This window comes from Kineococcus xinjiangensis (assembly GCF_002934625.1).
Taxonomy (GTDB): domain Bacteria; phylum Actinomycetota; class Actinomycetes; order Actinomycetales; family Kineococcaceae; genus Kineococcus_A; species Kineococcus_A xinjiangensis.
On the sequence record NZ_PTJD01000001.1, the window covers coordinates 457,492 to 515,162 of the forward strand.

Genomic DNA, 57,671 nt, shown 5'->3' on the forward strand with positions numbered 1-57,671 from the left:
GGGTGCGCGCCAGGGGGCGCAGCGCCGCGGGCACCGGCAGCACGCCCCGGTCCAGAGCGTCGGCGGTGCTGATCCAGAACAGCGGGACCATCACCGCCCACACGAGCATGCAGTACGGGCAGAGGGCGCGGATGACGAAGACGCTCTGCACGACCAGCCAGGCGGTGAAGGCCGTCGCCGCCGCCGTGCCCACCCAGAACCCCAGCCGCACCCATCGCGGCAGCGGCGTCCCGGCCAGCAGCAGCACGCCGAGGGTGAGGGGCACCGGGAAGGCCATGAGCCCGAGGAACGGGTTCGGGAACCCCAGGACCGCCGCCTGCGGCTGGGTCATCACGGCACCGCAGGCGAGGACGGGGTTCAGGCTGCACGAGGGGACGTGGGCGGGATCGAGCAGCAGCCGGTAGCGCTCCACGGACAGGACGAGGGCGGCGGCGAGGCCGAGGGCGCCGGCGAGCGCGAGCAGCAGCCCGAGCCGGCGCGGCGGCACGGGCAGGTCCGACAGGTGCTGCTCCGGATCCGTCGTCGGCACTCCCCCGCCCCTTCCCGTCCGGCGCGGCGCCCGGTGCGGCGCGCCCGGCGCCATCCTGCCGGGCGTTCCCGGGCGCCGGCTCGGGAGCCCGCCCTCCCCGGGGCGCAGCGGACCGGGTCCGCGGCCGCGGCCGGCGCGGGCGGTAGCGTTCCGGCTCGTGCCGCCCTCCTCCACCGCCACCCGCTACGACGACGACCTGCGCCTGGCCCACGTCATCGCCGACCAGGTCGACGGCCTGACGATGGACCGCTTCCGGGCGCGCGACCTGCGGGTGGAGACGAAGCCGGACCTGACGCCGGTGACGGACGCCGACCGGGCCGCGGAGGAGCTGGTGCGCTCGCAGCTCAAGCGCACCCGGCCCCGGGACTCGGTGCTGGGCGAGGAGTACGGCCTCGTGGGCCACGGGCAGCGGCAGTGGGTGGTGGACCCCATCGACGGCACGAAGAACTTCGTCCGCGGGGTGCCGGTGTGGGCCACGCTCATCGCCCTGCTCGACGACGGCGTGCCGGTGCTGGGCGTGGTCTCGGCCCCGGCGCTGGGGAAGCGCTGGTGGGCCTCGCGCGGCTCGGGGGCCTGGTCCGGGCGCAGCCTGGCCTCGGCGGTGCGCCTGTCCGTGTCGGGGGTGCGCTCGCTGGCGGACGCGTCGTTCGCGTACTCCTCGCTGAGCGGCTGGGAGGAGGCGGGGCGCCTGGAGGGGTTCCTGGAGCTGTCCCGGCGGGTGTGGCGCACCCGCGGCTACGGCGACTTCTGGTCGTACATGCTGCTGGCGGAGGGCGCCGTGGACGTGGCGGCGGAGCCGGAGCTGGCGCTGCACGACATGGCGGCGCTGGTGCCGATCGTGGAGGAGGCGGGGGGTCGCTTCACCTCCCGCGACGGCGTCGACGGCTGCGGCGGCGGCAACGCGGTGGTGACCAACGGCCACCTGCACGAGGAGGCGCTGCGCTACCTGGGCACGGGGGCGCACGTGCCGGCGGCCGGGGCCTGAGGCGCGCCCGTGGTCGTCCCCGCGCTCCCGGCCGGCCTGACGCGGCGGCTGGTCGTCTGGGAGCTGGTCGCGGTGTTCGCGGTCTCCCTGGGTGCCAGCGGCCTGCGCGCCCTGGTGAACTTCGTCGGTGCCGTGACGGCGCCCGCGCCGCTGTCGTCGCAGCGGGCGACGGTGCTGGGCTCCTTCACCCCCGACCGGCCGTGGCTGGACCTGGCCTACCACCTGGTCTCCATCGCCACGGGGCTTGCGCCGGTGCTGCTGGTGGCGTACCTGCTGGTGCGCAGCGGGGAGTCGCTGCGCACCATCGGGGTGGACGCCAGTCGGCCGGGCTCCGACCTGGGCCGGGGCCTGGCCCTGGCTGCGGCGATCGGCTCGACGGGCCTGGTGTTCTACCTGGCCACCGTCGCCCTCGGCATCAACAAGATGGTGGTGGCCTCGTCGCTGCCGGACGTGTGGTGGGCGGTGCCGGTGCAGGTGCTGGCCGCCGCGGAGAACGGCATCCTCGAGGAGGTCCTCGTCGCGGGGTTCCTGCTGCACCGCCTGGCGCAGCTCGGGGTGGGGCGCGGCCGCGCGCTCGTCATCAGCTCGCTGCTGCGGGGCTCGTACCACCTGTACCAGGGCGCGGGCGGGTTCCTGGGCAACGTCATCATGGGTTTCGTCTTCGGCTGGCTGTACCAGCGCTGGGGGCGGGCGATGCCGCTGGTCGTCGCGCACACGGCGATCGACGTGGGGGCGTTCGTGGGCTTCGCCCTCCTGGCGGGGCGGGTGAGCTGGCTGCCGGGGGCCTGACGCGCCCTCGGCGGGCGGGGCGTCGCCGCGCTCGGCCCCGACCGGAGCTACCGGCGAGGCTGCACCGGCTGCCGCAGCAGGTGCAGCGGTGCCGGTTCGACACCGAGGTCCGTCAGCGCCCGCCAGTGGGCGAGGGCGAGCGCCTCGTCGACCAGGCCGTGGACCGGGGGGAGGCCAGGGCGGACCACGTGCACCAGTGCCTCCAGCTGGCACGACGGGACGGTGCCGGGGATGCGGTGGCCGGTCAGGTGCCGGGCGTACGGGCGGAGCACGGGGTCGTCGGCGGGTGTCTGCGTCGACGGGCCCGCCGTGAGCAGGCCGCCGCCGACCACGACCACGTCACCGCGCTCGGCCATCCGACGGGTGGCGGTGCGGGGGTCGAAGCAGTGCGGGAAGGAGTCGTCGACGACGATCGCGCCCGCGCGCAGCGAGTCGACGTCCAGGACGCGGCGGTGCCCGCTGACGGCTGCGATGACCAGGTCCGCCTCGTGCACCGCGGCCGGCGCCCGTCCGTCCGGCCCGCACACCGCGACCTCGGCGCGGTGTCCGCGCGCTCTCGACTCCTCGGCCAGCCGGCCGAGGTGTGCGGCGCGGCCGGGAACGTCGCACAGCAGCAGACGCGCGGGCGCACCGGGTCCGAGGGTCAGCAGGAGCCGCAGCGACGACCAGCCGATGGAGCCGAGACCGACCACCGCCAGCGTGCACCCGTCGAGCCGGGTGCCGGTCGCGGCGAGGGCGAGGCGTGTGGTCGCCACCACCGACGCCGCGGTCACGGCGTGCCCGGTGGTCACGCGGGGAGCGTCCGGCGGCAGGGCCCGCACGACCTCGAAGCCGTAGCCGGTGTGCGCCGGGACCATCCCGGCCAGGGAGACCGCGGCCGCTCCGAGCCGGGCGGCGGTCTCGACGGCCCGCGCGACGTGCCGGGCCAGCGGAGCGCCGGCGGCCGGGCCCAGTTCGTCGGCGAAGACCGGGAGGCAGAGGAAGCCGGAGCGCCCGAGCGGTGTCGTCAGCTCCTCCAGCAGGCGGGGTCGGCCGTCGGGGAACAGCGCCGACCTGATCGACTCGCGCAGCCCGTCGGAGACCGGGAGGCCGGCCCGCGCCGCGAGCTCCTCCGGTGCCGGCAGGTACCCGACCAGCGCCGCGTCCAGCGACCGCGTCGCCGGGGTGACCGGCGCGGACGGCTGCGCGATGACCGGGCGGGCTGCCGAGGTGGCGCTGCCTCCCCGGGCGGCGTCGGTCAGCTCCCGCCGCACCTGCGCCGCCAAGTTCTCGAGGTCCGCGGGAGGCAGCACCCCGGCGGAGCAGCGCAGGGTCACCTGCAGGCCCGCTGCGCCCGGTCGCGCGGTGAGCAGCAGGTCCGTGCCGACCCGTGGCGGCTCGAGGTCGGTGCCCTCGTCCCAGGCCAGTGACAGCCGCCCGCCGCCGATCGGCCCGAGTGCCTCGAAGTCGAGGTAGCTGAACAGGAACTGGCCGCCGAACGACGACACGGACCCCGCGGAGGTGCCACGCCGGACGCGCTGCCGGATCGTCGCCCCGTCCCCCCGGGCCCGGTCGACGGCTGCCGCGACCTCCCGCACCTGCGCGGGGAAGGACGCTGCCGTGCCGTGCAGCCGCACCGGGACCACCGTCGCGAACGGCCCGACCACCCGGTGCACGTCGGGTAGGGCGTGGTCACGTCCGGCGACCGCCACCCCGAGCAGCAGGTCGGCCTGGCCGGTCAGCCGCGCCAGGGCCCGGTGGTAGGCGGCGAGCACCGGCGCGAAGGGCGTGGCACCGGCCGCGGCCGCGCAGTCCCGCAGCGCGACGGTGAGCTCGTGGTCGAGGGTGAACGCCGTCCTGCCCGGTGCCGCCGAGGCCGCCTCGGGCCGGCGGAGCACGGGCGGGACGTAGCCGGGGCCCGCCTCGGCCCGGGCCTCGGCGGCCTCCCCGCCCTCCTGCCGCAGGAGCTCGACGTGGTCCCGGAACGTGCTGCGCAGCGGCGGCAGGCTCCGCGTCCTCCCGTCGGCGACCTCGTCGTAGAGCGACAGCAGGTCCTGCACCAGGACGACCGCGCTGTAGCCGTCGCCGAGCAGGTGGTGAGCATGGACGACGAGGGCGTGCCGCCCGGGGCCGGTCCGCAGGACCTGCAGCCGCGCCAGCGGCCAGGAGGAGGCGTCGAGGCGGTGGGCCCGTTCCTCGGCCAGCCGCTGCGCCAGCTCCCCCGGATCCACGGAGCGGAAGCGGACGGGGATGCGCGCAGGCTGGTCCACCTCCTCCTGCACCGGCGGGCGCCGGTCGGCAGCGATCGCGGTCCGCAGCATGGGGTGCCGCTGCACGAGGCGGTCGACGGCGGTCTGGAAGTGCCCCGCATCCAGCTCGCCGGTCAGGCTGAAGCAGGCCAGCCAGCTCGTGCGGGCCCCCGGCGAGAGCGCCTCCGCCAGGAGGAACCCGCGCTGCGACGCGCTCAGCGGGAACGGCCCCGTCGTGCTCCGGCGGGGGCGATGCGGGGCAGGAGCCGCCTCGGCTGCGTCGACGGCGGCGGCCAGGCCGGCCAGCGTGCGGTGCCGGTGGAGCGCGCCGGGTGCGGGCAGGGCCGGGCGGTGCGGCTCCAGCTGGGCGAAGACCTCCAGCACGCCGATCGAGTCGCCGCCGAGGGCGAAGAAGTCGTCCTCGCGCGACACCTCCGCGACGCCGAGCAGCCGCTGCCACACCGAGGCGACGAGCTGCTCGGTCGGGGTGCGCGGTGGTGTCCGGTGCGGGCTCTGCGGGTGGGCCGGCGCCGGGGTGCCGGGCAGGCGGGCACGGTCCAGCTTCCCGGTCGCGGTGAGCGGCAGCTCGCCGACGACGGCCAGCCGGGCGGGGACCAGGTAGTCGGGCAGCCGCTCCGCCAGGTGGGCGCGGAGCTGCTCGGCCGTCGGGTCCGGACCGTCGCCCCGCAGCAGGACGTAGCCGACGAGGCGCGTCGTCCGCCCGTCGGGGGCCGGCTGGGCGACTACGGCGGCCCTCTCCACGGCCGGGTGCTCGCGCAGCACCGCCTCGGCCTCGCCGGGCTCGACCCGGTGGCCGCGGACCTTCACCTGCTCGTCGGTCCGGCCGAGGAACTCCAGGGCTCCGTCGTCCCGGCGGGCGACCCGGTCGCCGGTGCGGTACCAGCGGAGCCCGTCGCGGACGGGGAAGGCCCGCTCGGTCTGCTCGGGGTCGTCGAGGTACCCGGGGGTCAGGCCGGGGCCCGCCACCCACAGCTCCCCCGGCTCCCCGGCGGCGCACCCCGCGCCGTTGGGGCCGACGACGTCCACCACCGCCCCCGCCACCGGGAAGCCGATCGGGATGCGGTTCATCGCGTCGTCAGGCCGGCGGTCGACGACGTGGCAGGTGGCGTTGACGGTCGCCTCGGTCGGCCCGTACAGGTTCACGATGCGCTGCGCCGGCCCGAAGAGGTCGAACCAGCGGCGGACCGGCACGGGCGACAGGGCCTCCCCGCCGACGTGCACCCACCGCAGCGCCGACAGGTCGGGGGTGCCGCCGCCGGAGGCGACCTGCCGCTCGGCGGTGCGCAGGAGCTGCTCCCACAGCGTCGGCACCGAGCTCCAGACGGTGACCCGGCCCTGCTCGACCAGGTCGAGCAGCACCCGCGGGTCCCGTACCGCCTCGCGCGAGGCGGTGACGACGGTGGCCCCGACCAGCAGCGGCGCGAGCAGCTGCCGGACCGAGGCGTCGAAGCAGATCGACGCGGTGGCCAGCATCCGGTCGCCCGCCCGGTAGCCGAAGGCGCCGACCGCCCAGCCCAGGTAGGTGGACACGGCGCGGTGGGTGATCGGGACGCCCTTCGGCCGGCCGGTCGTGCCGGAGGTGAAGGTCACGTAGGCGATGTCGTCCGCGGCCGGCCGGGCGGGCGGCGCGTCGGGTGCGTCACCCACCGCTCCGCTGTCCACCTCGAGGACACGCAGGGGCGCGAGGAGCGAGGCGGCGCAGCGCGTCTCCGAGTCGCACACCACGGTGGTGGCGTGCGCCCGGTCCACGAGGTCGCGCAGCCGGGCCGGGGGGTGGGTGGGGTCCAGGGGGACCCAGGCCGCCCCGGAGTAGAGGATGCCGAGGAGTCCGATCACCGTCGCCGGACCCGGCGGCGTCAACAGGGCGACGCGGTCGCCCGCCCCGGTGCCGTCGACGCGCAGGCGGGCGGAGAGCCGGCGGGCCGCGCGGTCCAGCGCTCCGTAGCTCAGGGAGGTGCCGGCGTGCTCGACCGCGACCGCCTCCGGTGCGCGTCGGCACTGCCGCGCGATGCGCAGGGCGAGCGAGTCCTCCGGCGCCCCCGGTCCCGGTGCTGCGGGTTCCTGGTCCGGCCGGGTGGCCCCCACCAGCTCGGCCAGCAGGTCGTCGCTGAGGCGCTCCAGCGTGGCCGGGGTGAAGAGACGAGCCGGGTGGTTCCAGGAGAAGCGGAGGGCACCGTCGAACTCCCAGCAGAGCAGGCTCAGCCCCGTCGCCGCCGAGGCCGTCCGCGCGGCGGTCTCCACGATCCGCACCGGGCAGTCGGTCGGCAGCTCGGCCGGGAAGCGGGCGAAGCTGAAGCCGGCCACAGCGGTCCCCGGCGCGGCGGGCAGCAGGCGGGCCAGGTCCAGCGAGCTCACGCTCCCGTGCTCCTCGGCGTCGCGCCACGCCGCCCGCACGACGGGCGCCAGTGCGGCGGTGCCCGGCACGTCGGTCCCGACCGAGAGGGGCAGGGTGTCGGCGAAGGGGCCGACCACTCCCCCGATGCCCGCGAGCCGGGTACCCCGACCGGCCCGTGCCACGTTGACGGTGACGCGCTGCCGGCCGGTCCGGCCTGCCAGCGTGCGCGCAAAGGCTGCGAGCACCAGGTGGAACAGGGAGACGTCCAGCGCGGCCGCCCGGGTCCGCAGGGCGGCGGTGAGCGCGGCGTCGATGCCGAACTGCCGCGCGGTCAGCGGCGGGGCCGGTGCCTCGTCGGGATCCCCGTCGCAGGGCGGTTCCGCGACGGGCTCCGGCGTCCGCAGCCGTTCACCCCAGTGGTCGAGGTCGGCGACGAAGGCACCCGACCTCCGTTCCGTCGCGACGAGGTCGGCGTGGTCGCGGAACGTCGACGGCAGGGCCGGCAGTTCGACGGGACGGTGCTGCGACAGGGCGGTGTAGACCCGCCACAGCTCGGCGCAGAGCAGGTTGAGGCTGGCTCCGTCTGCGGCGGCGTGGTGGAGGAGGAGCAGCAGCGAGGCGCGGTCGGCGTCCTCCCGGAGCAGGACCGCGCGCAGCGGGGGTCCGGTCGCGAGGTCGAGGACGCGGTTGCACAGCGCGTCCTCGGCGTCGTGGAGCGAGCCGGTCAGCGACCGGACCTCGAACCACTCCGGCCAGTCCGCGCCCCCTGGCGGTTCGACCTCCTGGCGCGGACGGCCGTCGACGGTGCGGATCCGCAGCCGCAGCATCGGGTGGCGGCGCTGCAGCAGGCTCAGGGAACGGGCGAGCAGCGCCGGGTCGGGGCCGCCGGTGAGGGTCTGCCGGAGGTAGGCGTAGGCAGGCACGTCGGGGTGCAGCAGGCCGCTGGTGTGGAAGGCCAGTTGCACCGGCGTCAGGGGGAACGGCCCCGTCTCCCGCGGCGCGTCCGGCGCCGGGGACGGCCCGGGGGCGACGGTCTGGCTTCCCGCCAGGTGGGCCGACAGTTGCGCGATCGACGGGTGCTCGAACAGCAGCGTGGTGGGCAGCTCCCGTCCGAGCTCGCGCTCGAGCCTGCGGACGAGGTCGACCGCGGCGAGGGAATCCAGCCCCATGGTCAGCAGCGACGCCTCCTCGTCGAGGTCCTCCGGGTGACGGCCCAGCTCAGCGGCGATCAAGCCGGCCACCACGTCGCGCGGTGCGCGCGCGGTCCGGTCCGCGGATGCGGGCGCGAGCGGCGGTCCCTCGGCCGGCGCCGGTGCTGGAACCGGCGGGAGGCGACGCCGGGGGGCGGGCGCGAGCGGGGGGCCGACCGGCTCGGGGCCCCTCACGAGCAGCTGCGCGGCGTCGACCGACGGCGCGTCCAGCACCGCCCCGGCCGCGGCCTGCGGGTCGACCTGCGGCACGTCCGCGACGGCGGCCAGGGCGCGGAAGGCCGCCGAGTCGGCCATGCCGGTGCCGGTCCAGGCGGCGAGGTTGAGCACCTGCATCGGTCGTCCGGCGTGCGCCTCGGCTGCCGCGAACGCGTCGAGGAACGAGTTCGCGGCGGCGTAGGCGCCGAGCCCACCGGCGTGACCCGGGAGGACGGAGGCGATCGAGGAGAGGGCGACGAAGGCTCCCGGCCGGTTGCCGGCGAGGTCCAGCGCGCGGGCGAGCAGCAGGGTGCCCTGCACCTTCGGGGCGCAGACCGCCGCCACGGCCGGGACCGACGTCGAGGCGAGCGTGCCCGGCTCCAGCAGCCCGGCGGCGTGGAGGACCCCGTCCAGCCTGGGCAGGGCGTCCACCAGGCCGGCCACGTCCACCGGCTGCGAGAGGTCCGCGCGGTGGTACCGGACCCGCGCACCCACCGCGGCGAGCTCCGCGACCAGGGCTCCCGGCGGGCGGGCGGTGCGCCCGACCAGGTGGAGGTCGGGGACGCCGCGGTCGGCGAGCGCCCGGGCCAGCGCAGCGCCGACACCGCCCGCACCGCCGGTGATCAGGTAGCACCCGTCCGCCGGCAGCGGGGGGCGGTCGGCCACGACCCCGGCGGCCAACGGCACCCTGGACAGCCGGCGCCCGCCGCGCCAGGCCACCGACTCGGCCGGGCCGGGCGCCGGCGGCGCGTCCAGCTCACGCACCAGCGCGTCGAGCCGGGCGGCGGTGTCGTCGAGGCTCGACAGGTCGACGAGCCGGAGCGGCTGCCGCCGGACTTCCTCGGGGAGCGCCAGCGCCAGACCGGCCAGGACCGCCTGACCGGGGCGGGCGCACTCGGTCGCCGCACCGGTCACGGCGACGTCCTCGGTGACGAGGAGCAGCGGGACGGGCCGCTCGGCCAGGAACCTCGCCAGCGGCAGGACGGTGCCCGCGGCGTCACGGGTCGAGGCGTCCAGGGCGTCGACGTCGTCGAGTTCCGCGCTCGGGCCGGCGAGCACGACCAGCACCGACACGTCCGGCAGCCCGGCCAGGTCCGGCAGTGCGCACGTGTGCACCGCGATGCCCCGCCTCGTGAGCCGTCGCGACAGAGCCGGGACGAGGTCGGGGTGTGCGCCGACGAGGCCGACCGACGCCAGCACGGCACCGGCCGGCAGGGGGGTCTCGCGCCAGTCGAAACGGCGCAGCAGCGCCGACGGCGGGCGGTCCACCGAACCGTCCGTCTCGCCCCTGCCCACCGTGCCCGGCAGCCAGTGGGGCACCCGCTGGAACGGGTAGGTCGGCACCGGCACGCGCGGCCGAGGCGGATCCTCGGGTGGCGGGTGGATCGGTGCGCCGCGCTCCCACAGCCGGCCGACTGTGCCGAGGAAGGCCGCCGCGTCGTCGTCGCCGTCGGAGGCGGAGCCGAGGGCGGACAGGACCGCGACGTCCGAGGACGGCTGCAGGGCGCGCACCGCGGCGGCGACGAGGCCGCACAGCGCGGCGCCCGGCCCGACGGTGACGAGCGTGTCGTACCCCTCGGACAGCAACCGCTCGAGGACGGGGTGGAACAGCACCGGGCTGCGTGCGTGGTCGAGGAGGTACGCGGCGTCCAGTCGCGGGTTCCACTGCACGCTCACCGTGCTGAGCAGCGGCGTGCGCCACGCCCCCGGCGCGAGCCGGGCCGCGGCCGACCGCAGCCCGTCCAGCGCCGGATCCACGCCCGGGGAGTGGAAGGCCCGCGAGACCGCCAGCCGCCGCCCCGGCAGGCCCCGCCGGGACAGCGCGGCCAGCACCGCGTCCACCGCGCTCCCGGGGCCCGAGACCACCACCTGGGACGGCCCGTTGACGGCGGCCACCACGGCCTCGTCGCCGGCCGCCGCCAGCACCTCCCGGACCTCTTCGGTGGAGGCGTCCACCGCGGCCATCGCACCTGCGGCGCAGCGCTCCTGCATCAGCCGCCCGCGCTCGGCGGCGAAGCGCACCGCCTCGCGCGGGTCCAGCGCGCCGGCCACGGCGGCCGCGGCCAGCTCGCCGACGCTGTGCCCGGCCACCGCGTCGGGGCGCACCCCCCACGCCCGCAGCTGCGCGGCGAGCGCGATCCCGTGCGCCACCAGCAGCGGCTGGGCGACGTCCGTTCTCGCGAGCTCCCCCGGCTCGACGTCGTCGAGCGACCAGGCGAGCAGGCTGCGACCGCGGACCTCCCCCGCGGCCCCGGACAGCTCCTCCACCACCTGCCGGTAGACCGGCTGCGACCGCAGCGCCCGGCCGAGCCCCGGCACCTGGGTGCCTTGGCCGGAGAACAGCAGTGCGGTCCTCGGGCGGCGCCGCGCGACGGCACCGGTCGTAGCGGCGCCCTCCAGCCGGTCGGCGAGGTCACCATCGACGGTCAGCGCCAGGCGGTGCGGGCGGTGGTCGCGGGCCGTGCTCGCACTGCGGACGAGGTCCGCTTCGTGCAGGTGGGGGTGCGCCCGGACGTGGGCGGCGAGTTCACGGGCTGCCGCCCGCAGCGCCGCTCCGGTCGCCGCGGAGAGGGTCAGCAGGTGCGGCCCGGGCGGCGGGGGCGACGACGGCCCGGGCCGGGGCGCCTCCTCCAGGATGACGTGCGCGTTCGTGCCGCCGAACCCGAACCCGTTGACGCCGGCCCGCAGCGGCAGTCCACCGGTCCACTCCCGGGGTTCGCGGACCACCTCGAGGCCCGCGGCGGCGAGGTCGAACGCGGCGGACGGTTCCTCGTGGTGCAGGGTCGGCGGCAGCGCGCGGTGGCTCAGGCTGAGGACCACCTTGACCAGGCTGGGCATCCCCGCGGAGTTGAGCAGGTGCCCGACGTTGGTCTTGACCGACCCCAGCCACCGCCGTCCGACGGCCGGGGCGGGGAACGTGCGCATCAGCGACCGCGCCTCGATCGGGTCCCCGATCGCGGTGCCCGTCCCGTGCGCCTCCACGTAGCTCACGGTCGCCGGGTCGATGCCGGCGTCGCGGTACGCCCGGGCGATCACGGCCTCCTGCAGTTGCGGGTTGGGCGCCATCAGGCTCAGCGAGCGCCCGTCGTTGTTCACGGTGCTGCCGCGAACCACGGCCAGCACCGGGTCCCCGGCCGCCCGCGCCACCGACAGCGGTTCGAGGACGAGGGCAGCCGCTCCCTCGCCGGGGACGAACCCGTCCGCGGCGGAGCTGAAGGCGCGGCAGCGGCCCGTCGGGGACAGCGCCTGCGCCGCCTCCAGCAGCCGGTGGCCGGTGGGGGTCAGGTTCAGACTGACCCCGCCCACGACGGCGGCGTCGCACTCGCCCGCCTCGAGGCTGCGCCGGGCCAGGTGCAGCGCGACCAGCGCGGAGGAGCAGGCGGTGTCGACGGCCAGCACCGGGCCGGAGAGGTCGAGGTGGTGCGCCACCCGCGCCGCGATGAGGTTGCGCAGGTTGCCCACCAGGGCCGAGGGGGGCACCGGCGCGCCGCTGTCCAGGGCCCGCTGCAGCAGGGTCGGGTAGCCGCTCTCGCCGACGGCGACGAAGACCCCGATGCGCCGGCCGCGTCGGCGCTCCCCCGCGTAGCCGGCGCGCTCCAGGGCCTCGTGGGCCACCTCGAGGAAGATGCGGGCGTGGGGGTCCGTGACGCCGGCCTCCGCGGCGTCGAGCCCGAAGAACCCCGCGTCGAAACCGGCGACATCGTCGAGGAACGCGCCCCACCGGGCCGTGGCCCCAGGGTTTGGCCGCCACCGGGCGGACGGCACCTCGGTGACGCTGTCGCGTCCCGCGCACAGGTTGCGCCAGAACGCCTCCGGGGTGTCGGCGTCGGGGAGGCGACAGGCCATCCCGACGACCGCTGCGGGATCCGCCGGCGGCGGCGCCTCGACCTCGCGGGGCGCGGGCTCCGCTCTCCGAGGCGCCGCCTCGGGAACACCCGCCAGTTCCTCGGCCAGCGCCGCGACGGTGGCGCAGTTCCGCAGCAGGGACTGCGGCAGCGGCCCGCCGAACTCGGTCTCCAGTTCGGCGAGCACGTGCAGCGCGGCCAGGGACGAACCACCGACGGCCAGGAACCGGTCGTCGCGGGAGATCGACGAGGCCGGCACGCCGAGCACCTCCGCCCAGATCCGGGTGATGCGCTCCTCGATGCCGGAACGGGTCGACGGCGGCGCGGAGGCGGTTCCCCCCGCGCTCATCCGGGCGGCGACCTCCGCCTCCAGCGCGGCGAACCGCCCAGCGGTCAGCCGCTCCCGCAGCACCGAGCGTTGGACCTTGCCGCTCGTGGTGCGGGGGAAGTCCTCCGGGGGGATCGGCAGCACGCAGACGTCACCGTGGCCCAGGGCCTCGCGGACGCGCGCCCGCACGGCGGCCAGCACCGGGACCAGGCCGTCGTCCAGCGGCTGGCGCGACGTCACGAACACGGCGACCCGCTCGGTGCCGCCTGCGGGATCGGTGCGGCCGACGACGGCGACCCGCCCGGGCGGTGCGCCGGGAGTGGCGAGCGCCACCTGCTCGAGGTCGCAGGCGTGGAACTTCTGGCCGGCGACGAACACCACGTCCTTGGCGCGGCCGGTCACGCACAGCCGGCCGCGGCGGAGGAAGCCCAGGTCGCCGGTGCGCAGCCAGCCGTCGGCGAAGGTCCGGGCGGTCTCCTCCGGCTGCCCGGAGTAGCCGCCGGCGACGTTCGGCCCGCGGAACTCGACGTGCCCGACCCGCGAGTCGGCCAGCACCTCCCCCTCGTCCCCGACGACGCGCAACTCACCGCCCGGCACCGCGTAGCCGACGTCGAGGAGCTCCACGGGCGGCGGGCCGCCGGGTACCGGTTCGACGTCGACCGCGCGGCCGTCCGACAGTTCCCGCCGGTCCAGGACGAGCGGGCGGGCGACCTCGCCCAGCGGCGGGAACGCCACCGCCAGCGTCGCCTCCGCCAGCCCGTAGAGCGGGGCCAGCGCGCTCGGCCGGAGCCCGGAGGGACGCATGTGCTGGGAGAACGCGCGCCACATCGGCACCGGGATCGGCTCGGCACCGACGCCGACCAAGCGCACAGAGCGCAGGTCCAGCGCGGCGACCTCCTCCGCCGTCACGCGCCTGACCGTCAGCGCCAGCGCGAAGCTCGCCATCGGCAGCAGCGTGGCGCCGTGCCGGGCGGCGGCCTCGTACCAGAGCGCCGGTCGTGCCCCGAAGTCCGCCGGGTCGAGCTTGACCTGCTTCAGCTGCAGCGACAGCGGGGTGAGGTGGGCGCCGATCAGGCCCATGTCGTGGGAGTACGGCAGCCAGCTGACCATCACGTCCGACTCCGTCACCGCACCGGCCGCGCGGGCCTGCCGGAGGTTGGCGACGACGTTGGCGTGGCTGAGCACGACCCCCTTCGGGGCGCCGGTGCTGCCGGAGGAGAACTGCAGGAACGCGACGTCCGCGGCATCCGGCCGGTGCACCCGGGACAGCGGGTCGGCCAGCCGCAGTTCGTCCAGCGCGAGCATCCGGGGTCCGGACGGCGCACCGGCCCCCGGCAGGTGCCCCGGCGGGCGGGTGACGTCGGCGCCGGCCAGCAGCGGCGGCCGGCCCAGCTGCGCCCACACCGCCGCGACCTTCGCCGGCACCGGGGCCAGCGGCACGGGCACCAGCCCCGCGGCGAGCGCACCCCAGAAGCCGGTCAGGAAGTCGGTGCCGGCGCCCGCCAGCACGATCACGGGCGAGCCGGGTTCCGCGCCGGCGGTGCGCAGTCCCCCGGCGACGCGCAGGGACTCCTGCAGCAGTTCGTCGTAGCGCAGCACACGCTCATCGCCGTCCGCCGCGGTCCGGACGACCACCTGCTCGGGCGCGACCTCGGCGGCGTTGAGGAGGACGTCGAGGAGGGTGCCGTCGCGGCTCACGGGTCCCGCTCCCAGCACACGGTGAGGTGCACCCCGTCCGCCGGGTTCGAGGACCGGAACCCCCAGCGGGCCCCCTCCGCCCCGCCCAGGCGGGGTTCCGTTGCGCTGCAGTCCAGCGCGACGGTCCGCGGATCGCGCCCGAGGCCGGTCCCGGTCGCCTTCAGGTACGCCTCCTTGGCGGTCCACAGCCTCAGGAAGCGCTCCTGCCGCCCCGCCGCGTCGGGCGCGTCCTCGAACCAGTCCAGCTCACCGGCCGACAGGCAGCGACGGGCGAGCGCCGGAGTGGTCGCCCGGGGGCCCTCGACGTCGACCCCGACCCGCCCGCCGGTGTGCGTGGCCACGGTGACCCAGCCGCCGCCGTGGGACAGGCTGACGTCGAGCGGCGGGTCGGCGACCGGACGGCCGGTGGGGGTGCGCCGCACCGACGCGCCGAGATCGGCGGCGAGTCGTCGGAGGAGGTGCCAGCCGAGCGCCGAGTCCTGCCGGTCCTCCCACCGCTGCAGCCGCGCCAGCCGGTGCTGCTCGGCGGACGGCAGGCCGGCGAGCAGCGCCGACCACGCGGGTGGCGCGAGCCGGGGACCGCGCGGCACCACGACGAGGTGCGCCGGCGGGGCGGGGGCGGCGTCGCTCTGCATCGGCACCGATCCTGCCACTGTGCCCGCTCGGGGGGTGCTGCCCCGCGGCTGCGGTCCGCCTCCCGGCCTCGGACCGTCCGCCGCAGCGCTCGGGGCCTGACGCGCCCACGGCGGGGACGTTGCGCCGCGACGCACCCGCGTGTCGCAGGCGCAACGTCCCCGCCGAGGGGTCAGGCGGAGGGCCTCAGCGCAGGAACCACTGCCGCGGGGCGGCGAGCTCCTCGACGGCGTCCGGTCCCCAGGTGCCCTCGGCGTAGGGCAGCACCTCGGGCCGGGCCTGCTGGAACGGCTCGATGGCCTGCCAGGCGTTGCGCAGTCCCTCGACGCCGGTGAAGAGGGCGCGGTCGCCGGTGAGCACGTCGTGGATGAGCTTCACGTAGGGCGGGGCGTCGGTGCCGGGGAGCGAGGGCAGGGGCAGCGCGGCGGTGCCGGTGGTCAGCTCCTCCCCCACCCCGAGCGCCTTGACGATCAGGGCGACCTCGATGCGGCCGCCCTCCAGCAGGGAGAAGCTGAGGGCGCTGGGCCGCTCCGGCAGCTCCGTCAGGGGCCCCTCGGGCCTGCGCAGCAGCAGTGTGATGCGCTGCTCGTCGGCGGCCATCTTCTTGCCGCTGCGCAGCAGGAACGGAACCCCGCGCCAGCGCTCGGAGTCCACCCACAGCCGCACCGCCGCGAGGGTGTCGGTGCTGGAGTCGTCGGCGACGCCGTCGATGTCGCGGTAGCCCTCGAACTGGCCGAGGACGACCTCGGCGGGGTCGACGGCGCGGAAGTCCGCCAGGGCCGCGTCGCGGGCGGCGCGTACGGCGTCGGCGGACAGGTCGGCCGGGGTCTCCATCGCCACGGTCGCGGCGAGCTGGAACAGGTGGGTGACGATCATGTCGAGGAACGCGCCGGTGGCGTCGTAGAAGTCCGCGCGCTGGGCGACGTCGAGGGTCTCGGCGATGTCGATCTGCACCTGCTCGACGTGCTCGCGGTTCCACACCGCCCCGAGCAGGGTGTTCGCGAAGCGGGCCCCGACGAGGTTGCGCACGGCCTCGAAGGCGAGGAAGTGGTCGATGCGGAAGACCTGGGACTCGTCGAAGACGCGCTGCACCTCGGCGTCGAGCTCCTCGAAGGAGGCCAGGTCGGTGCCGTAGGGCTTCTCGTAGACGATGCGGCAGCCCTCGGCGAGGCCGTGGGCCTCGATGGCCCTGGTGATGCCGAGGGCCGCCCCCGGCGGCACGGCGAGGTAGTGGACGAGCTGCGCGTCGGCACCGACGGCGTCGCGGGCCTCTGCGACGCGCGCGGGCAGCGAGCCGGCGTCGTCGGCGGAGAAACCGCCACCGGCGTAGGAGAGGCGGGCGGAGAAGTCCTCCCAGGGGCCCTCGCCCGGCTGGGGGCCGAACTCCTCCAGCGCCTCGCGCACGTGGTCGCGGAACCAGGCGGTGTCCTCGTCGCCGCGGGAGGTGCCGACCAGGCGCCACTGCTCGGGCAGCAGGCCCTGGCGGGCCAGCTCGAAGAAGGCCGGCAGGACGAGGCGGCGGGCGAGGTCCCCGGTCGCGCCATACATCACGAACACGGTCGGCTGGGCCGGGGGTCGGGTCTCGCGCACGGGCTGGCTCACCACTCACCTCGTCGGGTCGGCTTCCGGAAGTCTTCCAGGAGTGTTGCAGGCGGGGCCGTCGCGTCGAACGCTAGGCCGTCCCGGTGCGCCGCGCGCGAGCAGCCCGACGCCGCCGGCCGCCGGGGCGCTAGGGTTCCCGGCATGACCGCCGCCCGCGCCGCCGCCACCGCCCGCGGTGCGCTGCGCGGTGCGTGGTGGTGGGCGACCCCGTCGGCCGCCTGAGCCCCACCGCCAGGGAGGCCGCCGCGAGGTGGCGCTGCCCGGCCCCCCTCGCCGACCGGCTCCGCACCCCGAGCCCGACCGAGGAGAACCGATGAGCACCCCCGGCCCCACCGCCCCCGCCCACCTCGCGCGGGCCGTCGTCGAGCGCCTGCTCACCCCCGGCGCCCCGCCGTTCGCCCTGCTGCGCCGCCTGGACCCGGCGACGGGCTCCCCGGGTCCCGTGGAGGTCCTCACCGGCGAGGTCACGACGGTCGAGCGGCTCGCCGACGTCCCCCTGCCCGCCGGCGCCCCGCAGGACGGGCCGAGTCGCGACGCGCTCGCGCTCGTCCCGTTCCGCCAGCTCGCCGAGCGCGGCTTCGAGGTCCACGACGACGGCACCCCGCTGCGGGTGCTGCGCGTGCAGGAGTCTGTGGAGCTGCACGACCTCGACGACCTGCTCTCCGCCCTGCCCGACGACGACGTGGACCTGCGCGACGTCGCCCCGAGCATGAGCGACGACGCCTACGCCGACGTGGTGCGCCGCATCCTCGCCGAGGAGATCGCCGAGGGCACCGGCGCGAACTTCGTGATCCGCCGCGACGTCGACGCACGCATCGACGGCTTCACCCCGCGCACCGCCCTGAGCCTCTTCCGCCGCCTGCTGGTGGCGGAGACGGGCGCGTACTGGACGTTCGTGGTCCACGTGCCGCCGGGCTCGGACGGCCCCGCGGGCCGGACCCTCGTCGGCGCCAGCCCCGAGGTGCACGTGCGGATGGCGCGCGGCGAGGTCGTGATGAACCCCATCTCCGGCACCTACCGCTATCCCGCGACCGGCCCGGACGCCGACGGGCTCGTGGAGTTCCTCACCGACCCCAAGGAGGTCGAGGAGCTGTTCATGGTGGTCGACGAGGAGCTGAAGATGATGTGCTCCGTCGGCGACCTCGGCGGCACCGTCCACGGCCCCTACCTGCGGGAGATGGCCCACCTCGCGCACACCGAGTTCGAGCTGCGCGGACGCAGCACCCTCGACGCGCGGGAGGTGCTGCGGCAGACGATGTTCGCGGCCACCGTCACGGGCAGCCCGCTGGAGAGCGCCTGCCGGGTGATCCGCCGCTACGAGCCGTCGGGACGTGCCTACTACGCCGGCGCCCTGGCGCTGCTGGGCCGCGACGCCGACGGCGTGCAGACGCTGGACTCCCCCATCCTCATCCGCACCGCCGACGTCGCCGACGACGGCGCGGTGCGGGTCTCCGTGGGCGCCACCCTCGTGCGGGCCTCCGACCCCGCCGGCGAGGTCGCCGAGACCCACGCCAAGGCCGCCGGGGTGCTGCGCGCCCTCGGGGCGCTGCCGCCCGCACCGCAGAGCGGGCCCGCCGGGGCGCCGCCCGCCCGCCGGGTCCCCCTCGTCGCGGACCCGCGGGTGGCGTCGCTGCTGGCCTCCCGCCGCGACCGGCTGGCGCCGTTCTGGCTCAACGCGCAGGCGCAGGAGCCGGGCGAGGTCCTCGGCGAGGTGCTCGTCGTGGACGCGGAGGACACGTTCACGGCGATGCTCGCGCACGTGCTCACCGCCGGCGGGCTGCCCTCGCGGGTGCTGCGCTTCGACGACCCCGGCCTGGACGCGGCGCTGGACGCGCACCGCGGCCTCGTCGTGCTCGGCCCTGGCCCCGGCGACCCCGAGGACTCGGGTGACACGCGGCTGCGGCGGCTGCAGGAGCTGGCAGCCAGGGTGTCGAAGGACGCCCGCTCCGGTGGCAACCCGCTGCTGGGGGTGTGCCTCGGCCACCAGCTGCTCTCCCGCACCCTCGGGCTCCCGCTGCGCCGCAAGGACGTCCCTTACCAGGGGCTGCAGGCGGAGGTGGACCTCTTCGGGCGCCGCGCGACGGTCGGCTTCTACAACTCGTTCACGGCGCGCGCCGACGCCGGGCGGCTGGCCGAACTGGCGGAGCGCGGCGTGGAGGTCTGCACCGGTCCCGGCGACGAGGTGGTGGCGGTGCGCGGGCAGGGGTTCGCGGGCATCCAGTTCCACCCCGAGTCCGTGCTGACCCTCGACGGGCCCGGAGTGCTGCGCTCGGTGGTGGAGCCGCTGCTGCACCGGGTCTGACGCAACCCGGGCCTCTCGGGAGCAGTCCCTCGGCCCGCACGGGGTGAGGAACGAGCGACGCGCGCCCCGGGTCCGACGGCACCCCGGGGCGCGCGAGCGGTCACTGCTGTCCCGAACCCTCCATGCGGGCGGGGGCCCCGTCCAGGCCCTGCGGCGTGCTGCTGCTGAGGGAGTGCAGCATCTGGGTGACGTCGATGCCGGTGGTGCGCTTCAGGACCTCGAACGTCTCCTGCATGTTGGCGCCGACGGAGCGGCTGAGCGCACCCGCGCCGTCGTTGGAGATGACGGTCAGGTCCTTGATGTTGCCCAGCGGGCTGGCCAGGGCCTCCGCCACCTGGGGCAGCACCTCCAGCGCGCGCTGGGTGAGTGCCGCCTCCCCGAACTCCTTCAGCGCCTGCGCCTCCTTCTGCAGAGCCTCCGCCTTCGCGGTCCCGGTCGCGGAGATGGCCTCCGCCTGCGCCTGGCCCTCGAGGCGGACGGCGTTCGCGTCCGCGGTGCGCCGCTGCAGCTCGGCCTCCGCGGCGAGCCGGACGCGTGCGGCGTCCGCCTCGGCGGAGAGGCGGACCCGCTCGGCCTCGGCTCGTGCCGCGGCGACGGCGGCCTGCTGCTCGGCCTCGGCGGAGAGCACCCGGGCCGTCTTGTGGGCCATGGCCTGCTGCTCGGCGTCGTAGCGGCGGGCGTCGGCCGGCTTGCGGACCTCGGTGTCGAGCATGCGCTCGGTCAGCTCCGCCTGGCGCTGCGCCACCCGCTCCTGCTCCTGGAGGACCTGCTGCTGCGCGGCGGCCTCGGCGAGGCGGCCGGCCGCGTCGGCCTCGGCCGCGGCCTTGTCCTGGTCGGCCTTGAACTGCGCCTGCTGCAGCGCCAGGTCGCGCTGCGCCTGCGCGATCTTGGCGTCGGACAGCGCCTTGGCCTGCTGCGCCTCCTGGGCGTTGTTGGCCTCGGCGATCTCGGCGGCCCGACGGGCGTTGGCAGCCTCGGGCCGGCCGAGGTCCTTGAGGTAGTTGCCGTCGTCGCTGACGTCCTGGATCTGCAGGGTGTCCAGGACGAGCCCCTGGTTGTTGAGGCTGGTCACCGCCTCCTCCTCCACCTGGCGGGCGAAGGCGACGCGGTCGCGGATGATCTCCTCGACGGTGAGGGTGCCGATCACGCCGCGCAGGCTGCCGGCGAGGACCTCCTGGGTGAACGGCTCGATCTCCTTCTGCTGGTGCAGGAACCGCTGCGAGGCGGCGCGCACCATGTCCTCGGTACCGCCGACCTTGACGATGGCGACGCCGTCGACGTTGAGCCGGATCCCCTGGCGGGAGACGGCGCCGCGGATGGAGATGGGGATGCGCACGGAGGAGAGGGAGAGCCGGTGCGCCTGCTGGACCAGGGGCTTGACGAACACGCCGGCGCCCATGACGACCTTCTGCCCGGACAGGTCGGTGGTGACCTGGCCGGTCTGGGGGTTCGTGACCGGCCTTCCCTTCTTGCCGACGATGATCAGCGCCTCGGAGGGGCTGGCGATCTTGTAGCGCGTCTTGACCGCGATGATCGCGAGCAGGAGGAGGACGACGAGCGCCCCCGCTGCGACGGCGGCGTAGAGGAGTGTGTCCATCTCACATCACTTCCGGTGGGGAGGGATCGCGGATTCGTGCGGGGCGCTCAGTGCGGCGTCGTCCCGGGGCGCCGAGGAGGCAGTCGGCTGGTCTGCCCCCGGCGGGCAGGCCGGGGCGCGCGCTCGGAGAGCCTCCAGCGGCCGCTCGTCGAGGCGGTGCAGCGGGATCGGGAGACCGGGGATCCGCGGGTCGCGGCGAGGGCCGCGGTCGGGGTGGTTCACGTGGGCACCTGTTCTCGGGATCGGCGAAGTCGTTGCCGACCAGGCTTCCCGGCGCTCCAGGTGCTGAGAGTAGCGGTCGCGCGGTGGGCGTGGTAGCTCCGCGGCCGTGGTCGCGGCTCGGGCGTCACCCGCGCGGAGCAGCCCCGGTGCGGTGCCCGCACCGGGGTCACAGCCGGGGGTCGACCGGCTCCGACTCCAGCGCGAGGACCGCGAAGGCGCACTCGTGCACCCGCCACAGCGGCTCTCCCGCCGCCGCGCGCTCCAGCGCCTCCAGCCCCAGGGCGTACTCCCGGCTCGCCAGGGACCGCTTGCGCCCCAGGTTCCGCTCCCGCAGCCGCTCCAGGTTCCCCGGCTCCGCGTAGTCGGGGCCGTAGACCAGCCGCAGGTAGTCCGGGCCGCGCACCTTCAGGCCCGGCTGGACGAGCCCCTTGCGGCCCCACACGAGGTTCGCGGCCGGCTTGACGACCATCCCCTCCCCGCCGGCCGCGGTCAGCTCCTCCCACCAGCGCACCCCCGCCGCCACGGAGGTCTCGTCCGTGACGTCGACGGCGAGGCGCCGCGTCCCGGCGAACGTGCCGGGATCGGTGTCGACGAGGCGGTCGGCCAGGCCCAGGTGCCAGGTGTGCGGCCGCTCCGCGAACGTCGCCCCGCCGGCGGCCAGCACCTGGAACGGCGCCAGCCGCACCCCGTCGAGGCCGTCGGTGGGCCAGCAGTAGCGGCGGTACGCCTCCCGGAACGCCGTCGCGTTGCCGGCCCGCGACGCCGTGCGCCCGAGCAGGTCCCCCACGTCGAGACCGCGGGCGGCGGCGCGCTCCAGCACACCGGTGGCGGCACTCAGCGCGTGCGTCGCCGCCGCTCCCACCGCGGCGTACTGCTCGCGCAGCAGTTCCTGCGCCTTGGCGTTCCACGGCAGCAGTTCCGCGTCCAGCAGCAGCCAGGGTGCGCCGAGCTCCTCGAACAGCCCCGCGCGCTCCGCCGCGGCGCGGACCCGCTCCACGAACGTCGCGGTGAGTTCCGGGGAGAAGAACGAGCGGCCGGTGCGCGTCCACACCGCCCCCAGCGCGTCGTCGGGCGCCCCGAAGCGGGACGCGGCCGTCGCGGCGTCCCGGCAGACGAGGGCGACCGCCCGGGAGCCCATGTGCTTCTCCTCGCACAGCACCGCGTCCACCCCGTCCGCGCGGTAGGAGTCGAAGGCCTGCTCCGGGTGCTCCAGCAGACCGGGCCGGGCCGACGTCGCGACCGGGCTCATCGTGGGTGGCAGGTGCAGCAGCCAGCGCGGGTCGACGGCGTAGCGGCTCATCACCTCAAGCGCGGCGGCGGCGTTCTCCTCGCGCACGGTGATCCGGCCGTGGTGGCGGGTCTCCACGACCCGGCGGCCGGTGACGTCGGACAGGTGCAGCACGTCGGGGTCGCGCACCACCGCGGCGGGTGGGGTGGGCCCGGCGCCCGGCTCCGCGGCGGCCACCGGGAACGGGCGGACCGGTTCGTAGTGCACGGCGCGCGCGGCGACGTCGACGAGTTCCCGCTCCGGCCAGCGCAGGGCGGTGAGGCTGCCACCGAAGACGCAACCGGTGTCCAGGCACATCGTGCGGTTGACCCACTCCGGCTGCGGCGTCGGTGTGTGGCCGTAGAGCACCGTCGCGGCGCCGCGGTAGTCCTGCGCCCACGGGTAGCGCACGGGCAGGCCGAACTCGTCCGTCTCCCCCGTCGTCTCGCCGTACAGGCAGAACTCCCGGACCCGGCGGGAGGAGCGGTTGTGGTACCGCTCCGGCAGCCCCGCGTGGCAGACGACGAGGTTCCCGCCGTCGAGGACGAGGTGGGACACGAGGGAGTCGAGGAACGCCACGACCTCCGTGCGGAAACCCTCCTCCTCCGCCTCGAGCTGCTGCAGGGACTCCGCCAGCCCGTGCGTCAGCTGCACCCGGCTGCCGCGCAGCGCCCGAACCAGCTTCGCGTCGTGGTTGCCGGGGACGACGAGCGCGCTGCCCTCGGCGGCCATCCCCATCACGAGCCGCAGCACCCCCGGGGTGTCGGGCCCGCGGTCGACGAGGTCCCCCAGCAGAACGGCCCGGCGGCCCTCGGGGTGCGCGGCGCCCACCGGCCGGCCCTCGGCGTCGTGGCGCAGGACGTAGCCGAGGCGGGTGAGCAGCTCCTCCAGCTCCGCGCGGCAGCCGTGCACGTCGCCGACGACGTCGAACGGGCCGTGCTCGTCGCGGCGGTCCGTGAACAACCGGGTCCGCTCGATGCGCGCCGCGTCGGCCTCCTCCTGCGAGCGCAGCACGTGGACGCGGCGGAACCCCTCCTTCTCCAGGCTCCGCAGGCCGCGCCGCAACTGGTCGCGCTGGCGCTTGAGCACCCCGGGGCCGAACTGCCGGTCGGGGCGGGCGGCGTTGCGCTCGGCGCAGACCCGCTCGGGCAGGTCGAGGACGATCGCCGTCGGCAGCACGTCGTGCTCGCGGGCCAGCGCGACGAGCTTGCGGCGCGCGTCGGGCTGGACGTGGGTGGCGTCCACGACGGTGAGCAGGCCGCGCGCCAGGCGCTTGGCCGCCACGGCGAAGAGGACCTCGAACGCGTCCGCGGTGGCGGACTGGTCGTTCTCGTCGTTGGACACGAGCGCGCGGAAGGCGTCGCTGGAGAGCACCTCGGCGGGGCCGAACCTCGTCCTGGCGAACGTCGTCTTGCCGGAGCCGGTGACGCCGACGAGGGCGACGAGGCTGAGCTCGGGAACGTCGAGGTCGACGGTCCCGGGGGTCGTGCCGGGGGTCGTGTTGCCGGTCATGCCGCATCCCCTCCGTCCCGGGTGAACACCGCGATCTGGGTGGGCGGGCCGACCTCGGGATCGTCCGGTCCCGCGCCGGCGAACCGCACGCCGTAGCCGTGCTGGCCGGCCACGTCCGCCGCCCACCGGCGGAACTCCTCCCGCGTCCACTCGAAGCGGTGGTCGGGGTGGCGGAAGCGCCCCGCGGGCAGCGACGGGAACCGCACGTTGTGCTCGGCGTTGGGCGTGGTGACCACGACCGTGCGGGGTGCCGTGAACGCGAAGACGCTGCGCTGCAACGCAGGCAGCCGGGACGGTTCGACGTGCTCCACCACCTCCACGAGGACCGCCGCGTCGAGGCCCGCGAGGCGGTCGTCTCGGTACGTCAGCGACGTCTGCAGCAGCGCCAGTCGCTCGCGCTGCCGCTGCGGCATCCGGTCCAGGCGCAGCCGCCGCTCCGCGCCCGCCAGCGCCCGGGAGGAGACGTCGGCCGCGACGATCCGGGTGAACGCCGGATCGGCGAGCAGCTCCGCGACGAGGGCGCCCTCCCCGCAGCCGAGGTCCGCGACCCGCCGGGCACCGGCCTGCCGCAGCAGTTCCACGACGACGGCGCGGCGCTGAGCCGCGAGGCTCGGCCTCGCGACGGCCGCCGCGGCCTCCTCCGCGGCACGCAGGACGGCGGCCTCCCCCAGCGCGTCGGGGTCGTCGCCGCCGCCGAGCAGGTCCAGCGCCTCCGAGGCCAGGGACCGCTGGCGGGCGAGGTAGCGGTGGCTGATGAGTTCCCGCTCGGGGTGGGTCTCCAGCCATCCGGAGCCCACCCGCAGGAGCTTCTCCACCTCCTCCGCACCCACCCAGTAGTGCTTGGCGTCGTCGAGCACGGGCAGCAGGACGTAGAGGTGGCTCAGCGCGTCGGCCAGGCGCACGGTCCCGCGCAGCCGCAGGTCGACGTACGGGGACGCCCCCCAGGAGGGCACCTCCTCGTCCAGGGGGAGTTCGCGCGCGTCGACGTCCCAGCCCAGCGGCGCGAACAGCCGGCGCACCAGCTCCGCCCCGCCGTCCGGGCCGCCGCGGCAGGGCAGCACGGGCAGGCGCACCTGGAGCGGGAGCGCGGCGGCGGCCAGGGCCGGGCGGCTGGTGCAGCGCCCGGCGAGCGCGGTGCGGAACACCGAGGCGATCGCGACGGCCAGCAGGCTGGACGCGGCGTAGGGGCGGTCGTTGACGTGCTGGTGGAGCGCGAACCCCTCGCCGCCCCTCGCGCCCCGCACCAGTGCCACCGGGTCCACCTCCAGCAGCAGGGCGGCGGTGCAGCGCTCGGGCGTGGCCTCGGGGTAGACCACGTGGGCGGTGCCGCTGGCGAGCGGGGTCGCCTGCGGGCGGTCCGGGTGCTTGTGCAGGAGGTGCCCGAGGTCCGTGGCCGGCCGCTCGGGCGTTCCCGTGGTGGTGAGGGTGAGGAGCACCGGTCCACACCACCACAACGGGGGCCGGATGCGCGCGGGGGTTTCGGTGTCGGCCGGGACGGACCGCAGCGCACCTCCTGCGTCGGTCGTCCCCGTGTGGTACCCACGAGTGTGGGTGATGCTCAGGACCGGCGCGGACGCCCGGTGCCCCCGGTCCTCGTGGACGCTGCACCACGCCCTGCCGCCGTCGGCGCGCAGGAGGCGGACGACGGGGCGGGCGCGGTGGGGACCGCCCCCGGTGCGGGGATCGACCCGCGTCTGGCGCTGGCCGACGCCGTGGCCGCCGACGCGGAGGCGTGGGTGGTGCACCGGGCCGTGCGCGACGACGCGGGCGGGGTGGTGGACTTCGAGGCCGTGTGGGCCAACGAGGCCGCGGTGCGGACCTCCGGCCTCGGGCCGATGGTGGGCCGGCGGCTCCTCGAGATGGTGCCCGAGATCGCCGACAGCCTGTTCCCGGTCTTCCGCAGCGTCGTGGACAGCGGCGAACCGCAGCAGCTGATGACCCCCGCCGTGGTCAGCGACGCCCGCCCGTCCTGGCGTCCGGGCTGGACCGCCTTCCATCTGCGCGCGGTGGGCGACCTGCTCGTCGTGCACTGGCGGGACGCCACCGAGGAGCACGGCAACGCCCTGGCCGCCGCCGCCGCCGAGACGCGGCTGCAGGCCCTCCTGCAGAACGCCGACGAGGTCATCGGGGTCTACACCAAGGACGCGAAGCCGCTGTACCTCAGTCCGTCCGCCCGGCGGGTGCTCGGCACCGGCGCCCCCTCGGCGCACTTCGCCGCCCGGGTGCACGTCGAGGACCGGCCGCTGGTCATGGAGGTCTTCGCCACCCTCCTGGCGGGTGGGCCGGGGCAGGTGGTCGAGGTCGAGGCCCGCCTCCAGCACGGCGACGGGCACTGGATGTGGGTGCACGCCCGGGGCACCAACCACGTCGACGACCCCGACGTGGGTGGCATCGTCATCAACCTGCGCGACATCACCGAGCAGCACGACTTCGCCGAGCAGCTGCGGCGCCAGGCCCTGCAGGACCCCCTCACCTCGCTGCCCAACCGCCGGCTCATCGACACCGAGCTGGAGAGGGCGCTGGCGCGCACCCGGCGCGGCAGCGAGCTGATCGGCGTCCTGCTCTGCGACGTCGACCACTTCAAGAGCATCAACGACCTCCACGGGCACCCGGCCGGTGACGAACTCCTGCAGCAGTTCGGCCGGCGCCTGTCCTCGGCGGTGCGCCCGGCCGACATCGTCGGCCGGCTCGGGGGCGACGAGTTCATCGTGGTCTGCGAGGACCTCGCCGACGTCGACGACCTGCGCGCCCTCACCGCGCGCATCCGCTCCGCCGTGTGCGGGGACTACGACATCGCGGGCCGGGACGTCTCCGTCACCGTCACGTTCGGGGCCAGCGCGGGGCGGCACCCGGACTCCAGCGACGAGGTCCTCAGCCAGGCCGACACTGCCCTGTACGAGGCCAAGCGCGCGGGCCGCGACCGCGTCGAGGTCTTCGACCACCGCATCCACCAGCGGCAGAAGCACCGCAGCGCCAGGGAGTCCGCCCTGCGGACGGCGCTGGGTGCGGAGGAGTTCCGCCTGCACTACCAGCCCGTGATCGACCTGCGGAGCGACCGTGTCGTCGGTGCGGAGGCGCTGCTGCGCTGGGACCACCCGCAGGAGGGCCTGCTGCTGCCCGCCGCGTTCCTCGGGCTGGCCGAGGAGAGCAACCTCATCGTCGACATCGGCGCCTGGGTGCTCCGTGCCGCCATGGCGGAGGCCGCCGGCTGGTCCGGGGACGACGGGGGGCGGCCCTGGCTGAGCATCAACGTCTCCGGGCGCCAGCTGGCCCACCCCGACCTGCTCCTGCACCTGGACGCGGCGCTGCTGGCGAGCGGGCTGGACCCCGCCCGCGTCGAGATCGAGATCACCGAGACGGTCGCCCTCCACGACCTCGACGCGACCCAGCGGGTGCTGACCGCCGTCCGCGCGCGGGGGCTGCACATCGCCCTGGACGACTTCGGCACCGGCTACTCGTCCCTGACGTGGCTGCAGCGGCTGCCGGTCGACACGGTCAAGCTGGACCGCAGCTTCGTGGCGGACCTGCTCTCCCCCGGAGGTCGGCACACCCCCAGCATCATCGGCGGGGTCACGGCACTCGCCCACGCGATGGGCAAGCACGTCATCGCCGAGGGGATCGAGAGCACGCAGCAGCGGGACCACCTCGTCGAGCTGGGCTGCGACTACGCGCAGGGGTACCTGTTCCACCACCCCGCCCCGCACGGCCCCTTCGGCTGAGACCGCAGCCGCCGCAGCGACCGGCACCCCACCGGCCGGGTGCTCGACAGGACCGGTGTCGGGGTCGCTCGCTAGCGTCGGGGACGTGCCGCAGCGCTGGAGCCCCGAGCAGGTGGTCGCGCTGGCCCCGGACGCGTCGTCGGTGGCGGCCGGCCGCAAGCTCGCCGCCGCGGGGCCCTGGTCGCAGACGGGTGCCACGGCCGAACCGGCCGCGGTGTGGGGCCTGTGCAAGGGCAGCGGGAAGACGCCGTACCAGACGATCGTCGACCTCACCGGGCCCGCGTACCGCTGCTCCTGCCCGAGCCGGAAGTTCCCGTGCAAGCACGCCCTCGGCCTGCTGCTGCTCTGGTCGGCCGGAGGGGTGGAGGAGACCGCCGCCCCCAGCGACTTCGCCGCGGCCTGGCTGGACTCCCGGGCCGCGAAGGCCGCCCGCAGCACCACCGCCGGGGCGGACGGCACGGGCACCGGGGTCGACGGCACGAGCGCCGGGGTCGACGGCACGAGCGCCGGGGCGGACGGCACGGGGGTCCAGCGGGACGCGGAGCGGGCGGCCCGCCGACGCGCCGAGCAGCGCGCCGAGCGGATGGGTGCGGGCGCCGCGGACCTGGACCGGTGGCTGCGCGACCGGGTGCGCACGGGTCTGGCCGGGGCGGACCGCGCCGGCTACGGCGACGTCGACGCGGTGGCGGCGCGGCTGGTGGACGCGCAGGCGCAGGTGCTGGCCGGTGGCGTCCGGCGGCTGGCGGGGGTGGCGGCCTCCGGCGACGGCTGGCCGGGGCGGCTGCTGGCGGAGCTGGCGCTGCTGCGGTTGCTGACCGCCGCCCACTCCCGGCTGGCGGACCTGCCCGAGCCGCTGGCCGCGACGGTCCGGGCCCGGGTCGGGTACCCGGTGCGCACGGAGGACGTGCTGGCCACCCCGGCGGTGCGCGACCGCTGGAACGTGCTGTCCCTGCGCGACAGCACCGAGGACCGGCTGGTGGTGCGGCGGGTCGTCCTGCTCGGGGAGCACACCGGGCGGGTGGCGGTCGTGCTCTCCTTCGCCCCGCCGGGGCAGCCGCTGGACGCCTCGCTGGTGCCGGGGCGCAGCCTGGAGGCCGACCTGCACTTCCACCCCGGTTCCGCGCCGCGCGCCGTGGTCGGCGCCCGCCACGGCGAGCCCGGGGTGCTCGGTGCCGTGGCGGGCGCCGGCGTGGCGGCGGCGCTGGCCTCGTGGGCGCAGGCGCTGGCCGCCGACCCCTGGCTGACGTCGTGGCCGGTGGTGCTGGCCGCGGTGGTGCCGGCCGCGGACCCGGGCGAGGACCGCCCCGGCAGCCTGCTGGACGAGGCGGGCGACGCCCTGCCGCTGGCACCGGGCGCCGAGCCGTGGCACCTGCTCGCCGTCTCCGGTGGCCGGCCGGTGACCGTGGTGGCCGAGCAGACCCCGCTCGGGCTGCACCCGCTGTCGGCGCTGACGGAGCACGGGCTGGTGGCGCTGTGAGCGGCACGGACCCCGCTCCCCTCTCCTTCGACGACCTCGTCGGCGCGGCGCTGCTGGGGACCGCGCGCCGGCCGGTGGATCCCGCCGGCCTGCCGGGCGCCGTGGGCGCGAGTGCCGCCGGGCTGCCGGGCGGGGACCCCGCGGCGCTGCTGCTCGACGCCGCCGCGCTCGCCGTGGTGCACGAGCGCGCGGGGGTGCTGCCGCTGCGCGGACAGCAGCCCGCACCCGCCGCCGGGGAGGAGGCGGGGCGCGTGGCCGGGCCGGCCGCCGCGGACCGGCTCGGCGGCCTCCTGGCGCGGGCGGGCACCCAGGACGGCGATGCGCTCCTCGCCCTGTGGCTGGACGCCGCGGCCGCCGCGGGCGTGCTCGCCCCGCCCGTCCTCCTGCCGGACCTGCTGGAGGTGGCCACGCGCTCGCGCGCCACGGCGGCACGGGTGGCGGCCGTGGCCGGGGAGCGGGGCCGGTGGCTGGCGCAGTGGCGTCCCACCTGGGCCGGCGCCCTGTCCCGGCACACCCCCCTGGGCACCTCCTCCGGCACCGCCGCGCCCGCACCGCGGCAGCCCGGCGACCCTGCGCAGGACCCGGCGTGGGCGCACGGGGCGCCCGCGGGACGACGGGCGTGGCTGGCTGCGCTGCGGGCCACCGACCCCGCCGCCGCCCGGGAGGTGCTGGCCACCTCGTGGGCGAGCGAGCGGGGCGAGGACCGCGAGGCGCTGCTGCCGCTGCTGCGGGACGGCCTCGGCCCCGACGACGAGCCGCTGCTGGAGGTCGCGCTGCGGGACCGGCGCGCCGCGGTGCGGGAGGTGGCCGCGGCGCTGCTGGCGGCCCTGCCCGGCAGCGTGCACGGGCGGCGCAGCGCCGAGCTGGCACTGCGCCACGTCCGGGTGGAGCGCCGGCGCCTGCGCCGCACGCTGGTCGTGACGCTGCCCGACCTCGACCCCGGGGAGGCGCGGGCCCTGGGGGTGCCGCCCGCCCCCCACGGGACCGGGGCGAGGCAGTGGCAGCTCCAGCACCTCGTGGCCGCGGCCCCGCTGGCGGTGTGGGAGGACACGCTGGGCGGCAACGCCGAGGACCTGGTGGCCCTGCCGGTGGCCGACGACCTCTACGCGGTGCTGCACGCGGGCTGGGCGGAGGCGGCGCGCACCCAGCAGGACGCCGCGTGGGCGCGGGCCCTGCTGGCCGCCGGGACCACCCGCGACCTCGCCGCCCTCGCGCTCGTGCTGCCGCCGCAGGAGCGGGCCACGGTGGCGGCCGCCGCCCTGGACGCCGACGACGGCAGGGACCGGCGCTCCCGCCTGCCACCCTCGGCGGAGCTGCTCCGGGTGCTCAGCGGGGTCCCGGCTCCCTGGCCGGAGCCCCTGGCCCCCTCCGTCGTGACCTGGGTGCGCCGCGTGCGCCGGGCCGCGGTCTGGTACGACCGGCCCGTCGTGCACCTCGCGGGGCTGCGCCTGCCCTGCGACGAGAGCACCGAGGCCGCGCTGCGCGCCGCCGCCGCGGCCCTGCCCGACGACGCCCCGCTCGCCCCGGACGTCTCCGGGGCCGCAGACACCCTGTCCTTCCGCCGCCACATGCTCGAGGAGCTCCGTTGACGCCGAACCCCGCAGCCCCCTCCCCTGGCGCACCGGGGGCCTCGCCGGCCGCCGCGGACGGCGGGGCGGGCACGACCGGTCTGCTGCGCCCGCACGCGGAGCAGCAGTTCGCGGCCGAACTGGCGGCGCTCGCCGCCTCCGACGACCGGCCGCGGCCGCCGGCCTGGCGGCTGTCGCCGGCGGCGGTCGTGACGTACCTGCTGGGCGGGACGCTGCCCGACGGGACCGTCGTCACCCCCAAGTACGTCGGGCCGCGGCGACTGGTGGAGGTGGCGGTGGCGACGCTGGCGACCGACCGCGCCCTGCTGCTGCTGGGCGTGCCCGGCACGGCGAAGACGTGGGTGAGCGAGCACCTCGCCGCCGCCGTCTGCGGGCGCTCGACGCTCGTGGTGCAGGGGACCTCCGGCACCGCGGAGGAGGCCGTCCGCTACGGCTGGAACTACGCCCGCCTGCTCGCCGAGGGCCCCTCCCCCGCGGCGCTGGTGCCCTCGCCGGTGATGGTGGCGATGCGGGAGGCGCAGGTGGCGCGGATCGAGGAGCTGACGCGCATCCCCTCCGACGTGCAGGACGCGCTCATCACGGTCCTGTCGGAGAAGTCGCTGCCCGTTCCGGAGCTGGGCGTGGAGGTGCAGGCCGCGAAGGGGTTCAACGTCATCGCCACCGCCAACGACCGCGACCGCGGCGTGAACGAGCTGTCCTCGGCGCTGCGCCGCCGCTTCAACACCGTGGTGCTGCCCCTGCCCGGCACACCGGAGGAGGAGGTGCAGATCGTGGTCCGGCGCGTGGAGCAGCTCGGCTCCGCGCTGGAACTGCCGGAGGTGCCCGCCGCGCTGGAGGAGATCCGCCGCGTCGTGACGGTGTTCCGGGAGCTGCGCTCGGGCTCCACCCTGGACGGGCGGACGGCGCTGAAGACGCCGTCGGGCACGCTGTCCACGGCCGAGGCCATCTCCGTGGTGACCCACGGGCTCGCCCTGTCCGCGCACTTCGGCGACGGGGTGCTGCGCGCCTCCGACATCGCCGCGGGCATCGTGGGCTCCGTGGTCAAGGACCCGGTGGCGGACCGGGCGGTGTGGGTGGAGTACCTGGAGGCCGTGGCCCGCGAGCGCGAGGGCTGGGCGGACTTCTACCGCGCCTGCCGGGAGGTCACGGGGTGAGCGCCGAGCCGGTGGCCCAGGAGCAGGTGACCCACGAGCAGGTGCGCTCCTCGCCTGCGGCGGGCGGGGCGCGGGTGCGGGTCTGCGGGGTCCGCCACCACGGCCCGGGGTCGGCGCGGGCGGTCCTCGCTGCGCTGGAGTCGCTGCAGCCGGACGTCGTGCTGCTGGAGGGCCCGGCCGACGCGGACCCCCTGGTGGCGCTCGCCGGCGCGGCGGACATGGAGCCGCCCGTGGCGCTGCTGGCGCACGTCACCGGGGAGCCGCGCACGTCCGCGTTCTGGCCGTTCGCGGTGTTCTCCCCGGAGTGGCAGGCGCTGCGCTGGGCGGTGCTGCACGGTGTTCCCGTGCGGTTCTGCGACCTGCCCGCCGCGGCGGTGCTCGCGATGCGGGACGACGGGTCCGGAACCGGGGAACCCGAAGGCGCGGAATCCGGCGGCGCGGAACCCGGCCCCGGCCGTGAGGACGGCGAACCCCCGCGCGGTGACGGGGAGGAGCACGGCGACGACGGTCCCCGCGACGGGGCCGCCCCGGGAACCGCGGAACTGCTGCGGGCCGATCCCCTCGCGGCCCTCGCCGCCGCCGCGGGCTACGACGACCCCGAGCGCTGGTGGGACGACGTGGTGGAGTCCCGCCTGGACGCGCCCGCCCCGTTCGACGTCATCACCGACGCGATGGCCGCGGTCCGCGAGCACGCACCGGCGCTGCCCGCCGCGGAGGAGGAGCGCGAGACGCGCCGCGAGGCGCACATGCGCCAGGTGCTGCGCGCGGTCCTGAAGGAGGGAGCCCAGCGCGTCGCGGTCGTCTGCGGCGCCTGGCACGCGCCCGCCCTGTCGGGGAAGCTGCCGCCCGCCGCAGCCGACGCGCGCACGCTGCGCGGCCTGCCCAGGCGGCGCGTCTCCCTGACGTGGGTGCCGTGGACGCACTCCCGGCTCGCGGCGGCCTCCGGCTACGGAGCGGGCGTCGACTCCCCCGGCTGGTACCACCACCTGTTCACCTCCCCCGACGAGCCGGTCACGCGCTGGCTGATCGCCGTGGCCGGGGTGCTGCGGGCGGAGGACCTGCCCGTCTCCACCGCCTCCGTCATCGAGGCCGTGCGGCTGGCCGACGCCCTGGCGGTGATGCGGGGGCGGCCGCTGGCCGGGCTGGCGGAGGTGACGGAGGCCACCCGCGCGGTCCTGTGCGAGGGCGACGAGAGCGCCCTGCACCTGGTGACGCGGCGCCTCGTCGTCGGTGAGGCGCTCGGCCGGGTGCCGGCGGAGACCCCCGCCGTCCCCCTCGACTCCGACCTGCGCGCCACCGCGAAGGCGCTGCGCCTCAAGCTCGACCCGCTCGAGCGCACCCTGGAACTCGACCTGCGCAAGGACACCGACCTCGCCCGCTCCCGGCTCCTGCACCGCCTCGCCCTCCTCGGTGTCGACTGGGGCCGGGCTGCGGCGTCGCTCACCCGGTCCACCGGGACGTTCCGGGAGACGTGGCAGCTCGTGTGGCGGCCGGAACTGGCGGTGGACGTCATCGAGGCGTCGGTGTGGGGCACCACGGTGGAGGCTGCGGCCACGGCCCGGGCCGTCGAGCGCGCCGGGGAGGCCACCCTGCCGCAGCTGACCGCCCTGGTGGAGCGGTGCCTGCTCGCGGGGCTGCCGCAGGCGCTCCCCCCGGTGCTGCGGGCCCTCGACGTGCGCGCCGCCGCGGACGCCGATGTGGAGCACCTGATGACCGCGCTGCCGCCGCTGGTGCGCGCCCACCGCTACTCCGACGTGCGCCGCACCGGCAGCGGCGACCTCGCGCAGGTCGCGGACGCACTGCTGGTGCGGGTGTGCGCGGCGCTGCCCGCGGCGGTCGTCTCCCTCGACGACGACGCCGCGCGCGACCTGCGCCGGGCCGTCGACGCCGTGCACGAGGCTGTGGGGTTGTGGGAGGACCCGCGGGGTTCGCGGCTGTGGTCGGCCACCCTGGCGGGCCTGGTCGCGGTCGAGCCGGGCCGCCAGGGCCCGCCGGGGCTGCTGGCCGGGCGGATCGTGCGGCTGCTGCGGGACTCCGGCGACCTGCCGGCTGCGGAGGCCGCGCGCCGCCTGGGGTTCACCCTCTCCCGCGGCACCCCCGCGCCGGCCGCGGCGGGCTGGGTCGAGGGGTTCCTCGGCTCGGGCGGCGGCACGGTCCTCGTCCACGACGAGGACCTGCTCGCCCTGCTGGACGCGTGGGTGTGCTCGCTGCCGGAGCGGGAGTTCACGGACGTTCTCCCCCTGCTGCGGCGCACCTTCGGCGGTTTCGCCGCGCCGGAGCGCCGCGCGCTCGGGGACGCGCTGCGGCGGGGCTCCGGAGCGAGGCGGGGCGAGGGGCGCAGCGCCGGGGTCGACGAGGAGCGGGCCGCACCGGCGCTGCGCACCGCCGCGATGCTCCTGGGAGTTCCGGCATGAGCGCGCCACCCCCCGGCACCGAACCCTCCGGCACCGAAGCACCCGGCAGCGACCCCCTCGGCACCGGCGCGCCAGCGGGCTTCGAGCCCCTCGTCACCGGCGCCGACCGGCTGCGCCGCTGGCGGCTGCTGCTCGGCGGGGAGGCCTCGTCCTGCCTGGGCGTGGAGCTGCGGGGGGATTCCGCGGCGATCGACGCCGCCCTGGCCGCCCTCTACGACGGCGAGGGCAGCGACCCGCGCGGGGGCCCGCGCAGCGCCGGCCTGGGCGCCTCCGCCCCCCGGGTGGCCCGCTGGCTGGGTGACATCCGCACGTACTTCCCCTCCACGGTGGTGCAGGTGATGCAGCGCGACGCCGTGGAGCGGCTGGACCTGACGCGGCTGCTGCTGGAACCGGAACTGCTGGAGTCGGTTCAGCCGGACGTGCACCTCGTGGGCACGCTGCTGTCGCTGAACCGGGTGATGCCGGAGCAGACGAAGGCCACCGCGCGGACGGTGGTGGCCAAGGTGGTCGCCGAGGTGGAGCGGCGCATCGCCGACCGCACGAGGTCCGCCGTCGGCGGGGCGCTCAACCGGGCCACGCGGACGCACCGGCCGAAGCTGCGCGACCTCGACTTCGACCGGACCATCCGCGCGAACCTCGCCCACTACCTCCCGGAGCACCGCACCGTCGTCCCCGAGCGCCTGGTCGGCCACGGCCGCCACCAGCAGGCCGTCGCGCGCGACGTGGTGCTGGCCATCGACCAGTCCGGCTCGATGGCCGAGTCGGTGGTGTACGCGTCGGTGTTCGGGGCGGTGCTGGCCTCGATGCGGGCGCTGCGCACGTCGCTCGTCGTCTTCGACACCGAGGTCGTGGACCTCACCGACCTGCTCCGCGACCCCGTCGACGTCCTGTTCGGCACGCAGCTGGGCGGCGGCACCGACATCAACCGCGCCATCGCCTACTCGCAGTCGCTCATCACCCGTCCCGCGGACTCGATGTTCGTGCTCATCAGCGACCTCTACGAGGGTGGGGTCCGCGACGAGATGCTGCGCCGTGTCGCGCAGCTGACAGCGGCCGGGGTCCAGGTCGTGGTGCTGCTGGCGCTGTCCGACAGCGGCGCGCCCGCCTTCGACCGGGACAACGCCGCGGCACTGGCCGCCCTGGGGGTTCCGGCGTTCGCGTGCACGCCGGACGCGTTCCCGGACCTCCTCGCCGTCGCGCTGCAGCGCGGCGACGTCGGCGCCTGGGCGCAGCGCACCCTCGGCAGCGCCGCCACGGGCCGTTGAGCCCGGTGCACCCGCACCGGCCCACCCGCCCCGGCGCTACGCCCGCACGTCGCGGCGGCCGTGGGCGGCGACCCCCGCCGCGGTGAGCAGCAGGGCCACGATCAGCAGCCCCACCGCCCCGGCGCCGTCGTGCGCCTCGACGGGAACCGCTGCCACGTGCGCGTACGGCGAGAGCGCCCGCACCGCGGGGGGCCAGCCGAAGGTGTCGCTGAACACGAGGAGCAGGAACCCCCCGGCGGCGGGAACGGCGCCGACGGCGAGGACCGCCCGCGGCAGGACGCCGAAGGCGAGCACCGCCGCGCCGAGGCTGACCAGCATCACCGGCACCGTGTTCAGCGCCCCGCCCACCCCCGCGGCGACCCCCAGCCCGGACCCGGCGATCCGGGCCCCCGCCCAGGCCGCCGTTCCCGCCAGCGCGGCGAGGAGGGTGCAGCCGAGCGCGAGGACGGCGGCGTGCCCGGCCAGCTGCGCGCGGCGGGACACGGGCAGGGAGAGCAGGAGCACGTGGCGGCCGGCGGACTCGTCCGCGGCGTCGGCGGCGATGCGGCTGGCCGCGAACAACCCGCCGGGGACGGCGAGCAGCGCGAACACCGCCGCGAGGTAGCCCTCCGCGCTGCCCATGCCGGTGAAGCCGGCCTCCGCCGCGGCGGAGGCGAACTGCGGGTTGTCGCCGAGGAAGCCGGTCAGCGACACCGTCAGCAGGCCCACCAGCAGGTAGTAGGCGGCCACCCCCGCCGTCCACGCCGCCCAGCCGCGCGCCCCGCGACGCACCGCGAACCCGGTGGAGGAGCCCAGCAGCGCCGTCCGCGGGGCGCGCTCGTCCGGCACCCGCACCAGGCCCGCGCCGACGTCGCGCCGCTCCACCGCCACGAACGCGAGCACGGCCGGCAGCAGCGCCATGCCGGCCAGCACGAGCAGCGGAACCGGGTCGTCGGCGGCGTAGGGCCGCACCTGACCGAGCACCCCGAAGGGGCTCAGCCAGCGCAGCCAGCCGAAGGGCTCCGAGCCGTCGGCCACCATGCGCGCCATGAAGGCGACCGCGAGCACCGCTCCCCCGGCGCCGGCCGCGCTGCGCCGGTCGGGCAGCACCTGCGCGCAGGCCAGGCCGAGCATGACGAAGGCCGCGCCGGTCAGGGCGGTCCCCGCCCCGTGCAGGAGCGCCCCGGCCGGCTCGGTGCCGACGACGAGCAGCCCTGCGGCCAGCGCGGCACCCACGACGGCCTGCGCGGCCAGCGCCACCGCCGCCACCCGCAGGAGCAGGGAGCGGGCGGGCAGGGTTCCCGCGCGCAGCAGCGCCCAGCGGCCGGCGTCCTCCTCGCCCCGCGTGACGCGCACCGTCGACAGCAGCGCCCAGACCGCGACGAGGACCGTCGTCATCAGCCCGGTCCGCCACACCGTGAAACCGCCCGGGTCGTCGAGGGCGACCGCCGGGCCGAACAGCGTCCGGATCGCGGGGTTGGTGGCGAGCACCTGCAGCGCACCGGCACCGAGCTCGCCGCCCACGGTCTCGCGGTACTGCACGACGACGACCGGCGGCAGCAGCGCCAGCAGCGCCGCGACGACGAGCGTGCCGCGGCGCAGCTCGCGCACCAGGTGGGCGGTGACGGCCCGGCCGGGCTCGCCCACCGCCGGGGTGGCGGGGGCCGTCGGGGCGGCCACGGCGCTCATCGCGCGGCCTCCCCGTAGTAGCCGAGGAAGATCTCCTCCAGGGACGGCTCGCGCACGGACAGCTGCACCACGTCGTCCCCGGCGACGGCCCGCAGCAGGGGCGCGGGCTCACCGGCCAGGGTGAGCACGACGCGCCCCTCGCCGAGGACCTCGACGTCGGCCACACCGGGGACCGCGGCGAGACCGGCGGGGACGGGCCCGGCGAACGACAGGTGGAACTCGTGGCGGCGCAGGCGGCGCAGCTCGGCGAGGCCCGCGACCTGGACGAGGCGCCCGGCCCGCAGGATGCCGACCCGGTCGCAGACCGCCTCCACCTCCGCGAGGACGTGGGAGCTGAGCAGGACCGCCTGCCCGCGGGCGGCGGCCTCCACCACGCAGCGCTGGAACTCCCGGCCCATCAACGGATCCAGCCCGCTGGTCGGCTCGTCGAGGACGAGCAGCGGGGCGCGCGTGGCGAACGCCGCCACCAGCGCCACCTTCTGCCGGTTGCCCGTGGAGTAGGCGCGGCACGGCTTGTCCAGCCGCAGGTCGAACCTCTCCACGAGTTCGTCGCGGTAGCCGAGGTCGGTGCCAGGCCCCAGGTTCGCCAGCAGCTCCAGCGCCTCCGCGCCGGTGAGGTTCGGCCAGAGGGCGACGTCGGCGGGGACGTGGGCGAGGTGGCGGTGGGCGGCGCGGACGTCCTCGGCGGGGTCGCCGAAGACCCGTGCGCGGCCGGCGGTCGGCCGGGCCAGGCCCAGCAGCATCCGCAGGGTGGTGGACTTGCCGGCGCCGTTGGGGCCGAGGAACCCGAAGACCTCCCCGGGTTCGATGCGCAGGTCCAGGCGGTCCACCGCCAGGGTCCGCCCGTAGCGCTTGCTCAGTCCCTCCGCCTCCACGGCGGGCAGGGCAGGGTCGATCGTGGGCATGGCCGGTCCTCTCGCGGTCGTCGTCCAGTTCGGACTGCCGACCAGGCTTCCCGGCGCACCGGTTGAGACAGTACTCCTCCCCCGGGCCCGTGTCAGCGGTTCGACCCCACGCGGCGATGCCCCCGGTCCTCCCCGGACGGGGAGGACCGGGGGCATCGCCCGGGCGTGGTTCTCAGCCCAGCGGTGCGGTCACCGCGAACGAGGCGTCCCCGTTGAAGACGGACGTGTTCTGGCGCAGGTCCAGCTGCAGGACGTAGTTGGAGTGCCGCACGAAGCGGCCCGGGACGTTGTACGACTCGAACGACGTCGTGCCGTTCCCCGCGAAGCCCGCCCGGGCGCAGAAGGTGGCGTCCCCGCGGAACCCGGCGCTGCCGTCGGATCGCGCCAGGACCAGCTTGAAGTTCTCGTGCCGCAGGTAGTAGCCCGGGAAGTTCACAGCCTGGAAGGACGAGCAGGCGCCGTTGGCGAGACCCGGCACCACGCTGAAGGTCGCGTCGCGGCGGTCGGCGGAGGGGCTCGACGCGCTGAGCGGGTCGATGACGGCCTTGTAGTCCCGGTGCCGGACGAACCGGTCGGGGAAGTTCGCCGAGCGCAGCGACCGGTTCCCGGTGGGCACCGCGGTGCCGTCGCCGACGTCCTCGCGCAGCACTGTGAAGTGCCGGGCGTGGCCGGACAGCCCGGCCAGCTCCACCTTCGGGCTGAAGGTGCTCAGGTCCGCGCTGTCGGCGTAGAAGTAGCGACGCGCACCGTACTGGTCGAAGTAGATGCGCCAGCGCCCGTCGGCCATCCGGACGAGCGCGGGACCCTCCAGGCCGCTGCCCCAGCCTGCCCAGTTCCCCGTCCCGCGGAACGTCCAGGGTCCGCTGAGGGAGGTCGCGGTGGCGTGCTCGATGTACTTCGTCGTCTCGTTCTTGAGGAAGTTGTGGTAGGTGCCGCCCACCTTCACGACGAAGCTGTCGATGTAGTTCGCCGGGATGCCGAGCGCGGCGGGAGCGCTCCAGGTGGACAGCGCCGAGTTCGTCGCCGTGATGCGGTACGGGCGGAACTGGCCGTTCGTCCCCGTCGTGGAGATCGACATGATGACGTGCACGGAGCCGTCGGAGTCGCGGAACCACTCGGGCGCCCACGTGCTGCCGCTGGTGCCCGCGACGTTCACCGTGACGTTGCGCAGGAAGGTCCACGTGCGGGTGTCGGCGCTGCGGGCGAACCCGATCGTGTTCCCCGTCCACCCGGTGGTGTAGACGAGGTAGTAGTAGCCGTCGCTGTGGCGCAGGACGCTCGGGTCGCGGACGAGGCCCGACGGCGGCGTGTAGGCGTTGGCGCGGACGAGGTCGAAGTTCGCGGCGTTGCCGGAGTCGTAGACGTACATGTTCGACTCGCTGGAGTTCGTGAACGCCGTCATCAGGTAGTGGGGGACGGGCCCGGCGGCCGCGGCCGGCTGGGTGGTGGCGGCGAGCCCGGCACCTGCCAGGACCGCAGCGGAGACGGCCGTGGCCAGGGCGCGGCGCAGTCGTCCCCTCCGGTGCGGCGCAGCGGGGGCGGTGGTGGAGCGGGGCGTGATCAAGGGGGTGCCTCTCGTCGTTGAAAGACCCGTGTGAGCGTTAACATCGCCAACGCGAAGGCCAATGAATCCAGGTTCGGCGCCCGGTGTCAACTGCACGCCCCGCTCAGCCGTTCAGCCTGCGCGCCAACGACCGCAACCACGGCTGCGAGAGCGCGGGCTCGCCCGCCACGGCCCGGGCGATGCGTCGGCGTCCCTCGCGGCTGCGCCCGTAGGAGACCAGCGCCACGGCCTCGGCGAGGGCCTGCCGCGTCCGCTCGCCCCGCTCGGGGTCCTCCCCGGCGCCCGTCCACCGGTCGGGCCGGTAGGAGCGGGTCAGCTTGTCCTGCCAGTTGCCGAACCAGGACCAGACCTCGGGGTCCAGGGACACGTTGAGCACCGAGGCGCCGGAGAGCTCTCGCGTCCACGGGGCCTCCTCCTGCCACCGGAACGCGTTCGGGCTGGTCGTGCCCCGCCGGGTGACACCCACGAAGCGGAGCCTGCGCCGCACGGTCCGCCAGGGCGCCCCTGCGTCCTCCACCCACTCGCGCAGCACGCCGAACAGGTCGGTGAACGTCGACCCGCTCGAGACCACGTCGACGAAGGTCACCGGCCTGCCGGCCCGGGCCAGGAGCGCCGGGGACGCTCCGACCGAGGCCAGCAGCTCACGCGCCGCGACCAGTTGCCGCGGCGTCAGCTCCGGCACGACCCAGCGGCGACCGGAGGGGGACGGCGCACCGCGCTGGAAGGACAGCGGCAGGCGGAGCACCCGCTGCTCCGCCCCCACCTCGGCCAGGGCCCCGCCGAGCAGGTCGAACATGCTGTCCAGGGACCGGCCGACGAAGACGAGGTCGCCGCCCCCGCTGCGGGCCAGCACCCTGCCCGCGCACTCCACGAGCGCGTCGAGGAACCACGGCTCCGCGTGCTGCGCGCCCTCGGGGAGCATCGAGCCGAGGCGGTCGGGGGCGACGAGGTCCCACCGGAAGGGCGGTTCGGGACCGGCGGGACTGGTCACTCCCCCATCGTGCCGCGCGGGCTCAGCCCCCCGCGCCCGGCGGCACCGGCTCCGGGTGCTCCGGTGGCCGCAGGTACGCCGGCGGGACGGCGTCGGTGAGCCAGACGCCGTTGGCCGAGCGGTGGAACACGTGCCCGTCCCGCGCCATCCGGCCCGCGAGGACGGTCAGGACGGCGGGGCGGCCCCGGCGGGCGCCCACCCGTGCGGCGGTGGCGGTGTCCGCGGAGAGGTGCACGTGGTGGCGCCCGCCACGGTGCAGGCCCTGCTCGAGGATCGCCGCGAGGTTGCGCACCGGGGTGCCGTGGTAGAGCAGCTCCGGCGGATCGACCGGCTGCAACCCGAGGTCGACCGCGACGCTGTGGCCCTGGTTGGCGCGGATGCGGTCCCCGTCCAGGGCGAAGCGCTGCTTGTCGCTGGCGGCCACCACCCGCTCGAGCTGGGCACGGCCCACCGGCCGCCCGGACCGGGCCAGGGCGTCCAGCAGGTCGGCCACGCCCACCCAGCCGTGGCGGTCGAGGTGGATCCCGACGCTCTCCGGCGCGTGCCGCAGGACCCGCGAGAGCAGCTTCGAGACGCGGACGTCGTCCATCTGCCGATGGTGCCGCGCCGGGCCCGGGCCCGCCCGCGCGGCGCAGACATCCCGGATACGACGAAGGCCCGGACCATGTGGTCCGGGCCTTCGTCGATCTGGTAGCGGGGGCAGGATTTGAACCTGCGGCCTCTGGGTTATGAGCCCAGCGAGCTACCGAGCTGCTCCACCCCGCGTCGCGTTGACAGGTAGAACTCTACGGCACGGTGGACGGGAGACCAAATCGCCTCCCCGCGGGGCACGGGCCCCGCGGGGAGGCGACGGTCAGGAGCCGGCCGTGGCGGTGCCCTCCGGGTCAGCCGCGGGCGACGCGGCGTCGGTGGGCGCGGCCGCACCCTCGGCGGGCACGTCGGCGCCCTCGGCGGGTGCACCCGTGGCTGCGGCGATGCGGTCCTCCGCGGCGATGGCGCGGTCGACGGCCTGACCCAGCCGCTCCTGCGCCTCGCCGTAGGCGGCGAAGTCGCCGGCCTGCAGCGCCGCAGCGCTGTCCTGGATGGCCTTGCGCGCGTCCTGCAGGGCCGTGTCGAGCTGCGCCTGCGCGTCCGGCGGCACCCCCGGCTCGCCCTCCGGCCCCTCCGGGCCCGGCTCGCCCAGGTCGGGCGTGGCCACCCCGGAGTCGCCGCCGAAGACCTGGTCCAGCGCCTCCGGCAGGGTGTTGGCGAAGCCGATCTTGTCGCCGAAGACGACCGCGACCTTCCGCAGCTGCGGATAGGTCACCCCGCTGCGGCTCTGGCCGTAGACCGGCTCCACGTAGAGGAAGCCGCCGCCGACCGGGAGCGTCAGCAGGTTGCCGTAGAGGACCTGCGACTCGCCCTGGCTGAGCAGCCTGATCTCGTTGGCCACGAGCGGGCTGGAGACGATGTTGGCCTGCACCTGCCCGGGACCCGAGACGGCCGTCTCCCGGGGGAGCTGCAGCAGCCGCATGGTGCCGTAGCCCTCGCGCTTCTCCCCCTCGACGCCGCCCGCGTCGGCGTCCACGGCCAGGTAGCCGGTCAGCACGTTGCGCTGGTTCGCCCCCGTCTGCCGCGGGATGTAGGTGGACGTGAGGCTGAAGGACTCGTCCTCCTGCCCCGGCATCCGCAGCGTCAGGTAGTAGGGCGGCTCCGCGGCCGCGTCGGCCTCACCGCCGGTCGGGTCGTTGGGCACCTCCCAGAAGTCCTGCTGCGTGTAGAAGGACTGCGGGTCGGTGACGTGGTACCGGCCGAGCACGTCGCGCTGGACCTTGAACATGTCCTGCGGGTAGCGCAGGTGCTGCATCAGGTCGCCGCTGATCGCCGAGAGCGGCTCCACCGAGGTCGGGAAGGCCTTCATCCACGCCTTGAGCATGGGGTCCTCCTCGTCCCAGGCGTAGAGGGTGACCTTGCCGTCGTAGGCGTCCACGGTGGCCTTCACCGAGTTGCGCACGTAGTTGACCGTGCGGTCCTGCAGCGCCTGCACGCTCTGCGCGTTGCCCGTGCGGGTGTCCTGCGTCGCCTCGCCCAGCTCGGTCGTCGCCGAGTACGGGTAGTCCGCGGTCGTCGTGTACGCGTCGATGATCCAGACGATCCGGTCACCGACGACGGCCGCGTAGGGGTCGCCGTCCAGCGTCAGCCACGGGGCGACCTTCTCCACGCGCTCGCGGGGGTGGCGGTCGTACATGATCCGCGACTGCGGGTTCACCCGGTCCGAGAGCAGGATGTTCTGGTCGGCGAAGTTGATCGCGTAGGCGGCCCGGGCGAAGAAGGAGCCCATCCGCACCCCACCCTCGCCCTCGTAGGTGTTGCGGGCATAGCCCTCGGGGGACTCGTTGGGGTAGTCCAGCTCGGTGGGCGGTGCCCCCTCACCGGCGCCGACGATCGAGTACGCCGGGGACTGCTCCCCGAAGTAGATGCGCGGCTGGTACTCGCCCAGCTCGGGCGACGTCGACAGGCCGCGCTCGAAGAACACCGGCCGGCCGTCCGGGGTGCGCTCGTTGCCGTACGCCCCCACCATCCCGTAGCCGTGGGTGTAGACGGTGTGGTCGTTGATCCAGTTGCGCTGGCTCGGGTTCAGCCCGCGCAGGGACACCTCGCGCGGGGCGATGACCGTGTCCCGCACCACGCCGTCGATGCGGTAGCGGTCGACGTCGAGGGCGTCGGGGAAGGCGTAGTAGGGCCGCACCTGCTCCAGCTGCCGGTACGTCGGGCTGAGCAGCGCCGGGTCGAGCAGGCGGATGCCGGGGATCGTGCCCGCGTCGTTGCGCAGCTGCCCGGGCTGGGCCTCGGTGTCCGGGATGTACTGGTTGACCTGCGTGTCGGCCAGGTCGTAGGCCGCTCTCGTGGCCTCGATGTTGCGTTCCAGGAACGGCGCCTCGACGGTCGCGGCGCTCGGCTGGACGCGGAAGCGCTGCACCGCCGCCGGGTAGATGCCCCCCACGGCCACCGCGCTGATCACCAGCAGCGTCGTGCCCGCGGCCGGCAGCCGCCACGACGCCCCCGCCGCGGCCGCGATGAACAGCATCGCGACGAGGATCGAGGCCACCGCGAGGATCGCCTTGGCGGGCAGCACGGCGTTGACGTCGGTGTAGGTGGGGCCGACGACGCCCACGCTGCGGATGGAGACGTTGGCGGACTCGCTCGTCATGAGCTGGTAGCGGTCCAGCCAGTAGCCGACGCCGCGCAGCAGCAGGAAGGCCGCGCCGAGCAGGGCGAGGTGGATGCGCGCCTCGCGCGTCGTGCGCGGCCCGCCCCCGGCCAGCCGCAGCCCGCCGTAGAGGTAGTGCGTCGCCAGTGCGGCGATGCCGGCCAGCACCACGACCGCCGTGAGGAAGCTCACGACGAACTGGATCCACGGCAGGGTGAAGACGTAGAAGCCGTAGTCGAGCTGGAACTGCGGGTCCGTGGTGCCCCACTCGACCCGGTTCCACCAGAGCAGCGCGGTCTCCCACTGGGCGGAGGCGACGGTGGCCCCGAAGAGACCCGCCCCCAGGGAGAGGGCGAGGGTGACCAGCCGGCGCAGCGGCTCCAGAGACTCCCGGTAGCGGTCGAGCCCGGCCTGCTCGGTGGAGATGGGGGCGTAGATGGGCCTGCTGCGGTAGGCCAGCGACAGGGTCACGCCCACCGCGGCGGCCATCAGGGTCCCGCCGGCGAGGAAGAGGCCGATCTGCAGCCAGAGCCGCTTGGTGAAGACGGAGAGGAAACCGAGCTGGTCGAACCACCAGACATCGGTGAGGATCCTCGCCCCCACGACCACGGCGATGAGGGCGCCGACGAGGATGGCCACCGTGGGGACGAGCGGTCCCCGGCGTCGGCGGCGCAGGACGGGGCGGGACGTTGGCCCGCGGGACTCGAAGCTCACGACATCGCAACTTACAAGCCGCCGGGCGGGTGCCCCGCCTGACGAGTCGTATCCATATCGTCACATTGCGTCTGCGGGCCCCTCGCGCGCCACCCGAGACGGTGCCGGGCCGTCGTCGGATCTTCACACGCAGTGGTGGACAGGAGGCTCCGGAGCGCCCCGCGCGCGTGTCACCATCGCTTGCGTGACCGATCCGCAACCCACTGCACCCACCCTCGCGCTCCCCGTCGGGGCGCTGTGGCAGACCGTCGCCGAGATCGAGCGGCACGTCGCCGCCGCCGGCTGGGGAGCACCGGTGCGCCTCTTCGCCCTCGTCCGCACCGCCGAGGCGCTGAGCCGCGACCCCTTCCTCGCCGAGCGCCTCCCCGCCGACGTCGTCGAGGCCGCCGAGCGGGACCCCGCCCACCTGACCTCCGTCGAGCAGGAGGGCCTGCCCGCGGAGCAGGACCTCGACGACCTGCTCGGCCAGCTCGCCTGGGGGCCGGGCGTCGACGGCGCCGCCGTCGTCGTCGAGCGCCTCCTCGTCCCGCCGGACGCCGCGGCCGACGTCCGCGCCAGCCACCCCGCCGACGACGAGGCCCGCGTCGCCGCCCTCGCCGCCCACCCGCAGGCGGAGGACGTCCGCATCGCCGTGGGCGTCCTGCGCGACGGCCGGCACGAGTGCGTCGTGCGCAGCCGGTCCAAGGACCGCGACATCGACGTGGCCACCGGGGCCGACCTCGTGCCCGGCCTCGTCGCGGCGCTGCAGGCGACCCTCACCGACTGACACCCCCACCCCCGACGGCCCACGGCCGGGGCCCTCGCGCCCCGGCCGTCAGCCCGGGCAGCGCGGCAGGTCGTCCACCTCGCCGCGCCCGATGGCCTCCACCGCCCGCCGGGCCTCCCCCAGGGTGGAGACCGGCACCAGCCGCAGCCCGTCCGGCACCACGCCCGCGACCTCCGCGCACTCGGCGGCGGGCGCGAGGAAGAACTCCACGCCCGCCTCCCTGGCCCCGATGAGCTTCTGGCGCAGCCCGCCGATGACGCCCACCTGCCCGTCCGGGGAGATGGAGCCCGTGCCCGCCACCTGCCGGCCGCCCGTCATCGCGCCGGGGGTGAGCCGGTCCACCACGGCCAGGGCGAACATCAGCCCCGCGCTGGGGCCGATGACGTCGGCGAGGGCGAACTCCACCTCGAAGGGCATGACGTACGGGGAGAGCACGACCCCCAGCCGCGGGGACCCGTCCGGTCCCTCCTGGACGGGGGCCCGCACCTCGGTCTCCCGCCCGTCCCGGCGCACCAGCAGGCTCAGCTCCCCGCCCGCGCCGGCGCCGGCGACCGCCCCGCGCAGGTCCGCCACCTCGCTCACGGGCTCTCCCTCGGCGCTGAGGAGCACGTCGCCGCGGCGCAGCCCCTCCTCCACGGTGCCCGGCGCGGCGCGGGCGACGACGAGCCCCTCCTCCACGTCGATGCCGAGCTCGGCCAGGGCGGCCACCTTCGCCGCCTCCTGGGAGCCGGTCATCTCCGCCGCCCCCTGCTCGTCCGCCTGCTCGGCCGTCTCGTCGCGGCCGTAGAGCTGCTCGCGGCGCAGCAGGGAGACGTCCGGGTCGACCCATGCGGAGAGGAGCTCGGGCAGGGCGAGCTCCGAACCGGGGCCACCCGCCACGGACACCGTCGTCAGGTGCAGGGAACCGGTCGTGGGGTGGGTCTCGCGCCCGGTGATCGTCAGCACCGGCTCGCCGTCCTTGCGCCCCAGCGTGTCGTGGACCGAGCCGGGACCGAGGGAGACGTAGGGCACGGGCAGCAGGGCCGCCGTCGCCACCAGGAGCGCGAGGCCCATCGCGGAGCCCGCCAGCAGGTCCCCGCGCCGCTGCCCGGACGCGTCCATCCCCGCAGCGTAGGCGAGCCCGCACCGCACGCAGCCCGCGCCCCACCTGCTGCCCGGCGCCCGGAACCGTCATCATGGTTCGGAGCATCCGGCGGAAGACCCCGAGGGGAACTCCCACCACCTGTCAGCGGTTGAGCGGACGACGGCGAGCAACGGAGGAACCGGCGTGGACGAGCGACGCGACGACGAGCAGGAGCGCCCCGAGGACGGCGAGCAGCAGAGCCCGCGCCCCTCCCAGCCGGGCTTCGGCCCCCCCGGCAGCCTTCCCGGCCGCCTCAGCGGCGGCGGTGGGGACCAGGGCGCCAACCCCTTCGAGGAGCTGTTCGGCTCGCTCTTCGGGGGCAACCTGCCGCCGGACTTCCCGGCCGGCGCGTTCCCCGGCGGCCTGCCGGGCGGGATGCCCCCCGGCCTCCCCGGGTTCGGCGGCACGCCCCTGGACCCGCAGCAGATGGGGCAGGTCCTGGCCCAGCTGCAGCGCTTCCTCGCCGGCAGCGGCGACTCGCCGGTGAACTGGGACCTGGCCCGCGACATCGCCCGCAAGGCCGCCAGCGGCGAGGGCGACCCGAGCCCCGGCGCGGCGGACCGCCGCGCCGTCGAGGACGCGCTGCGCGTCGCCGAGCTCTGGCTGGACGGGGTGACCGAGCTCGCCGCCGCCGGCTCCAGCACGGAGTCGTGGAGCCGGGCGGACTGGATCGAGCGGACGATGCCCGTCTGGACGCGCCTCGTCGAGCCCGTCGCCACGACCGTCTCAGCCGCAATGGCCGAGGCCCTCACCTCCCAGGCCCCGCCCGAGCTGGCCGCGATGATCGGCCCGGCGAGCGGGATGCTGCGGCAGGTCGGCGGTGGCATCTTCGGGATGCAGCTCGGGCAGGCGGTGGGCGCCCTGTCCGGGGAGGTCCTCTGCTCCACCGACATCGGCCTGCCGCTCGCACCGGCCGGCCGGGCGGCGCTCCTGCCCGCCAACCTCGCGGCCTTCGCCGACGGCCTGGAGATCCCCCTCGACGAGGTCCGCCGCTACATCGCGCTGCGGGAGGCCGCGCACGCCCGCCTGTTCGCGCAGGTGCCGTGGCTGCGCTCCCACCTCGTCGGGGCGGTCGAGGCGTTCGCACGCGGCATCCGCGTCGACGTCGAGCGCATCAGCGAGGCGGCGCGCGACGTCGACCCCGCCAACCCCGAGTCGCTGCAGGAGGCGCTGTCCTCCGGCGTCTTCGAGCCGGAGAACACCCCGGAGCAGAAGGTCGCGCTGGAGCGGCTCGAGTCCACGCTGGCCCTGGTGGAGGGCTGGGTCGACCACGTGGTCGACGCCGCGGCCCGGCGCGCCCTGCCGCACGCCCCGGCGCTGCGGGAGACGATGCGCCGCCGACGCGCCAGCGGGGGCCCCGCCGAGCACGCGCTCGGTGTGCTCGTCGGCCTGGAGCTGCGCCCGCGCCGGGCGCGGGAGGCCGCGGCCCTGTGGGCGCTCCTGGAGGAGCGCGGCGGCCGGGAGGCGCGCGACTCGGTGTGGCAGCACCCGGACCTGCTGCCCACGGCGGAGGACCTGGCCGCGGCCGAGGGCTTCGTCGCGCGCAGCACCGGCGGCAGCGAGGGGCAGCCGGAGGGTGACGCCATGGACGCCGCCCTGGCGCAGCTGCTCGACGACGAGGCCGCCGGCGGCGAGCGCGGGGACGGCGGCGAACCGGCTTCCGAGGAGGACGAGGGCCCGGAGGGCCCGTCGGCGCGGTGAGCTGGCTGCCGGGGGCGGGTCTCGTCGCGGACGCCCGCGCCCGCATCGGCGCCGCCCCCGGCGACACCCCCGAGGCGAGGTTCGAGCGGGACGCGTGGGCGGCGCTGCTCGACACCACCGGCCCGGCGCTGCTCACCCGCGCAGCGGCACCGGCGCACGTGACCTCCTCGGCGCTGCTGGTCACGCCCGAGGGGCACCGCACGTGTCTCGTCCTGCACGCGCGCATGCGCCTGTGGGTGCAGCCCGGCGGTCACCTCGAGGCCGGGGACACCTCGCTCGCCGGTGCCGCCGCACGGGAGCTGGCGGAGGAGACGGGGCTGCGCGCCGACGTCCGGCCGCGGCCGCTGGCGCTGTCGCGGCACCGGGCGCCGTGCCGGCCCGCGGAGGTGGACTGGCACCTCGACGTGCAGCACCTGGCGGTGGCGCCGGAGACGCCCCCGGCGGTGAGCCCGGAGTCCCTGCACGTGGCGTGGTGGGACGTCGACGACCTCCCCGCCGACCTCGCACCCGGGGTCGCCGGCCTGGTGGCCCTCGCGGCCGGCGCCGTCAGCACGCCCTGAGCCGTCAGCGCGCCCTGACCCGCTCCCGGGGGCGTTCCGCCACGAGGACGTCGCCGGCGGTGTCGGCGGGCTCGGGGGCCGCGGCGGGCGGGGCGGCGCCGAGCCCCTGCCCGTCCTCCGGGCAGGTCCGCTCGTCGAGGTCGTCGGAGTCGGGGTGCTCCCCGCCCCCGGCACAGGCTTCGCGGTGGTCGACGCCCTGGAGGAACCCCCGCGCCCGCTCGGTGCGGGGGTAGTTCTCCAGCAGCGCCCAGAAGCGGGGGCCGTGGCCGGGGACGACCAGGTGCGCCAGCTCGTGGAGCAGGACGTAGTCGAGGACCCAGCCGGGCATGCCGCGCAGGCGGGTCGAGAGCCGGATCGTCCCGTCACCCGGTGTGCAGGAACCCCATCGGGCCTGCTGGTTGTCGACCCATGCCACGCTGCGGGGCCGCGCCACCCCGGCCAGGTAGCGGCGGGACAGCTCCGCCGCCCGGCTCGCGAGCTCTTCGTCGGCCGGCCTGCGCCGGCGGTCGGCCGCAGCCAGCCGCTCCAGCATCCGGCCGACCCACAGCTCCTCCTCGGAGGCGGAGAAGCGCGCGGGGATGAGCACGACGGTGCGACCGCCGTCGCGGTACGCAGACACCGTGCGGCTGCGCCGGCGGCTGCGGCGCACCTCTACGCCGTCCTCCACGCAGGCACGCTACCCTGCGCGCCCGCTGCGGCACCTGCACACGCCGCGGCGTGGCGGCCCCGGGGTGTCGCACCGGGGTGTCGGTGCCGCGCCCACGGGCCGCCTCGGGGGCCCTTCGCTAGGGTGACCGGACCGGTGCCGACGGTGATCCGGTGATGAGGACCTGTCCGGACACCGTCGAGCACGACGGCAGAACCGAGGAGAACGAGATGTCTGAGACCTACAAGGGCGAGTTCTACTGCGTGAAGTGCAAGGAGAAGCGCGAGGCCGAGGGCAACGTCGTGGAGACCAACGGCCGCCGGATGGCCAAGGGGCAGTGCCCCGTCTGCGGCACCAACCTCAACCGCATCCTCGGCAAGGCGTGACCCCCGGCGCGAGGTGATCCCCGGTGCCGTCCGGGCGCCGCTCCGGGCAGCCGGCTGTGGACGGCGGCGGGAGCGGCGGTGCCCGCGCTGCCAGGCTGCGCCTCCACGTCGGAGGGAGCAGCCGTGCGCTCGGCACCGCCACCAGCAACACCCCCGCTCGCCCGTCTGCGCGGCGGTCTCGCCGTGCTGTGGCGCCCGGACGGGAGCGTCCAGCTGGGCACCAGCCCCCGCTCCAGCCTGCTGCTGCGGGGACTGACCCCGCCGCAGCGCGCGTGCCTGGCGACCCTCGCCGGTGCGCCGGGCCCGGGAGCGCCCACGCCGGCCGCCGGGCAGGGGACCCTCCCGGGGCCGGGGAGCGGAGCGAGCCTCCTGGCACTGCTGCGGGAGAGCGGTGCCCTCGACTCGGAGGGCACCGCCGGCGCGGGGCACCACCCGTCGCCGCAGCGGTGGGTGGCCGACGGGCGGGCCTGGGCGGCGGCGCACCCCGCCGGGCCCCGTCCGGCCGAGCGCCTCGCCCGCCGCCGCGCCCATCGCGTGACCGTCCTCGGGGGTGGACGCACCGGCACGGGCATCGCGACGACCCTCGCCGCAGCAGGGATCGGCGGCGTGGAGGTCGTCGACCGGACTCGCGCGCAGGCGCTGGACGTGGCGCCCGTCGCCGCGGCGGCCCCGGACCTCGGCGGCAGCCGGTCCCTCGCGGCCCACCGCGCCGTCGTGCGAGCCGCCGAAGGCTTCGCACCCCCACCCACCGCCACGCACGACCGCGGGCAGCCGGACGTGGTCGTCCTCGTGCAGCGGGGCGCCGCGGACGCCAGCGCGGCCGACGGGCTGGTGGCCGAGGGGATCCCCCACCTGTCCGTGGTGGTGCGCGACAGCGACGTGCTCGTCGGCCCGTTCGTGGTGCCGGGGACGACACCGTGCCTGCGCTGCCTGGACCTGCACCGCACCGACCTCGACCCCGGCTGGCCGCACGTGGTCACCCAGCTGCCCGCGGCGCCGCCGCAGCGCTGCCCGGCGGAGGAGACCGCTACGGCCACGGCGGTCGCGGGGTTGGCGTCGCTGCAGGTGCTGGCCCACGTCGACGGGGCCCCGGTGAGTTCGCAGGGGGCGACGCTGGAACTGCTGGTCCCCGAGACGGTGGTGCGCAGGCGCCCCTGGTCGGTCCACCCCCAGTGCGGCTGCACCGAGCTGCCCGTGCCCGGGACCTGACCGGCATCCCCGTCAGGCGCCGGCGTCGCTCAGGCCCGCGGACCGGGCGCAGCTCCTGTCCCCCTCGCGCCGGATCCCCTCGCCGCCCGGCGCGGAAGCGCTGCGCGGCAGGAGGATCCGGCGTGCGGGTCAGGCGTGCGCGAAGCGGACCTCGAGCTCCGCCTCGACGGCGGCCGCCTCTGCCCGCTCGGCGCGGCGGACCGCGCGCTCCGCGCGGCGGGCCGCGACGTCGGCGCGCCGCCGGGCACGCAGGGTGCGCACCAGCCGGGCCCGTTCGGCGTTGCGGCGCTGCTCGGCCTGCATGGTTCTGATGGTTTCGTCCAACAGCACGTGCACGGTGGAACTCCTCTGTCGTGGGTGGACCCCGGCCGGGGCCCTGCGGATCCGGGGCCGGCGGAGCCCTGGACGGCTCCGCCGGCGGTGGTGCTGACGGACGTGACTCCCTGCCCGGTGGCCGGGCGGGTTCCCGTCACGCCGCGACGTCGACCTTGCGGGGACGGCCACGGGGCCGCTTGCGCGGGACGACGGCGCCGGCGACGAGCAGCTCGCCGCCCCAGACGCCCCAGGGCTCGTTGCGGGCGACCGCACCCTCGAGGCACTGCACCCGCAGCGGGCAGTCGCCGCAGAGCGCCTTGGCGCGCTCGACGTCGGCGGGGGACTCGGCGAACCAGAGCTCCGCGTCGTTGCGCCGGCACGGCAGATCGGTTGCGAGAGAACAGGTCTGGATGTCGTCGACAGCGAGGTCGAGCATTGCGACGAGCGGCATGCCGCTCACCTCCTCGGGGTTTCGTGCGCCGTGCCCGGGACGGGCGGTCGTCCCGGTGGTGCCGTGCGGGTTCGTTCGGTGCGAGGTGCCGCGGTGCGCCGTCCTGTGCTGCGTGGTGCCGTGCGAGGCGGTGCTCCGCGGATGGGGAGGGTGAGTGGTGGCCATGGCCGTGGTCATCGCTGTCGCCTTCTCGTCGGTCCTGCCCGGTGCCGCGGATCGCCGCCCGGTGGTTCGTGGTTCCTGGTGCTGGAGTGCTGAGTGGTGGGCCGGCAACGCAAAGAGGCCGCGGACCCGATGTCTCGGGTTCCGCGGCCTCGGAGGCTCCGGTCTGGTGGGGCTAGACCGTGGTGCTCCGGAAACGACGGGTACCCGAGACGGGCTTGGGGAGGTAGGCGACGTGGCGCGTGCCGACGACGTCGAACTGCAGGCGCACCTCTCCCCCGGTGAGGGCGGAGGTGGTCGCGGCAGCGCGCATGTCAGCGCTCACCGGGCGCACCTCTCCCCAGGAACGGGTGGAGGTGGTCGCCGGGATGCGAACGCGCGCATACGACGGGCAGCAGGCGTCGAAGGAGGTGCCGCCGAGCATCGTCATGATGTCCATCGGGACCCCTCCTCTCCGGTGCAGCGCCGCGCGATCACGCGGAAGCGATGCCTTCGAGGCTAGACCCTCGGGCGGTGCTGCTTCAACGCATTTGTTCCGCGACTTCCCGGCGATCCCGCGACGGTCCGACGCCGGGTGCGAGAACCCTTGGGGCGCAGTCAGTCCGGCTGCGCGAGCAGGTCGAGGACCTGCTGGCCGTAGCGCTCGATCTTGGCGGGTCCGACGCCCGCCACCCGGGCGAGTGCCGTCGTGTCGGTGGGGGCGGTCTCCGCGATGGCGGTGAGGGTGGCGTCGGTGAAGACGACGTAGGCGGGCACGGAGGCCTCCTTCGCGACCGCGCTGCGCCACGTCCGCAACCGCTCGAAGACGGCCTCGTCGTAGGTGGGCGGGCAGGCGTCGCAGCGACCCAGCTTGCGCTCCGCCCCGCTCGACAGGAGCGTGCCGCAGGAACGGCACTTCGCCGGCGTCTTCGTCTTGGCGCGGGAACCGCCCTGCCCGGCCTGACCCGGCCCGCGGCGGGCACCGGGGACGGACCCGGCACCGGGCAGCACCGCGTCCAGGAAGCGGGACGGCGAGCGGGTCGCCCGGGCCCCCGGGGTGCGTGCCCCGGCCCAGGACAGGTGGATCTCCTCCCGGGCGCGGGTGACGCCCACGTAGAGCAGCCGGCGCTCCTCCTCGACGTCCTCCGCGGAGTCGGCGAACGAGATGGGCAGCAGCCCCTCGCTCACCCCGACGAGGTGCACCACGTCCCACTCCAGGCCCTTGGCCGCGTGCAGCGACGCGAGGGTCACCCCGTCGACCGTGGGGGCGTGCTGGGCGGAGGCCCGCTCGTCGAGCTCGGTGACGAGGTCGGACAGCGTGGAGCCGGGCCGCTTGACGGCGAGTTCGTCGGCGAGCATCACCAGCGCCTGCAGCGACTCCCACCGGTCCCGCACCGCGCCCGTGGCACCCGGGGCGCGCTCGGTCCACCCGGCGGAGGACAGCACGTCCCGCACCTCCCCGCCCAGCTCCGAGCCCGGCGCCTGGGCGCGGGCGGCGCCGCGGAGCAGGACGACGGCGTCGCGCACCTCCCGGCGGGAGAAGAACCGCTCCCCGCCGCGCAGGACGTAGGGCACCCCCGCGTCGGCGAGGGCCTGCTCCAGGGCCTGGGACTGCCCGTTGGTGCGGAAGAGGACGGCGACCTCGCGGGCGGGGCGACCGGCCCTGACCGCCTTCGCGATGCGCGCGGCGACGCCCGTCGCCTCGGCGACGTCGTCGTCGTAGGCGGTGAAGGTCGGCGCCGGCCCGGGCGGGCGCTGCGCGATGAGCTCCAGCCGGGCGCGGGCGTGCGCCCCGGTGGCCTGCGACAGCACCGTGTTGGCGAGCCCGACCACCTGCGGGGTGGAGCGGTAGTCCCGCACCAGCTTCACCACCGTGGTGCCGGGGTGGCGGCGCGGGAACTCCAGCAGGTGCTCGGGGGTGGCGCCTGCGAAGGAGTAGATCGTCTGGCTGGCGTCGCCGACGACGCAGAGGTCGTCGCGCCCACCGACCCACAGGTCCAGCAGCCGCTGCTGCAGCGGCGAGACGTCCTGGTACTCGTCGACGACGAAGTGGCGGTACTGCTGGCGGACGGCCGCGGCCACGTCGGGGCGCTCGTCGAGGATGCCCACGGTGAGCAGCAGGACGTCCTCGAAGTCGATGACCCCGCGGTCGGCCTTGACGTCCTCGTAGGTCCGCATCACCCGGGCGACCGTCGCCAGGTCGAGACCGCCCGGCTCGCCGCGCCCGGTCTTCGCGGCCTCGCGGACGTAGTCGTCGACGTCGACGAGCATGACCTTCGCCCACTCGACCTCGGCCGACAGGTCGCGCACGCGGGCGCGGTCGGCCTGCAGCCGCAGCCGCGCGCAGGCGTCGGCCACCAGCGTGGCCTTGTGCTCGACGATCGAGGGCAGCGTGCCGCCGATGGCCTGCGGCCAGAAGAACTGCAGCTGCCGCAGCGCCGCAGCGTGGAACGTGCGGGCCTGCACGCCCGCGACGCCGAGGTCGCGCAGCCGGGTGCGCATCTCCCCCGCCGCGCGGGCGGTGAACGTCACGGCCAGCACCCGCTGGGGCACGTAGGCCCCGCTGTGCGCGGCGTAGGCGATGCGGTGGGTGAGGGCGCGGGTCTTGCCGGTGCCCGCACCGGCAAGCACGCAGACCGGCCCCTGCAGCGTGGTGGCCACCTGCCGCTGCTCGGGGTCGAGCCCCGCCAGCACCGAGTCGGCGGTGGGGGCGGGCCCGGAGGCGGGGGCGCTGGTCGTCTCTGCCATGGCCCGGCCAGTGTGGCAGGCGGCACCGACTCCACCGCGCCGTCCACACCCCGCGCGTCTCCCGGCCGGCCCGCCCCGGGGAAGAGCCCGCCCGGTGGGAGAGTTGCCCGCAACGGGGCCGCCCGACGGCTCCCGCAGCCGGCGGTGCGCCGGAACCGACGACCGGCGCACCGCCGGACGCGGCCGAGGACGAGGAGGTAGAGCGCCATGCAGGCTCCCGACGCGGGGACCGTGACCATGTTCTCGACGACGTGGTGCGGCTACTGCCGCCGCCTGAAGAGCCAGATGGACCGCGAGGGCATCGGCTACTCGGAGGTCAACATCGAGGAGCACCCCGAGGCCGCCGACTTCGTCATGCAGGTCAACGGCGGCAACCAGACGGTGCCCACCCTGCTCTTCCCCGACGGCTCTGCGGCGACCAACCCGTCGCTGGCGGAGGTCAAGCAGCGGCTGGGCGCCTGAGTCGCCGCACCCGCCCGGCGCCCGCTGCGGCGCCGGGGGCGGGGCGGGTCGAGCCGACGACCCCCGCGGTCTTCGCGCGCCGCCTCGCCGCGGACCTGCCCGCCACCGCGCGCCTCGGCGTCGACGGGGCCGTGGACGCCGACACGGCGTGGCTCGCCGACCACCTCGCGGTGGCGCTGCGGGAGCGGGGTCGCGCCGTGGCACGGGTGAGCTGGCGCGGCTTCTGGCGCGCCCGCTCCCTGCGCCTGGAGCACGGCCGCCACGACCCCGACTCCTACTACGAGTCGTGGACGGACGTGTCCGGCCTGCGCCGGGAGGTGCTCGATCCCATGCGTCCCGGCGCGGCGTGGACGTGGGTCCCCAGCCTGTGGGACGCCGAGCGCGACCGCGCCACCCGCGCCCCGCGCATCCAGGCCGCGCCGGGCACGGTCGTCGTGCTCGACGGGCCCTTCCTGCTGCGCCCCGAACTGGCGGACGCCCTGGACGCCGTCGTCCACCTGCAGACCTCCGACGCGGCCGTCCGGCGCCGTCTCGCGGAGGCCGACCGCGCCCCGGACGCCGAGCAGGTGCTCGGGGCGTGGCACCGCTACCTGAGCGAGGCGCGCCCCGCCGACACCGCCGCCGCGGTGCTGCGCTTCGAGGACCCCCGCCACCCCGCCCTGGTGCTGCGGGGCCGGTGATCCGCCTCACCAGCGGGAGCCGTCCTCCGGTTCCGGCAGCGGCCCGCTGAACCAGGCCTCGACGATCCGGCGCGCGATGGACAGCGCCGAGGGGGCGATCACCCGGCCGGCGGTGATCTCCGCGGCGAGCTCCTCGCGGGTGAACCAGCGGGCGTGCTCGATCTCCTCGCCGTCGACGTCGATGCGGCCGTCCACCGCGCGCGCCGCGAACGCCACCATGATCGAGGCGGGGAACGGCCACGGCTGGCTGCCCAGGTAGACGACGTCGCCGGGCTGGTCCCCGATGACGACCCCGGCCTCCTCGTGCGCCTCGCGGCGCACCGTGGCCTCGAAGGACTCCCCCGGCTCGACGAAGCCCGCCAGCACCGAGTACCTGTTCGCCGGCCACACCGGCTGGCGCCCCAGCAGCAGCCGGTCCAGCTCGTCGATCACGCCCATGATCACCGCGGCGTCGGTGCGCGGGAAGTGCTGCGCGCCGTCCTCGACGTCGACCTTCACCCACCCGGCCTGCTCGGGGCGCAGCCGGTGGCCGGTGCGCGGGGAGTAGCGGGTCACGGCGTGCCAGTTCGCCATCGCGACGGCCTCGGTGAGGGTCATGGCCTCCACCTCGCCGAGGAGCAGACCGGCCTGCCGCAGGCCCCACCACTGCCCGCCCTCCTCCTCGGGGGGCTCCGCGGAGCTGATGTGCGCGACGTGCTCGACACCGCCGTCGCTGCCCAGGTAGAGCAGCAGGTCGTCCTCCCCCGGCTCCGGCACCTGCGACGGCGGCACCCACGCCAGCCGCACCTCGCCGCCGTCGGTCCGCACCGGCGCGCGACCGGCCCGCAGCCGCAGGACGCGGGTCCCCTCCCGCTGCCGGAGCGTGTCGAGCAGACCCGGCTCGGTGCGCCGGTGCGCGCTGCGGTCCAGGCCCCGCCGGGACAGGGTCAGCCCCCGCAGCGGCGGCCCCGGCAGCGACGCCGCGGGAGCCCCCGTCCGGCCGGATCCGATCCCGTCGGGGGCGTCCCGCGGCCCGGAGGGGTTCGGCTGCGCTGCGGAATCCACGACCGGCACCCTAGATCGCCGCGCCCCGGCCCGCCCCGGCGCTCCCCGCGGCCGCTCCCCGCAGGTGATCGGCCCGCATCGGGGCGGAGTCCGCGGGATGTCGGCGTGGTGTCGCGGGTGGGGTCCGTGCCCCGCGGATCGCGGCGCAATACCGTGGGCGGGTGCCGCACCGCTCCCCCCTCGCCCTCGCCGCCCTCGCGACCGCCGCCGTCCGCGGCCTCGACGTGGTCGCGGCGGGCCCGGGCGACGGCGACGGCGGCGACTACGCCGTCGCGGTGGTCGTCGACGCGGAGCGGCGCGAGTGGGTGGTGCGCGCCCCGGCCCGGCCCGCGGCGGGGGCGGCCCTCGACACCGAGCTGCAGCTGCTGCGCCGGCTGGCGGGGCGGCTGCCCTTCGCGGTGCCGGTGCAGGAGGGCGCGGTGGAGCTCCCCGAGGGCGGCCAGTGCCTCGTGCACCGCAAGCTGCCCGGGGCTGCCCTGCACCCGGAGGACGTGCAGCCGGGCCCCGGTCTGGCCGCGGCCCTCGGCGGTGCCATCGCGGCGGTCCACCGCCTCGACCCGCAGGTGCTGGCCGAGGCGGGCGCTCCCGTCTACGAGTCCGAGGAGTACCGGCTGCGACGGCTGTCGGAGCTGGACCGGGCCGCCGCGACCGGGCACGTGCCGCCGCGGCTGCTCACCCGCTGGGAGGTGCTCATGGAGGACGTGCCCCGCTGGCGCTTCGCGCCCCTGCCCGTCCACGGAGACCTCATGGGTGAGCACGTCCTCGCCGAGGGCACCCGCGTGGTCGGCATGCAGGGCTGGACCGAGGCGAAGGTCGCCGACCCCGCCGACGACTTCGCGTGGCTTGCCGTCGGCGCCGACGCCGACGCGCTGGAGTCCGTGCTCGAGGCCTACGCCCACGCCCGCGGCGAGGCACCGGACCCGCACCTGCTGCACCGCGCCCGCCTCGCCGGGGAGCTCGCGCTGGCGCGGTGGCTGCTGCTGGGCGTGCGGCTGGACGACGAGGAGATCGTCGAGGACGCGCGCCGCATGCTGCTCGACCTGGACGAGCACGCCGACGCCGTGCCGCTGGCACCGTGACCACCCGCGCACCGGCCACCGCGCGGGCGTAGGCATCCCGTGCCCGAGCAGCCCCTGCGCCTGGTCAGCTGGAACGCCGCCTCCGGTCGGGGGCGCGACGGCGTGGTGCGCCCCGGGGCGCTGGCGGAGGCCGCGGCGTCGCTGCGGGCCGACGTCCTCGCGCTGCAGGAGGTCGACTCCGCGCAGCCGCGCTCCGGCGGCGTGGACCAGGTCGCCGAGGCGGCCGCGCGCTGCGCGCACGGTGGCGGGGCGTGGTCGTGGCGGTTCGCCCGCGCGCTGCTCGGCACACCGGGGCGGCGCGGCGGGTTCGTGCCCGCCACGGGCGGTGCCGGCGAGACCGGGCCCTCCTACGGGGTGGGGCTGCTCACGCCGCACCCGGTGACCGCCTGGCACGAGTTCCGCATGCCCGCC

Annotated in this window: 38 protein-coding genes and 1 tRNA gene (2 of these 39 only partly in view); 18 read left to right on the top strand and 21 right to left on the bottom strand. The window is 76.4% G+C overall.

Features of this window, described 5'->3' with window-relative positions; translation table 11 throughout:
- A protein-coding gene (locus tag CLV92_RS02100) for a vitamin K epoxide reductase family protein (protein WP_245886331.1) crosses the window boundary here: on the bottom strand, nucleotides 1-529 show its 5' portion. It extends 101 nt beyond the left edge of the window; the window shows 529 of its 630 coding nt (coding positions 1-529); it begins with the start codon at nucleotides 527-529; the stop codon falls past the left edge of the window.
- Nucleotides 530-686: 157 nt separating this feature from the next.
- Between CLV92_RS02100 and hisN the strand changes: the two genes are divergently transcribed.
- Together hisN and CLV92_RS02110 are read left to right on the top strand one after the other, a co-directional pair.
- On the top strand, nucleotides 687-1,514 hold the full coding sequence (gene hisN / locus CLV92_RS02105) for a histidinol-phosphatase (RefSeq protein ID WP_104431081.1): 828 nt from the start codon (nucleotides 687-689) through the stop codon (nucleotides 1,512-1,514).
- A 9-nt stretch (nucleotides 1,515-1,523) separates the two neighbouring features.
- On the top strand, nucleotides 1,524-2,303 hold the full coding sequence (locus CLV92_RS02110; RefSeq protein WP_211290774.1) for a CPBP family intramembrane glutamic endopeptidase: 780 nt from the start codon (nucleotides 1,524-1,526) through the stop codon (nucleotides 2,301-2,303).
- A gap of 47 nt (nucleotides 2,304-2,350) precedes the next feature.
- On the opposite strand, the gene CLV92_RS02115 is transcribed toward CLV92_RS02110, so the two are convergent.
- The 3 genes from CLV92_RS02115 to CLV92_RS02125 all read right to left on the bottom strand — a co-directional run bounded on the left by CLV92_RS02115 (nucleotide 2,351) and on the right by CLV92_RS02125 (nucleotide 16,345).
- Entirely contained in the window at nucleotides 2,351-14,164 is an 11,814-nt protein-coding gene (locus CLV92_RS02115; RefSeq protein WP_104431298.1) for a hybrid non-ribosomal peptide synthetase/type I polyketide synthase, read from the bottom strand.
- Nucleotides 14,161-14,799 carry a 4'-phosphopantetheinyl transferase family protein gene (locus tag CLV92_RS02120; RefSeq protein WP_104431082.1) on the bottom strand — a complete coding sequence of 213 codons (639 nt, stop codon included), beginning with the start codon at nucleotides 14,797-14,799 and terminating at the stop codon, nucleotides 14,161-14,163. The genes CLV92_RS02115 and CLV92_RS02120 overlap by 4 nt, the downstream gene beginning before the upstream one ends.
- A 184-nt stretch (nucleotides 14,800-14,983) precedes the next feature.
- On the bottom strand, nucleotides 14,984-16,345 hold the full coding sequence (locus CLV92_RS02125) for a glucose-6-phosphate dehydrogenase (protein ID WP_104431299.1): 1,362 nt from the start codon (nucleotides 16,343-16,345) through the stop codon (nucleotides 14,984-14,986).
- Nucleotides 16,346-16,712: 367 nt separating this feature from the next.
- Here CLV92_RS02125 and CLV92_RS02130 point away from each other — a divergent pair, with 367 nt between their 5' ends.
- Nucleotides 16,713-18,701 (top strand): anthranilate synthase family protein, encoded by a 1,989-nt coding sequence (locus CLV92_RS02130; RefSeq protein ID WP_104431083.1) that lies wholly within the window; start codon nucleotides 16,713-16,715, stop codon nucleotides 18,699-18,701.
- A gap of 100 nt (nucleotides 18,702-18,801) precedes the next feature.
- On the opposite strand, the gene CLV92_RS02135 is transcribed toward CLV92_RS02130, so the two are convergent.
- From CLV92_RS02135 to CLV92_RS02145, 3 genes are all read right to left on the bottom strand, one after another.
- Nucleotides 18,802-20,298, bottom strand: a complete 1,497-nt coding sequence (locus CLV92_RS02135; RefSeq protein WP_104431084.1) for a flotillin family protein — start codon at nucleotides 20,296-20,298, stop codon at nucleotides 18,802-18,804.
- A 388-nt stretch (nucleotides 20,299-20,686) separates the two neighbouring features.
- On the bottom strand, nucleotides 20,687-23,299 hold the full coding sequence (locus tag CLV92_RS02140) for a polynucleotide kinase-phosphatase (protein WP_104431085.1): 2,613 nt from the start codon (nucleotides 23,297-23,299) through the stop codon (nucleotides 20,687-20,689).
- Entirely contained in the window at nucleotides 23,296-24,735 is a 1,440-nt protein-coding gene (locus tag CLV92_RS02145; RefSeq protein ID WP_104431086.1) for a 3' terminal RNA ribose 2'-O-methyltransferase Hen1, read from the bottom strand. The genes CLV92_RS02140 and CLV92_RS02145 overlap by 4 nt, the downstream gene beginning before the upstream one ends.
- A gap of 159 nt (nucleotides 24,736-24,894) precedes the next feature.
- Here CLV92_RS02145 and CLV92_RS02150 point away from each other — a divergent pair, with 159 nt between their 5' ends.
- The 6 genes from CLV92_RS02150 (at nucleotide 24,895) to CLV92_RS02175 (ending at nucleotide 34,917) form a co-directional block, all read left to right on the top strand.
- A complete protein-coding gene (locus CLV92_RS02150) occupies nucleotides 24,895-27,018 on the top strand; it encodes a putative bifunctional diguanylate cyclase/phosphodiesterase (RefSeq protein ID WP_146099376.1) in 2,124 nt (707 codons plus the stop codon).
- An 85-nt stretch (nucleotides 27,019-27,103) separates the two neighbouring features.
- Entirely contained in the window at nucleotides 27,104-28,495 is a 1,392-nt protein-coding gene (locus CLV92_RS02155) for an SWIM zinc finger family protein (protein ID WP_245886332.1), read from the top strand.
- Nucleotides 28,492-30,084 carry a DUF5691 domain-containing protein gene (locus tag CLV92_RS02160; protein ID WP_104431089.1) on the top strand — a complete coding sequence of 531 codons (1,593 nt, stop codon included), beginning with the start codon at nucleotides 28,492-28,494 and terminating at the stop codon, nucleotides 30,082-30,084. The genes CLV92_RS02155 and CLV92_RS02160 overlap by 4 nt, the downstream gene beginning before the upstream one ends.
- An 80-nt stretch (nucleotides 30,085-30,164) precedes the next feature.
- A complete protein-coding gene (locus CLV92_RS02165) occupies nucleotides 30,165-31,238 on the top strand; it encodes an ATP-binding protein (protein WP_211290813.1) in 1,074 nt (357 codons plus the stop codon).
- Between the two features lie 41 nt (nucleotides 31,239-31,279).
- Nucleotides 31,280-33,652 carry a DUF5682 family protein gene (locus tag CLV92_RS02170; RefSeq protein ID WP_104431300.1) on the top strand — a complete coding sequence of 791 codons (2,373 nt, stop codon included), beginning with the start codon at nucleotides 31,280-31,282 and terminating at the stop codon, nucleotides 33,650-33,652.
- Nucleotides 33,649-34,917, top strand: coding sequence for a VWA domain-containing protein (locus CLV92_RS02175; protein ID WP_170112708.1), 1,269 nt, complete (start codon nucleotides 33,649-33,651; stop codon nucleotides 34,915-34,917). The genes CLV92_RS02170 and CLV92_RS02175 overlap by 4 nt, the downstream gene beginning before the upstream one ends.
- 36 nt (nucleotides 34,918-34,953) lie before the next feature.
- On the opposite strand, the gene CLV92_RS02180 is transcribed toward CLV92_RS02175, so the two are convergent.
- The 7 genes from CLV92_RS02180 to CLV92_RS02210 all read right to left on the bottom strand — a co-directional run bounded on the left by CLV92_RS02180 (nucleotide 34,954) and on the right by CLV92_RS02210 (nucleotide 43,949).
- Nucleotides 34,954-36,585 carry a polyketide antibiotic transporter gene (locus tag CLV92_RS02180; RefSeq protein WP_104431091.1) on the bottom strand — a complete coding sequence of 544 codons (1,632 nt, stop codon included), beginning with the start codon at nucleotides 36,583-36,585 and terminating at the stop codon, nucleotides 34,954-34,956.
- The gene (locus tag CLV92_RS02185) at nucleotides 36,582-37,490 is read right to left on the bottom strand and encodes an ABC transporter ATP-binding protein (protein ID WP_104431092.1); all 909 of its coding nucleotides are present in this window, start codon (nucleotides 37,488-37,490) and stop codon (nucleotides 36,582-36,584) included. The genes CLV92_RS02180 and CLV92_RS02185 overlap by 4 nt, the downstream gene beginning before the upstream one ends.
- 172 nt (nucleotides 37,491-37,662) lie before the next feature.
- Entirely contained in the window at nucleotides 37,663-39,054 is a 1,392-nt protein-coding gene (locus CLV92_RS02190) for a glycoside hydrolase family 43 protein (protein ID WP_211290778.1), read from the bottom strand.
- 103 nt (nucleotides 39,055-39,157) lie between these two features.
- Entirely contained in the window at nucleotides 39,158-40,045 is an 888-nt protein-coding gene (locus CLV92_RS21850; protein WP_211290779.1) for a hypothetical protein, read from the bottom strand.
- Between the two features lie 22 nt (nucleotides 40,046-40,067).
- A complete protein-coding gene (locus CLV92_RS02200; protein ID WP_104431093.1) occupies nucleotides 40,068-40,634 on the bottom strand; it encodes an RNA 2'-phosphotransferase in 567 nt (188 codons plus the stop codon).
- A gap of 99 nt (nucleotides 40,635-40,733) precedes the next feature.
- Nucleotides 40,734-40,810, bottom strand: a tRNA-Met gene (locus tag CLV92_RS02205).
- A gap of 88 nt (nucleotides 40,811-40,898) precedes the next feature.
- Complete coding sequence (locus tag CLV92_RS02210; RefSeq protein WP_104431094.1) at nucleotides 40,899-43,949, bottom strand: UPF0182 family membrane protein; 3,051 nt, start codon at nucleotides 43,947-43,949, stop codon at nucleotides 40,899-40,901.
- Between the two features lie 184 nt (nucleotides 43,950-44,133).
- Between CLV92_RS02210 and CLV92_RS02215 the strand changes: the two genes are divergently transcribed.
- A complete protein-coding gene (locus CLV92_RS02215) occupies nucleotides 44,134-44,715 on the top strand; it encodes a PPA1309 family protein (RefSeq protein ID WP_104431095.1) in 582 nt (193 codons plus the stop codon).
- A 48-nt stretch (nucleotides 44,716-44,763) separates the two neighbouring features.
- Here the strand turns inward: CLV92_RS02215 and CLV92_RS02220 are convergent, their stop codons facing one another.
- Nucleotides 44,764-45,816 carry a YlbL family protein gene (locus CLV92_RS02220; RefSeq protein ID WP_146099377.1) on the bottom strand — a complete coding sequence of 351 codons (1,053 nt, stop codon included), beginning with the start codon at nucleotides 45,814-45,816 and terminating at the stop codon, nucleotides 44,764-44,766.
- 166 nt (nucleotides 45,817-45,982) lie between these two features.
- On the opposite strand from CLV92_RS02220, the gene CLV92_RS02225 reads away from it, so the two are divergent.
- Together CLV92_RS02225 and CLV92_RS02230 are read left to right on the top strand one after the other, a co-directional pair.
- Nucleotides 45,983-47,539, top strand: coding sequence for a zinc-dependent metalloprotease (locus CLV92_RS02225; protein ID WP_104431097.1), 1,557 nt, complete (start codon nucleotides 45,983-45,985; stop codon nucleotides 47,537-47,539).
- Nucleotides 47,536-48,099, top strand: a complete 564-nt coding sequence (locus tag CLV92_RS02230; RefSeq protein ID WP_104431098.1) for an NUDIX hydrolase — start codon at nucleotides 47,536-47,538, stop codon at nucleotides 48,097-48,099. The genes CLV92_RS02225 and CLV92_RS02230 overlap by 4 nt, the downstream gene beginning before the upstream one ends.
- Nucleotides 48,100-48,103: 4 nt before the next feature.
- Here the strand turns inward: CLV92_RS02230 and CLV92_RS02235 are convergent, their stop codons facing one another.
- On the bottom strand, nucleotides 48,104-48,748 hold the full coding sequence (locus CLV92_RS02235; protein WP_104431099.1) for a M48 metallopeptidase family protein: 645 nt from the start codon (nucleotides 48,746-48,748) through the stop codon (nucleotides 48,104-48,106).
- A 227-nt stretch (nucleotides 48,749-48,975) separates the two neighbouring features.
- Here CLV92_RS02235 and CLV92_RS21735 point away from each other — a divergent pair, with 227 nt between their 5' ends.
- Nucleotides 48,976-49,131 (top strand): DUF5679 domain-containing protein, encoded by a 156-nt coding sequence (locus CLV92_RS21735; protein WP_104431100.1) that lies wholly within the window; start codon nucleotides 48,976-48,978, stop codon nucleotides 49,129-49,131.
- 123 nt (nucleotides 49,132-49,254) lie between these two features.
- Nucleotides 49,255-50,340 (top strand): ThiF family adenylyltransferase, encoded by a 1,086-nt coding sequence (locus CLV92_RS02245; protein WP_146099378.1) that lies wholly within the window; start codon nucleotides 49,255-49,257, stop codon nucleotides 50,338-50,340.
- A gap of 129 nt (nucleotides 50,341-50,469) precedes the next feature.
- Here the strand turns inward: CLV92_RS02245 and CLV92_RS02250 are convergent, their stop codons facing one another.
- From CLV92_RS02250 to CLV92_RS02265, 4 genes are all read right to left on the bottom strand, one after another.
- A complete protein-coding gene (locus CLV92_RS02250) occupies nucleotides 50,470-50,676 on the bottom strand; it encodes a hypothetical protein (RefSeq protein WP_104431102.1) in 207 nt (68 codons plus the stop codon).
- A gap of 133 nt (nucleotides 50,677-50,809) precedes the next feature.
- Nucleotides 50,810-51,106 carry a WhiB family transcriptional regulator gene (locus tag CLV92_RS02255; protein ID WP_104431304.1) on the bottom strand — a complete coding sequence of 99 codons (297 nt, stop codon included), beginning with the start codon at nucleotides 51,104-51,106 and terminating at the stop codon, nucleotides 50,810-50,812.
- A gap of 337 nt (nucleotides 51,107-51,443) precedes the next feature.
- The gene (locus tag CLV92_RS02260; RefSeq protein WP_104431103.1) at nucleotides 51,444-51,707 is read right to left on the bottom strand and encodes a hypothetical protein; all 264 of its coding nucleotides are present in this window, start codon (nucleotides 51,705-51,707) and stop codon (nucleotides 51,444-51,446) included.
- A 158-nt stretch (nucleotides 51,708-51,865) separates the two neighbouring features.
- Nucleotides 51,866-53,995, bottom strand: coding sequence for an ATP-dependent DNA helicase UvrD2 (locus tag CLV92_RS02265; protein ID WP_104431104.1), 2,130 nt, complete (start codon nucleotides 53,993-53,995; stop codon nucleotides 51,866-51,868).
- A 207-nt stretch (nucleotides 53,996-54,202) separates the two neighbouring features.
- On the opposite strand from CLV92_RS02265, the gene CLV92_RS02270 reads away from it, so the two are divergent.
- A complete protein-coding gene (locus CLV92_RS02270; RefSeq protein WP_104431105.1) occupies nucleotides 54,203-54,457 on the top strand; it encodes a mycoredoxin in 255 nt (84 codons plus the stop codon).
- A 131-nt stretch (nucleotides 54,458-54,588) separates the two neighbouring features.
- Complete coding sequence (locus tag CLV92_RS02275) at nucleotides 54,589-55,137, top strand: nucleoside/nucleotide kinase family protein (protein ID WP_104431106.1); 549 nt, start codon at nucleotides 54,589-54,591, stop codon at nucleotides 55,135-55,137.
- A 6-nt stretch (nucleotides 55,138-55,143) separates the two neighbouring features.
- Here the strand turns inward: CLV92_RS02275 and nudC are convergent, their stop codons facing one another.
- Entirely contained in the window at nucleotides 55,144-56,181 is a 1,038-nt protein-coding gene (gene nudC, locus CLV92_RS02280; protein WP_146099379.1) for an NAD(+) diphosphatase, read from the bottom strand.
- Nucleotides 56,182-56,342: 161 nt separating this feature from the next.
- Here nudC and CLV92_RS02285 point away from each other — a divergent pair, with 161 nt between their 5' ends.
- Together CLV92_RS02285 and CLV92_RS02290 are read left to right on the top strand one after the other, a co-directional pair.
- Entirely contained in the window at nucleotides 56,343-57,260 is a 918-nt protein-coding gene (locus CLV92_RS02285) for a phosphotransferase (RefSeq protein ID WP_104431108.1), read from the top strand.
- Nucleotides 57,261-57,299: 39 nt separating this feature from the next.
- Nucleotides 57,300-57,671 carry the 5' portion of an endonuclease/exonuclease/phosphatase family protein gene (locus CLV92_RS02290; protein ID WP_211290781.1) on the top strand. It continues 426 nt past the right edge of the window, so 372 of the gene's 798 nt are visible here — the first part of the coding sequence; it begins with the start codon at nucleotides 57,300-57,302; the stop codon falls past the right edge of the window.

Excerpts from the sequence above, each read along its gene's own strand:
- CLV92_RS02120 (WP_104431082.1), bottom strand. The coding sequence starts at position 14,799 with ATGCAGAGCGACGCCGCCCCCGCCCCGCCGGCGCACCTCGTCGTGGTG.
- CLV92_RS02125 (WP_104431299.1), bottom strand. The coding sequence starts at position 16,345 with ATGTATGGCGCGACCGGGGACCTCGCCCGCCGCCTCGTCCTGCCGGCC.
- CLV92_RS02130 (WP_104431083.1), top strand. The coding sequence starts at position 16,713 with ATGAGCACCCCCGGCCCCACCGCCCCCGCCCACCTCGCGCGGGCCGTC.
- CLV92_RS02135 (WP_104431084.1), bottom strand. The coding sequence starts at position 20,298 with ATGGACACACTCCTCTACGCCGCCGTCGCAGCGGGGGCGCTCGTCGTC.
- CLV92_RS02140 (WP_104431085.1), bottom strand. The coding sequence starts at position 23,299 with ATGACCGGCAACACGACCCCCGGCACGACCCCCGGGACCGTCGACCTC.
- CLV92_RS02175 (WP_170112708.1), top strand. The coding sequence starts at position 33,649 with ATGAGCGCGCCACCCCCCGGCACCGAACCCTCCGGCACCGAAGCACCC.
- CLV92_RS02180 (WP_104431091.1), bottom strand. The coding sequence starts at position 36,585 with ATGAGCGCCGTGGCCGCCCCGACGGCCCCCGCCACCCCGGCGGTGGGC.
- CLV92_RS02185 (WP_104431092.1), bottom strand. The coding sequence starts at position 37,490 with ATGCCCACGATCGACCCTGCCCTGCCCGCCGTGGAGGCGGAGGGACTG.
- CLV92_RS02200 (WP_104431093.1), bottom strand. The coding sequence starts at position 40,634 with ATGGACGACGTCCGCGTCTCGAAGCTGCTCTCGCGGGTCCTGCGGCAC.
- CLV92_RS02220 (WP_146099377.1), bottom strand. The coding sequence starts at position 45,816 with ATGGACGCGTCCGGGCAGCGGCGCGGGGACCTGCTGGCGGGCTCCGCG.
- CLV92_RS21735 (WP_104431100.1), top strand. The coding sequence starts at position 48,976 with ATGTCTGAGACCTACAAGGGCGAGTTCTACTGCGTGAAGTGCAAGGAG.
- CLV92_RS02255 (WP_104431304.1), bottom strand. The coding sequence starts at position 51,106 with ATGCCGCTCGTCGCAATGCTCGACCTCGCTGTCGACGACATCCAGACC.
- CLV92_RS02260 (WP_104431103.1), bottom strand. The coding sequence starts at position 51,707 with ATGGACATCATGACGATGCTCGGCGGCACCTCCTTCGACGCCTGCTGC.
- CLV92_RS02265 (WP_104431104.1), bottom strand. The coding sequence starts at position 53,995 with ATGGCAGAGACGACCAGCGCCCCCGCCTCCGGGCCCGCCCCCACCGCC.
- CLV92_RS02270 (WP_104431105.1), top strand. The coding sequence starts at position 54,203 with ATGCAGGCTCCCGACGCGGGGACCGTGACCATGTTCTCGACGACGTGG.